Origin of the sequence: Salipaludibacillus agaradhaerens, assembly GCF_002019735.1 — a bacterium.
In the GTDB taxonomy this organism is placed as follows: Bacteria; Bacillota; Bacilli; order Bacillales; family Salisediminibacteriaceae; genus Salipaludibacillus; species Salipaludibacillus agaradhaerens.
In genome coordinates, this window is sequence record NZ_KV917378.1 from 904,226 (window position 1) to 961,896 (window position 57,671).

General features: G+C 37.2%; 67 protein-coding genes and 1 riboswitch (2 of these 68 running past the window's edge). Of the genes, 15 read left to right on the plus strand and 52 right to left on the minus strand.

Translation table 11 applies throughout. The features are described from left to right. The 18 genes from xseA to BK581_RS04355 all read right to left on the minus strand — a co-directional run. Positions 1-941, minus strand: partial view of an exodeoxyribonuclease VII large subunit gene (gene xseA, locus BK581_RS04270; RefSeq protein WP_078576999.1) — the 5' portion only. The gene continues 412 nt to the left of window position 1, outside the view; the window shows 941 of its 1,353 coding nt (coding positions 1-941); the start codon lies at positions 939-941; its stop codon lies off the left edge, out of view. 2 nt (positions 942-943) lie between these two features. Then, positions 944-1,804, minus strand: coding sequence for a bifunctional methylenetetrahydrofolate dehydrogenase/methenyltetrahydrofolate cyclohydrolase FolD (gene folD, locus BK581_RS04275; protein WP_078577000.1), 861 nt, complete (start codon positions 1,802-1,804; stop codon positions 944-946). Positions 1,805-1,835: 31 nt separating this feature from the next. Next, a complete protein-coding gene (gene nusB / locus BK581_RS04280; RefSeq protein ID WP_078577001.1) occupies positions 1,836-2,234 on the minus strand; it encodes a transcription antitermination factor NusB in 399 nt (132 codons plus the stop codon). 189 nt (positions 2,235-2,423) lie between these two features. Continuing rightward, entirely contained in the window at positions 2,424-2,831 is a 408-nt protein-coding gene (locus BK581_RS04285) for an Asp23/Gls24 family envelope stress response protein (protein WP_078577002.1), read from the minus strand. Positions 2,832-2,848: 17 nt separating this feature from the next. Further along, positions 2,849-4,210, minus strand: coding sequence for an acetyl-CoA carboxylase biotin carboxylase subunit (gene accC / locus BK581_RS04290; RefSeq protein WP_078577003.1), 1,362 nt, complete (start codon positions 4,208-4,210; stop codon positions 2,849-2,851). Positions 4,211-4,221: 11 nt separating this feature from the next. Next, complete coding sequence (accB, locus tag BK581_RS04295; protein WP_078577004.1) at positions 4,222-4,734, minus strand: acetyl-CoA carboxylase biotin carboxyl carrier protein; 513 nt, start codon at positions 4,732-4,734, stop codon at positions 4,222-4,224. 284 nt (positions 4,735-5,018) lie between these two features. After that, a complete protein-coding gene (locus BK581_RS04300; RefSeq protein ID WP_078577005.1) occupies positions 5,019-5,342 on the minus strand; it encodes a hypothetical protein in 324 nt (107 codons plus the stop codon). 323 nt (positions 5,343-5,665) lie between these two features. Beyond that, positions 5,666-6,271 (minus strand): SpoIIIAH-like family protein, encoded by a 606-nt coding sequence (locus BK581_RS04305; protein ID WP_078577006.1) that lies wholly within the window; start codon positions 6,269-6,271, stop codon positions 5,666-5,668. Continuing rightward, a complete protein-coding gene (gene spoIIIAG / locus BK581_RS04310; RefSeq protein ID WP_078577007.1) occupies positions 6,268-6,930 on the minus strand; it encodes a stage III sporulation protein AG in 663 nt (220 codons plus the stop codon). Before spoIIIAG ends, BK581_RS04305 begins: the two co-directional genes overlap by 4 nt. Then, positions 6,927-7,574 (minus strand): stage III sporulation protein AF, encoded by a 648-nt coding sequence (gene spoIIIAF / locus BK581_RS04315; protein ID WP_169837538.1) that lies wholly within the window; start codon positions 7,572-7,574, stop codon positions 6,927-6,929. The genes spoIIIAG and spoIIIAF overlap by 4 nt, the downstream gene beginning before the upstream one ends. Before the next feature lie 30 nt (positions 7,575-7,604). Further along, complete coding sequence (gene spoIIIAE / locus BK581_RS04320; protein ID WP_078577009.1) at positions 7,605-8,783, minus strand: stage III sporulation protein AE; 1,179 nt, start codon at positions 8,781-8,783, stop codon at positions 7,605-7,607. Further along, entirely contained in the window at positions 8,780-9,187 is a 408-nt protein-coding gene (gene spoIIIAD / locus BK581_RS04325; RefSeq protein ID WP_078577010.1) for a stage III sporulation protein AD, read from the minus strand. Before spoIIIAD ends, spoIIIAE begins: the two co-directional genes overlap by 4 nt. A 14-nt stretch (positions 9,188-9,201) precedes the next feature. Continuing rightward, positions 9,202-9,408 carry a stage III sporulation protein AC gene (spoIIIAC, locus tag BK581_RS04330; protein WP_078577011.1) on the minus strand — a complete coding sequence of 69 codons (207 nt, stop codon included), beginning with the start codon at positions 9,406-9,408 and terminating at the stop codon, positions 9,202-9,204. A gap of 24 nt (positions 9,409-9,432) precedes the next feature. Beyond that, on the minus strand, positions 9,433-9,945 hold the full coding sequence (spoIIIAB, locus tag BK581_RS04335) for a stage III sporulation protein SpoIIIAB (protein WP_078577012.1): 513 nt from the start codon (positions 9,943-9,945) through the stop codon (positions 9,433-9,435). Beyond that, on the minus strand, positions 9,942-10,868 hold the full coding sequence (spoIIIAA, locus tag BK581_RS04340; protein WP_078579853.1) for a stage III sporulation protein AA: 927 nt from the start codon (positions 10,866-10,868) through the stop codon (positions 9,942-9,944). The genes spoIIIAB and spoIIIAA overlap by 4 nt, the downstream gene beginning before the upstream one ends. 258 nt (positions 10,869-11,126) lie before the next feature. Beyond that, a complete protein-coding gene (gene efp, locus BK581_RS04345) occupies positions 11,127-11,684 on the minus strand; it encodes an elongation factor P (protein ID WP_078577013.1) in 558 nt (185 codons plus the stop codon). Positions 11,685-11,725: 41 nt separating this feature from the next. Then, on the minus strand, positions 11,726-12,793 hold the full coding sequence (locus tag BK581_RS04350) for a M24 family metallopeptidase (RefSeq protein WP_078577014.1): 1,068 nt from the start codon (positions 12,791-12,793) through the stop codon (positions 11,726-11,728). Positions 12,794-13,111: 318 nt separating this feature from the next. Beyond that, positions 13,112-13,606 carry a YqhR family membrane protein gene (locus BK581_RS04355; RefSeq protein ID WP_245828885.1) on the minus strand — a complete coding sequence of 165 codons (495 nt, stop codon included), beginning with the start codon at positions 13,604-13,606 and terminating at the stop codon, positions 13,112-13,114. 334 nt (positions 13,607-13,940) lie between these two features. Here BK581_RS04355 and BK581_RS04360 point away from each other — a divergent pair, with 334 nt between their 5' ends. From BK581_RS04360 to BK581_RS04370, 3 genes are all read left to right on the plus strand, one after another. After that, entirely contained in the window at positions 13,941-14,834 is an 894-nt protein-coding gene (locus BK581_RS04360) for a DUF1385 domain-containing protein (RefSeq protein ID WP_078579854.1), read from the plus strand. 92 nt (positions 14,835-14,926) lie between these two features. After that, complete coding sequence (locus BK581_RS04365; protein ID WP_078577016.1) at positions 14,927-15,307, plus strand: SA1362 family protein; 381 nt, start codon at positions 14,927-14,929, stop codon at positions 15,305-15,307. 495 nt (positions 15,308-15,802) lie between these two features. Continuing rightward, positions 15,803-16,612, plus strand: coding sequence for a hypothetical protein (locus BK581_RS04370; protein ID WP_078577017.1), 810 nt, complete (start codon positions 15,803-15,805; stop codon positions 16,610-16,612). 208 nt (positions 16,613-16,820) lie between these two features. On the opposite strand, the gene BK581_RS04375 is transcribed toward BK581_RS04370, so the two are convergent. The 4 genes from BK581_RS04375 to BK581_RS04390 form a co-directional block, all read right to left on the minus strand. After that, entirely contained in the window at positions 16,821-17,708 is an 888-nt protein-coding gene (locus BK581_RS04375) for a patatin-like phospholipase family protein (protein ID WP_078577018.1), read from the minus strand. 209 nt (positions 17,709-17,917) lie between these two features. Further along, positions 17,918-18,349 carry a transcriptional regulator MntR gene (gene mntR, locus BK581_RS04380; RefSeq protein ID WP_078577019.1) on the minus strand — a complete coding sequence of 144 codons (432 nt, stop codon included), beginning with the start codon at positions 18,347-18,349 and terminating at the stop codon, positions 17,918-17,920. Between the two features lie 271 nt (positions 18,350-18,620). Then, a complete protein-coding gene (locus BK581_RS04385; RefSeq protein ID WP_407690345.1) occupies positions 18,621-21,176 on the minus strand; it encodes a vitamin B12-dependent ribonucleotide reductase in 2,556 nt (851 codons plus the stop codon). A gap of 460 nt (positions 21,177-21,636) precedes the next feature. Further along, positions 21,637-22,416 carry a lipoate--protein ligase family protein gene (locus BK581_RS04390; RefSeq protein ID WP_078579855.1) on the minus strand — a complete coding sequence of 260 codons (780 nt, stop codon included), beginning with the start codon at positions 22,414-22,416 and terminating at the stop codon, positions 21,637-21,639. A gap of 236 nt (positions 22,417-22,652) precedes the next feature. Between BK581_RS04390 and BK581_RS04395 the strand changes: the two genes are divergently transcribed. Then, complete coding sequence (locus BK581_RS04395; RefSeq protein WP_078577021.1) at positions 22,653-23,027, plus strand: rhodanese-like domain-containing protein; 375 nt, start codon at positions 22,653-22,655, stop codon at positions 23,025-23,027. Positions 23,028-23,508: 481 nt separating this feature from the next. On the opposite strand, the gene gcvPB is transcribed toward BK581_RS04395, so the two are convergent. The 3 genes from gcvPB to gcvT all read right to left on the minus strand — a co-directional run bounded on the left by gcvPB (position 23,509) and on the right by gcvT (position 27,581). Next, positions 23,509-24,969: an aminomethyl-transferring glycine dehydrogenase subunit GcvPB gene (gcvPB, locus tag BK581_RS04400; protein ID WP_078577022.1), complete on the minus strand. Its 1,461-nt coding sequence runs from the start codon at positions 24,967-24,969 to the stop codon at positions 23,509-23,511. Then, entirely contained in the window at positions 24,962-26,311 is a 1,350-nt protein-coding gene (gene gcvPA / locus BK581_RS04405; RefSeq protein ID WP_078577023.1) for an aminomethyl-transferring glycine dehydrogenase subunit GcvPA, read from the minus strand. The genes gcvPB and gcvPA overlap by 8 nt, the downstream gene beginning before the upstream one ends. A gap of 181 nt (positions 26,312-26,492) precedes the next feature. Beyond that, positions 26,493-27,581 (minus strand): glycine cleavage system aminomethyltransferase GcvT, encoded by a 1,089-nt coding sequence (gene gcvT / locus BK581_RS04410; protein WP_078577024.1) that lies wholly within the window; start codon positions 27,579-27,581, stop codon positions 26,493-26,495. A gap of 276 nt (positions 27,582-27,857) precedes the next feature. Continuing rightward, positions 27,858-27,955, minus strand: a riboswitch (glycine riboswitch). Positions 27,956-28,149: 194 nt separating this feature from the next. Between gcvT and BK581_RS04415 the strand changes: the two genes are divergently transcribed. Further along, complete coding sequence (locus BK581_RS04415; RefSeq protein ID WP_078577025.1) at positions 28,150-29,823, plus strand: DEAD/DEAH box helicase; 1,674 nt, start codon at positions 28,150-28,152, stop codon at positions 29,821-29,823. Next, positions 29,810-30,607: a YqhG family protein gene (locus BK581_RS04420; protein ID WP_078577026.1), complete on the plus strand. Its 798-nt coding sequence runs from the start codon at positions 29,810-29,812 to the stop codon at positions 30,605-30,607. Before BK581_RS04415 ends, BK581_RS04420 begins: the two co-directional genes overlap by 14 nt. 28 nt (positions 30,608-30,635) lie before the next feature. Here the strand turns inward: BK581_RS04420 and BK581_RS04425 are convergent, their stop codons facing one another. The 6 genes from BK581_RS04425 to comGC all read right to left on the minus strand — a co-directional run bounded on the left by BK581_RS04425 (position 30,636) and on the right by comGC (position 32,826). Next, positions 30,636-30,815 (minus strand): YqzE family protein, encoded by a 180-nt coding sequence (locus tag BK581_RS04425; protein ID WP_078577027.1) that lies wholly within the window; start codon positions 30,813-30,815, stop codon positions 30,636-30,638. 89 nt (positions 30,816-30,904) lie between these two features. Next, positions 30,905-31,279 (minus strand): competence type IV pilus minor pilin ComGG, encoded by a 375-nt coding sequence (gene comGG, locus BK581_RS04430; protein ID WP_078577028.1) that lies wholly within the window; start codon positions 31,277-31,279, stop codon positions 30,905-30,907. Next, on the minus strand, positions 31,272-31,769 hold the full coding sequence (locus tag BK581_RS04435; protein WP_078577029.1) for a competence type IV pilus minor pilin ComGF: 498 nt from the start codon (positions 31,767-31,769) through the stop codon (positions 31,272-31,274). Before BK581_RS04435 ends, comGG begins: the two co-directional genes overlap by 8 nt. Next, a complete protein-coding gene (locus BK581_RS04440; protein WP_078577030.1) occupies positions 31,732-32,070 on the minus strand; it encodes a hypothetical protein in 339 nt (112 codons plus the stop codon). Before BK581_RS04440 ends, BK581_RS04435 begins: the two co-directional genes overlap by 38 nt. Continuing rightward, a complete protein-coding gene (gene comGD / locus BK581_RS04445; protein ID WP_078577031.1) occupies positions 32,057-32,506 on the minus strand; it encodes a competence type IV pilus minor pilin ComGD in 450 nt (149 codons plus the stop codon). Before comGD ends, BK581_RS04440 begins: the two co-directional genes overlap by 14 nt. Further along, positions 32,506-32,826 (minus strand): competence type IV pilus major pilin ComGC, encoded by a 321-nt coding sequence (gene comGC / locus BK581_RS04450; RefSeq protein ID WP_245828887.1) that lies wholly within the window; start codon positions 32,824-32,826, stop codon positions 32,506-32,508. Before comGC ends, comGD begins: the two co-directional genes overlap by 1 nt. Before the next feature lie 231 nt (positions 32,827-33,057). Here comGC and BK581_RS20035 point away from each other — a divergent pair, with 231 nt between their 5' ends. Then, on the plus strand, positions 33,058-33,213 hold the full coding sequence (locus BK581_RS20035; protein WP_169837540.1) for a hypothetical protein: 156 nt from the start codon (positions 33,058-33,060) through the stop codon (positions 33,211-33,213). A 131-nt stretch (positions 33,214-33,344) separates the two neighbouring features. On the opposite strand, the gene comGB is transcribed toward BK581_RS20035, so the two are convergent. The 3 genes from comGB to BK581_RS04465 all read right to left on the minus strand — a co-directional run bounded on the left by comGB (position 33,345) and on the right by BK581_RS04465 (position 36,204). Beyond that, a complete protein-coding gene (gene comGB, locus BK581_RS04455; protein WP_078577032.1) occupies positions 33,345-34,367 on the minus strand; it encodes a competence type IV pilus assembly protein ComGB in 1,023 nt (340 codons plus the stop codon). Positions 34,368-34,379: 12 nt separating this feature from the next. Continuing rightward, the gene (comGA, locus tag BK581_RS04460; RefSeq protein WP_078577033.1) at positions 34,380-35,432 is read right to left on the minus strand and encodes a competence type IV pilus ATPase ComGA; all 1,053 of its coding nucleotides are present in this window, start codon (positions 35,430-35,432) and stop codon (positions 34,380-34,382) included. Positions 35,433-35,760: 328 nt separating this feature from the next. Further along, a complete protein-coding gene (locus BK581_RS04465; RefSeq protein WP_078577034.1) occupies positions 35,761-36,204 on the minus strand; it encodes a YtxH domain-containing protein in 444 nt (147 codons plus the stop codon). A gap of 212 nt (positions 36,205-36,416) precedes the next feature. Here BK581_RS04465 and BK581_RS04470 point away from each other — a divergent pair, with 212 nt between their 5' ends. After that, positions 36,417-37,124: a helix-turn-helix transcriptional regulator gene (locus BK581_RS04470; RefSeq protein ID WP_078577035.1), complete on the plus strand. Its 708-nt coding sequence runs from the start codon at positions 36,417-36,419 to the stop codon at positions 37,122-37,124. Between the two features lie 131 nt (positions 37,125-37,255). Then, complete coding sequence (locus tag BK581_RS04475; protein ID WP_078577036.1) at positions 37,256-37,501, plus strand: DUF2626 domain-containing protein; 246 nt, start codon at positions 37,256-37,258, stop codon at positions 37,499-37,501. A gap of 93 nt (positions 37,502-37,594) precedes the next feature. On the opposite strand, the gene BK581_RS04480 is transcribed toward BK581_RS04475, so the two are convergent. Together BK581_RS04480 and BK581_RS04485 are read right to left on the minus strand one after the other, a co-directional pair. Further along, complete coding sequence (locus tag BK581_RS04480; RefSeq protein WP_078577037.1) at positions 37,595-38,695, minus strand: class I SAM-dependent methyltransferase; 1,101 nt, start codon at positions 38,693-38,695, stop codon at positions 37,595-37,597. Between the two features lie 510 nt (positions 38,696-39,205). Further along, positions 39,206-39,844 (minus strand): MBL fold metallo-hydrolase, encoded by a 639-nt coding sequence (locus tag BK581_RS04485; RefSeq protein WP_078577038.1) that lies wholly within the window; start codon positions 39,842-39,844, stop codon positions 39,206-39,208. 213 nt (positions 39,845-40,057) lie between these two features. Between BK581_RS04485 and BK581_RS04490 the strand changes: the two genes are divergently transcribed. Further along, complete coding sequence (locus BK581_RS04490; protein WP_078577039.1) at positions 40,058-40,243, plus strand: DUF2759 domain-containing protein; 186 nt, start codon at positions 40,058-40,060, stop codon at positions 40,241-40,243. 51 nt (positions 40,244-40,294) lie between these two features. Here the strand turns inward: BK581_RS04490 and BK581_RS04495 are convergent, their stop codons facing one another. From BK581_RS04495 to BK581_RS04525, 7 genes are all read right to left on the minus strand, one after another. Further along, positions 40,295-40,612 carry an MTH1187 family thiamine-binding protein gene (locus BK581_RS04495; protein ID WP_169837542.1) on the minus strand — a complete coding sequence of 106 codons (318 nt, stop codon included), beginning with the start codon at positions 40,610-40,612 and terminating at the stop codon, positions 40,295-40,297. Between the two features lie 210 nt (positions 40,613-40,822). Next, on the minus strand, positions 40,823-41,392 hold the full coding sequence (locus BK581_RS04500; RefSeq protein ID WP_078577040.1) for a hypothetical protein: 570 nt from the start codon (positions 41,390-41,392) through the stop codon (positions 40,823-40,825). A 52-nt stretch (positions 41,393-41,444) separates the two neighbouring features. Further along, positions 41,445-41,573, minus strand: a complete 129-nt coding sequence (locus tag BK581_RS20550; protein WP_407690346.1) for an ABC transporter permease — start codon at positions 41,571-41,573, stop codon at positions 41,445-41,447. Between the two features lie 397 nt (positions 41,574-41,970). Continuing rightward, positions 41,971-43,047, minus strand: a complete 1,077-nt coding sequence (locus BK581_RS04510; protein WP_407690347.1) for a YqgU-like beta propeller domain-containing protein — start codon at positions 43,045-43,047, stop codon at positions 41,971-41,973. Positions 43,048-43,358: 311 nt separating this feature from the next. Continuing rightward, complete coding sequence (locus BK581_RS04515) at positions 43,359-44,336, minus strand: ROK family glucokinase (RefSeq protein ID WP_078577042.1); 978 nt, start codon at positions 44,334-44,336, stop codon at positions 43,359-43,361. 243 nt (positions 44,337-44,579) lie between these two features. Then, entirely contained in the window at positions 44,580-44,783 is a 204-nt protein-coding gene (locus tag BK581_RS04520) for a YqgQ family protein (RefSeq protein ID WP_078577043.1), read from the minus strand. Between the two features lie 47 nt (positions 44,784-44,830). Then, positions 44,831-45,346: a hypothetical protein gene (locus tag BK581_RS04525; RefSeq protein ID WP_078577044.1), complete on the minus strand. Its 516-nt coding sequence runs from the start codon at positions 45,344-45,346 to the stop codon at positions 44,831-44,833. 135 nt (positions 45,347-45,481) lie between these two features. Between BK581_RS04525 and BK581_RS04530 the strand changes: the two genes are divergently transcribed. Next, complete coding sequence (locus tag BK581_RS04530; protein WP_078577045.1) at positions 45,482-45,874, plus strand: YueI family protein; 393 nt, start codon at positions 45,482-45,484, stop codon at positions 45,872-45,874. Between the two features lie 326 nt (positions 45,875-46,200). Next, a complete protein-coding gene (locus BK581_RS04535) occupies positions 46,201-47,106 on the plus strand; it encodes a hypothetical protein (protein ID WP_078577046.1) in 906 nt (301 codons plus the stop codon). 5 nt (positions 47,107-47,111) lie between these two features. On the opposite strand, the gene BK581_RS04540 is transcribed toward BK581_RS04535, so the two are convergent. The 7 genes from BK581_RS04540 to BK581_RS04565 form a co-directional block, all read right to left on the minus strand. Next, positions 47,112-48,701, minus strand: coding sequence for a rhomboid family intramembrane serine protease (locus BK581_RS04540; RefSeq protein ID WP_078577047.1), 1,590 nt, complete (start codon positions 48,699-48,701; stop codon positions 47,112-47,114). After that, complete coding sequence (locus BK581_RS04545; protein WP_078577048.1) at positions 48,698-49,447, minus strand: HAD family hydrolase; 750 nt, start codon at positions 49,445-49,447, stop codon at positions 48,698-48,700. The genes BK581_RS04540 and BK581_RS04545 overlap by 4 nt, the downstream gene beginning before the upstream one ends. A 160-nt stretch (positions 49,448-49,607) precedes the next feature. Beyond that, positions 49,608-49,781: a sodium:proton antiporter gene (locus BK581_RS19820; RefSeq protein ID WP_095995528.1), complete on the minus strand. Its 174-nt coding sequence runs from the start codon at positions 49,779-49,781 to the stop codon at positions 49,608-49,610. 145 nt (positions 49,782-49,926) lie between these two features. Next, a complete protein-coding gene (locus BK581_RS04550; protein WP_078577049.1) occupies positions 49,927-50,880 on the minus strand; it encodes an L-lactate dehydrogenase in 954 nt (317 codons plus the stop codon). A gap of 126 nt (positions 50,881-51,006) precedes the next feature. Continuing rightward, entirely contained in the window at positions 51,007-52,029 is a 1,023-nt protein-coding gene (locus tag BK581_RS04555) for a ThiF family adenylyltransferase (protein WP_078577050.1), read from the minus strand. 14 nt (positions 52,030-52,043) lie between these two features. Next, positions 52,044-52,844, minus strand: a complete 801-nt coding sequence (locus tag BK581_RS04560; protein WP_169837543.1) for a DUF92 domain-containing protein — start codon at positions 52,842-52,844, stop codon at positions 52,044-52,046. 38 nt (positions 52,845-52,882) lie between these two features. Then, positions 52,883-53,461 carry a 5-formyltetrahydrofolate cyclo-ligase gene (locus BK581_RS04565; RefSeq protein ID WP_078577052.1) on the minus strand — a complete coding sequence of 193 codons (579 nt, stop codon included), beginning with the start codon at positions 53,459-53,461 and terminating at the stop codon, positions 52,883-52,885. 690 nt (positions 53,462-54,151) lie between these two features. Here BK581_RS04565 and BK581_RS04570 point away from each other — a divergent pair. The 3 genes from BK581_RS04570 to BK581_RS04580 all read left to right on the plus strand — a co-directional run bounded on the left by BK581_RS04570 (position 54,152) and on the right by BK581_RS04580 (position 56,571). After that, on the plus strand, positions 54,152-54,820 hold the full coding sequence (locus tag BK581_RS04570) for a DUF4352 domain-containing protein (protein ID WP_078577053.1): 669 nt from the start codon (positions 54,152-54,154) through the stop codon (positions 54,818-54,820). 422 nt (positions 54,821-55,242) lie between these two features. Continuing rightward, positions 55,243-55,935, plus strand: coding sequence for a hypothetical protein (locus BK581_RS04575; RefSeq protein WP_078577054.1), 693 nt, complete (start codon positions 55,243-55,245; stop codon positions 55,933-55,935). 69 nt (positions 55,936-56,004) lie between these two features. After that, positions 56,005-56,571 (plus strand): DUF4352 domain-containing protein, encoded by a 567-nt coding sequence (locus BK581_RS04580; protein ID WP_078577055.1) that lies wholly within the window; start codon positions 56,005-56,007, stop codon positions 56,569-56,571. A gap of 332 nt (positions 56,572-56,903) precedes the next feature. Here BK581_RS04580 and rpmG read toward each other — a convergent pair whose 3' ends face one another. After that, the gene (gene rpmG / locus BK581_RS04585) at positions 56,904-57,053 is read right to left on the minus strand and encodes a 50S ribosomal protein L33 (RefSeq protein WP_078577056.1); all 150 of its coding nucleotides are present in this window, start codon (positions 57,051-57,053) and stop codon (positions 56,904-56,906) included. A 303-nt stretch (positions 57,054-57,356) separates the two neighbouring features. After that, positions 57,357-57,671, minus strand: the 3' portion of a protein-coding gene (locus BK581_RS04590) for a hypothetical protein (protein ID WP_078577057.1). Its footprint extends 270 nt past the window's final position; only the last 315 of its 585 coding nucleotides appear in the window; its start codon lies off the right edge, out of view — the gene reads right to left on this strand; its stop codon occupies positions 57,357-57,359.

Sequence of the window (57,671 nt, forward strand, 5' to 3'; positions counted from 1 at the left end):
TCCTTTTGAAGAAGCAGCTGCTTAGGGTAACGAAATGCGTAAGACCGTGTTAAATAGGCGAGCCTCTCTTTTTCTTGACTAATTAAATGTTTCATAGCTCTCGTTAACCGCCGTTTTCGTTCTATAACGTTAGTTGTTAGGTCTTCTGCGTCTGGCACCGCTAATTCAGCAGCAGCTGTAGGGGTAGGTGCTCGTAAATCGGCAACAAAGTCACTGATCGTCACATCTGTTTCATGTCCAACGGCCGAAATAAGGGGAATATCAGATTGATAGATTGCTTCGGCCACAACTTCTTCGTTAAAAGCCCACAATTCTTCCAGTGACCCACCGCCCCTTCCCACAATGATGACATCAAAGCTAACGACTTCATTCGCCTGCTTGATAGCTCTCGCAATAGAATTAGGAGCATCTGGCCCCTGTACAAGGACAGGTAATAAGGTCACTTTGGCTAATGGGTATCGCCTCGCTAATGTCGTCATAATATCTCTTACAGCAGCACCTGTTGGTGAAGTAATAACAGCTATGGACCGAGGCATCCTAGGGATTGATTTTTTTCTCGTTTCATTAAAGTAGCCTGCCATCTCCAATTTCTTTTTTAACTTTTCGAAGGCAAGATATAAATTACCGATCCCATCAGGCTGCATTTCCTTGACGTATAGCTGATATTGGCCATAAGGTTCATATACTGAGATATCCCCCCTAATAAGGACGCGCATACCATCTTCGGGTAAGAACTTAAGATAACGATTATTTCCTGCAAACATCACTGATTGAACTCGTGAGTTATTATCTTTTAGCGTAAAATACATATGGCCTCTACTATGGCGTTTAAAATTGGATATTTCTGCTCTTAGCCACACGTTTTGGAGAGCCTGTTCTGTATCGAGCCGTTGTTTAATTATTCTTGTCAGATCGCTAACTGAGAGAAAATCTCCATTCATCGTTAGTTCTCCTCTTTTAGGTGTCTTTCTGCAGAGAGGATTGTATTATGCAACAACATTGTGATTGTCATTGGCCCTACCCCCCCTGGGACAGGTGTTATGTATGAGGCTTTTTCTTTTGCTGAATTAAAATCTACATCTCCCACTAATTTTCCCTCTTCGTTTCGATTAACGCCTACATCAATGACAACGGCCCCTTCTTTCATATGGTCTGCATTTATCATTAACGGACGCCCTACTGCCACAACTAAAATATCTGCCTTTTTGGTGTAATCTGACATGTTCTTAGTACGAGAGTGACAATAAGTAACTGTCGCATGTTCATTTAACAGCAGCTGGCCTACTGGTTTTCCAACAATATTACTGCGACCAATGACCACAACATGTTTCCCTTGGAGTTCGATATTTTTTGATTTAATCATTTCTACGATACCAAATGGCGTACAAGGCAAAAAGGCTTCTTGGCCGATCATCATCCTCCCTATATTGATGGGGTGAAAACCATCCACATCTTTTACAGGATCAATGGCTTCAATGACTTTCTCTTCAGAGATGTGATCAGGTAGCGGTAACTGAACAAGTATTCCATGAATATGATCAGCTTTATTTAATTCATCAATTTTTTGAAGGAGCTCTTCTTCAGAAATTGAGACAGGTAATTCATCAAGTTCGGAATGAACGCCTATCTCTTTACACGCCCGCTCCTTTGCTCTAACGTATGATTGCGATGCAGGATCTTCTCCTACAAGTATGACCGCTAAGCCAGGAACCATCCCTTTTTGTTTTAATTCCTCTGTTTGTAATTTCATATTTTGTCTTTTTTCCTGAGCTAACTCTTTTCCAGAAATAATGATAGCACTCATGACGTCTCCCCCTTAGATAAACAGAATAATGTTATTTTTCAAGTGTCTCAGCAATTTTAGACAAGACACCGTTGGCAAATTTCCCTGATTCTTCTTCTCCTGCGAAGCCTTTAGCTAAATCAATGGCTTCATTTATGGAAACATTAACAGGAATGTCCGTTTCATATTTCATTTCGTACACAGCAAGTCGTAAAATTGCTCGGTCTACACGAGAAATACGATTAATGGACCAATGCTCAAGCGCATCAGTTAGAAGACGATCTATTTCCTGCAAGTGTGATACTGTTCCGTTAACAAGTCCGTGAAAAAAATCGTCAGGAACTTCATTATCTTGCAAGACGGATGCCATCGCTTCAGATGGGGCCGTTTCAGTCATTTCGATTTGATATAATGCTTGTACCGTTCTAATTCTAGCTAATCTGCGATTCATGCCATTTCTCCTTTAATTCGGCCTTTTACTTTTTTCATTCACAGTTAAACACATATAATGTTTTTATATGTCATATTAGATGATAGCATAACTTTACGTGGGAATACAGACGTCGTCCATCACGACTCTATGCAACGGAAAAAGGGTGTCTCACTAAGTAAGTCACTCGTTGAGACACCCTCCCTTTATTTAGTTCTTTTTTGTAGCTTCTTGTTCATTCCTCGTCTCAAAATGAACACCTACCACATGGATATCAACAGTTAAAACTTGAATAGCCGTCATGTTTTTTAACGTCTGAACGATGTTTTCCTGAACTTTATGGCACACTTCTGGGATAGATACGCCATAATTTGTTATGACATAGACATCCAGCTTAACCCCGTCATTAACTAAGTCTACTTTAACACCTTTACCATGAGCACTTTTTCGTCCTAGTCTTTCGGCTACTCCAGACGCAAAGTTACCTCTGAGCATAGCAATCCCTTCTACCTCTGAAGCTGCAAGACCTGTAATAATTTCAATGACTTCCGGAGAGATCTCCACTTTCCCTAAATCACTCTTATCTTCAGACATGTGAATCAGATGATTTTCTGACATGTTGCTCCTCCTTTAAATCATTCGTCGTCTTCTGACTTTAATGAGTACGTTTCTAAAAACTTTGTATTAAAATGACCACCAGTAAACACATCGTGCTCAAACAGGCGTCGATGGAATGGAATGGTTGTATCCACGCCGTCTATCACAAATTCATCAAGAGCTCTTTTCATCTTAGTTATAGCTTCATTACGGTCTTTGCCATAAGTAATTAACTTCGCAACCATTGAGTCATAATAAGGAGTGATGGTATAACCAGGAAAAACAGCACTATCCACTCTAACACCTAGTCCTCCAGGCGGAAGATACATGTCAATTTTACCAGGTGAAGGCATGAAATTTTTGTCAGGATTCTCAGCGTTAATGCGGCATTCAATCGCCCACCCTTCAAAAGTGATCTCCTCTTGAGTATAGGAAAGCTTTTCATCTGACGCAACTAAAAGTTGTTCTTTTATAAGGTCTACACCTGTTACCATTTCGGTCACAGGATGTTCCACTTGAATACGCGTATTCATTTCCATAAAAAAGAATTCTTCCGTGTTATGGTCATAAATAAATTCAATGGTTCCTGCTCCAGCATAGTTAACTGCTTCTGCTGCTTTAACTGCTGCTTCTCCCATTTTGGCTCTCACACGCTCACTCAAAGCTGGTGATGGCGACTCTTCTACAAGTTTTTGCAACCGACGTTGAATCGTACAATCGCGCTCACCAAGATGAATCGTATTCCCATGGTTATCTGCAAGCACTTGAATTTCAACATGCCGGAAGTCTTCTATGTATTTTTCCAAGTAGATGCCTGGATTACCAAAATTCGCTTGCGCTTCTTGTTGAGTGATTGAAATACCTTTTCTAAGCTCTTTTTCATTATGTGCAACGCGAATCCCTTTTCCACCACCGCCTGCTGTTGCTTTAATGATGACTGGATAGCCGATTGTTTCAGCAACGGATACGCCATCTTCAATTGTTTCAACAAGCCCTTCAGAACCAGGCACGACTGGAACACCAGCTTTTTTCATCGTTGTTCTTGCAACATCTTTTGTACCCATTTGACTGATTGCCCAAGGACTAGGTCCGATAAAGGTAATGTTACATGCAGCACAAATTTCTGCGAAGTCAGCGTTCTCTGCTAAGAAGCCGTATCCAGGATGAATACCATCTACCTCTGTTAACGTGGCTACGCTCATTATATTAGTGAAATTGAGATAACTGTCAGCGGAAGAAACAGGACCAATACAGTAAGCTTCGTCTGCAAGGCGAACGTGAAGTGCATCATCATCAGCTTCTGAATAGACAGCTACGGTTTGTATATTTAATTCTTTACACGCTCTAATAATTCTAACAGCTATTTCTCCACGGTTTGCAATCAGAACCTTTTTTAACATAAGCTCATCTCCTACTCCGGCTTCACTAGGAAAAGTTCTTGGCCGTATTCGACTAACTGTCCATTTTCAACGAGGACCTCAACAATTTCCCCCTTGACTTCAGCTTCAATTTCATTCATTAACTTCATTGCTTCAACGATACATACAACTGAATCACTTCCAATGCGATCTCCCTTTTTTACATAAGGATCGGACTCTGGTGATGGTGAGTTATAAAATGTCCCTACCATCGGCGAGGTTATGGTATGTAACCCTGCGCTTGGTGGTGTTTCAGCTCCCTGCGAGTCATTACTAGCAGGTGTCACGCTTTCAGTCTGTTTTTCGTCAGGCGTCTCGTTATGTTGAGATAGTGCTACTCCTTTTTGAGAGTCACTTGAAGGCGTTGGTACTGTGGAATAACTAGTACTCGCTGCACTATTTTTTTTCATGGCTACTTTGGCGCCATTATGTTCATATTTAAATTCATCAATACTCGACTCATCAACTAACTTGATTAGTTCACGTATTTCTTCAATATTTAGCATTTTTCACACCCCATTCATAATTTAGCTGTATAAGTGACATAAACTTATACATGATGGATCATCTAGTGGATTTAGGCATGTCTTATGACTTAGTCCTAAAAATATGCTACCTTAAATTTTGTTAAATGGGAACCTTTTTTTATTCTAAAATATAATATAAACATTTTAGATGTTTGAATTTACTTCAGTGAATGATCATTTCTTTGGATCGAGCCATCTCCCGTTTTAAAAAAGTCTCCCCTACGAGAAACTCGTTTACATCAGGAAGACTGTACTACCATACCTTACTCAACAGTGTTTTTATACTCTCTAAACACCGGAAAGTCTGACAGATTATCAGGAATTTTATCTTTCTCTAATAAAATAATTTTGACTATGTTTTTGTTACGAGCCATATGATATTTTTCCCCGTATTCGTTCTCGGCTGTGAATCTCTTTAAGCTTGCGTAATCTTCCTCTTGAATACTGACAGGTTCACTATCACCTGCTACTTCTGCCGGCTGCTCGTAACCTACTTCAAATTCCACAATCTGAATTTTATCATTTTTAATATTCCTTGTTTGCTCAAGGACTGCTTTCGCACCTTCTGTCAGTTCTGACCACTCCATGTTAAATCTCTCCTTAACAAAATCTGATTAAAATAATTTTTCCAATAGGGTATTATACCACCCTCAGCCATAAAAATCATTTTCCGTTACATAACTGCTTCATTTATTGCCTGAAGAATAGGGAAATAAACATCTGAATCGATCATTTAGGTATACATCTACCGACAAATTCGATTGATTGCGTCATCAAAACTTGTCAATTCACAATATGTACCCAGATCTTTCTATTATGTTAGCATGAAGTCGTTCTGTTTACATGTTATCATGAAGAAAAGGCCCTCACCTAATGGCGGGCCTACTCAGTCATTTTTTAATTAATGCTGTCAATCACCAGCATGAAACCCAACCCTAATTGACTCAATACCTAAATGTTCATATGCTAGTTGGTTGATCTCAGTTACTTGCTCAGTTGTTAATTCATTTGATTTTACGTAAATATTAACTTGATTGTCTTCTGTCATGACAAGAGCATCCTCATATCCTTTTGACCGAATGATTGTCTCCACCATTTCTTCTTGCTGAGACATCGCTTGAAGATTTTCGATTTTTTCAAGTGCTTCAACTTGGATTTCAGGATCAGTTTCCGCTGAAACAATAACATTTGTATACTCTTCATTTAAACGCCCTCTTGCATCTTGACGCTGCAAGCGAATAGTATCAAACATCTCATCGGTATTCATCTGTTCTGATAATCCAGCCTCCCCTAAGACATCCTCTACATCGTCTAGTTCCACAAACGTAATATCATCTCCATCTACCCATTCGAACTCTAATTCTTCTTCCATCGACTCATCGTTAGTTGCTTCTTCAATATCTGTAACTGCTGTTTGCGGATCTTGCACGCGATCCATTGAAATATAATACACCGAAAGGACAATAATCAAGCTTAACATTGTTAGTAACCATACTGTTTGTCTTTTTAAAATCATGAAGCATCCTCCTTTTGTTTTCTTGGCATTACCGACACTCTATGTGAAGGAATATCAAGCACCCTACTAACTGCTTCAACTACCCACGTTTTCACTTGGATGTTATCAACACCATTTGCCACGATCAAAACACCACTAATATCCGGCTTTTGTGACTCCACGAGTAATGGTTCTTCATTTTCTCCTCTTCTAACGATCACCACTTGTTCATCTATAGAACTATCGGTGACTTTTCGGCTACCGCCTTCACTATCTGTTTCTTCTGTGAGCTGTTCTTTTTTTGAATCATTCGTTTGATAAATTTGTCTGCTTGTACCTGTGGTATTTACCATCACTGTTACATTGGAGACACCGACAATTTCTTCTAAAGCATGAGTTAATTCTTTTTCATAAAATGCCTCATATTCTTCTTTGTCAAGAGATTCCTCACTTTGTTCATCCGACTTAAAAGTGGTCACATCCTCCCTTCTTTCATCATCAGTTTCGTTCATCATGAGTGTTGGCTCATAAGCTTCTTCTTTGTTAAAAAGACTTCCTATTATCATTAGGACGACTCCGATAACTAATAACCCCAGTAAATATATCAAACGGATTTTTTTTCCTTTATTTTTTAATGAAAAGGACTGGAATATAGATGTCTCCCAACGTTTTCGAGTCATTTATTATCCCCGCCTTCTTCATAAATTGTTATGAGATCTTCAGGAACTTCCCATAAGTATGACAAGCGATCTCTCATATCTCGTGTCCCCTCCCCCTCTTCTGTGTTAACTTCTTCTGGTGCCTTATTTTCAATCTCAATTTTGGCAATATGAATATTTTCATCATCTCCTTCGCCCTCAACACTTTCCTCACTAGCACCAGCTGGCGCAATTGTCACCTCAATACCTGCAAAGTTCTCTTTATCTGTCGGTTCATGAAGAGAATGAAACGCGACAGTCACATCGATTATCGTCATTCCATACTCTTCAACCAGCTTGGCATTGGCTTGTTTTTTTAATTGGACAGCCACTTGTTCAGAAATATATGCAAGAGAAACGGATTCTATATCTGATTTTTCTAGGTCGTCTATATTTTCCATATCAGCGTTAATTGATTGACCCCATTTTTCCATTTGACTAATAACATTTTCAGTATCCATTTTAAAAAGCGATAAAACAGGCTGAAGCAAAATAAGCAATAAAATAAGCCCGATAACTAGCTTAATATACCGATGAGTTGAAGCATTAGGCAATAAAAGTTCAAGGATCGTGGCGAATAATATAAGCAATATAATATTTGTGATCCAGTTAATCACTAGCCCCACTATAGCCACACCCTTCTATCATCCATCTAATCATCTAAGCATAATCGATAAATTACCGGAAATAATCATTATTGTGATCGAGAGAAAAAACATGAGAGAAACGGCGGCTAAAGTCGCAAAGACGAACAATATATTTTTTCCGATAATAGCCAAACATTCGATAACAGGACCACCTCCTAAAGGCTGTAAGATCGCTGATGCAAACGAATAGATGACGGAGATAGCCAATACTTTTAAGGCAGGAAACGTACATACAATAAGCAAAATCAACAAGCCTAAAATACCGATTGTATTTTTCAAAAGCAATGAAGCACCCATGACGGTATCAGCCGCATCTGTAAACATCCTCCCAACTACGGGAATAAAATTTCCTGTGACAAATTTGGCTGTCCGAACTGCAATGCCATCAGTTACTGCTGCTGCTGCCCCTTGCACAGACATAACACCTAAAAAAACTGTTAAGAAAATGCCTAAGCTGCCCACGGCGATTGTTCGTAATAAACTTGCAAGTTTCGATACTTTATAATGATCTGTCATCGTACTTACGATAGATAAGATTGTAGAAAGTAATAAAAGAGGTAGGATAAAATATTGGACGAACAACCCGCTTGTATGAACAATAAACATAATGATAGGATGAAAAAGGGAGACAGAGGTGATACTGCCTACTGTTGCCATCAGCACGAGTATTAATGGAATAAGAGCTGTCATGAAATGACTCATTGTTGAGATAGTTGATTCCGTGAGTTCAACTGCCACATAAAAACTATTAAGGGCAATGATCATTAAAACCATATATGTCACGGCGTAAGCCACTTTGCTAATCGTATGCTTTTCAAATGCTTGTTGAAGATGAACGAGTATTAAGCTAAAGACAGTTAATAAAATTAATGTTCCTATTAATCGGCCGTGTGTAATAATTTCATGAAAGAAATAATTTAAAAACCCTTTTAGCCATTCTGTAATAGAAAAATGCCCATTATCTCTAAATAGTTCAGTAAATTCTTTTTTCTGTGTCTCAGGAAGAAAGCCATCATACTCGTGACGGACAATATCCCAAAAATCACTGATTTCTTCTAAATCTAAATAGTTTAGTTGTTCTTCTATTAGGTCTTCATCACTGAGTGAATCATCCTCTTCAGCAAGGCTCGTCCCTGTAAAAGTGAAAAAAAAAGAAAAGAAAAGGCATACAATCGTTGTCCGTTTCATCCTCCATCCCCCATCGCAGCCGGAATGAGTGTTAATACGGTCTCTATAATGACAGATATAATAGGGATTGCCATAATCATAATGAGAACTTTTCCAGCCAATTCAATTTTAGATGCTACTGAGCCTTGACCAGCATCTCTTGCAATTTGCGCACCAAATTCTGCAATATAGGCAATTCCAATAATTTTAAAGATCGTCTGTACGTAAACGAGATTAATGTCCGCTTCAGTAGCTAATGTTTCAATCATTTCAATTAATAGGGCAATTTTATCTATTAAAAAGGCAAATATAATAACACCAGTAAAAATAGTAAGAAGAAAGGCAAAGATCGGTTTTTGCTCTTTAATAACAAGAGCTAGGAACGTTGTAATCATCCCTAAACCGACAATCTGGATAATTTCCATTCCCCCTGCCTCCTTCAGCTTTGGAACAAAAAGACACTTCTTATTTTTTGAAATAGATCATCGATAACTGTCGCTACCATGTAAAGAACAACAACAAAGGCAATGAGTGTTACCCAATTGGCAATTTCTTCTTTCCCCATTTGTTTCAAAACAGTATGAATCATTGCCACAACGATCCCAACACCCGCTATTTGAAAAATTAACCCTACATCATAGTTCAATTGATCGCCTCCTCGAACCTTCCTTTAAAGAAGCATAATCACTAATAATAAACCCCCTAAAAGGCCTAAACTGCGGTACATAGATTCATATTTTTTTTGAGTTTCCAAAGCTGTCTGCTCCATTGTTTCTAAATATGCTTGAGTTAATTGAATTTGTTTACGCTGCCCTTCAATATCTTGCCTTCCTAACGTTTGTCCGAATTGTTTCAAAATATCAATGTCTTTTGCATCAAGGTCAACATCTGTTTTCCAATAATTTAACTCTTCTTCCCATGCCTGTTGTGTGGATTCTTCATTGTCTTTTAGGCGTGTTGAAACTCCGTTTAGAAAATCTTTAGCAGGAGCAGGGAGTTGCTTGGCTATTTGCTCAAATGCTTCCCATAACGGTATCATGGCAAAAGTCACTTCTGTATCAAGAGTTTCAAGGGCTACTTTCATATGACGTAGCAATGTCGTTCGTCTTTCTAATCTTTTTGACAATTCCCACCCTACTCCAGTAGACGTCAGAATGATGATAGCCGCCCCTAGCCACATCATGTTCTTAACACCACGTTATTATTTAATGCAGAGGGGGCCAAGGAGATGTTAGTCCCTCTCTTGCCAACATGAGTCAATTCAATAGCTGAATGAAAGGCTTCATGTGTGATCAGTTGTTTTATAGTAGGTCTTCTTACAACATCTCTAACTGAATCTCCGTGCACCGTTGAAATGACTGTAACGCCCGCATATACTGCCTCCATTACAGCAGTAACATCTTCTTCCCTGCCTATCTCATCCACAATGAGGACGTCTGGACTCATTGACCGTATCATCATCATCATGCCTTCAGCTTTTGGACAGGCATCCAGCACATCTATTTTAGAACCAAAGTGATGCTGTGGGACACCACGGATACATCCGGCAATTTCAGACCGCTCATCAATAATAGCTACATTTCTGGCTCTGATTCCCTTACTTTCTATGCCTTGACTTATTTGCCTTGCCAGATCTCTTAATAATGTGGTCTTCCCTGTTTTTGGTGGTCCGATAATTAACGTGTTTAGCCATTTATCTCGTTTATAGATGGCATTAATATAAGGTTCACTAACGCCGACTTTTTGTTTAGCGATACGAATATTAAATGAGCCAATTTCCCTAAGACCTTTCACTTTACCTGTTTCAACCACGACTCTTCCAGCAATTCCTACTCTGTGCCCTCCTGAAATAGTAATATAACCTCGTCTTAATTCTTCTTCCAGCCGATAAAGAGAATGTTGGCTTAAAAGAGAAAGCATCATTGTTGCGTCTTGCTCTGTAAATAGAGGAGAAGTTTCGGATAACGGTGAGCCATTGGTTCTTACTACTTCAATATTTTTACCAATTCTCAACCGTATTTCCTCTATCGTCTGCCAATCTTTATCCGTATATGCTTTCAAGAAATTTTTCACAACTTTCGGGACAATGCGCATCACTTCTTCCATCATTACCACCCTCATTTCTGATGACTAGTGGCTCATCGCGGCTGTCTAAGAAATTATATGTGCGCCTGTCCTATTTATGACCATAGACGTGCGAAAAACCTCTAATCTTATAAAGAATTTATTAAAGTGCTAACCTTTAACTAATCTTGAAAGACAATTAATGTAAAGATACTAGTCGCTCCAAAAACGGCTTATACAAAACCAAAATAAAAAAACGCCCACAGAATATTTTCTGTGAACGTGATGAAAAAATCACCATTAGGCTCGTGACACATATTTACCATCTCTCGTATCAATAACTAGTACGTCACCTTCATTAACAAAAAAAGGTACTTGGACAGTTAACCCCGTCTCGAGGGTCGCTGGCTTCGTTCCCCCTGAAGCCGTATCCCCTTTAATACCAGGTTCTGTCTCTGTTACAGTTAATTCAACTGTATTAGGAACTTCTACACCAAGGATTTCATCTTGATACTGCAAAATATGCACTTCCATATTTTCTTTCAAATATTTAAGTTGGTTTTCAATTTGAGCGCTAGATAATTCAAGTTGTTCATATGTCGATGTATTCATAAACGAATGCGTGTCCCCACTTGAATATAAATATTGCATTTTACTATTTTCTAAGTGTGCTTTTGCTACCTTTTCTCCTGCACGGAATGTTTTTTCTTGAATACTACCGTTCCTCATACTACGTAATTTTGTTCGGACAAAGGCAGCTCCTTTACCTGGCTTGACGTGTTGGAACTCCATAACTTGCCAAATATCCCCGTCTACTTCGATTGTTAAACCTGTTTTTAACTCATTAACAGAAATCATAAAAAACCTCCTAATAAAATATAAATATGAATACTAAATATTTACTCTCCAAGAATAAGTAACTCTTTAGATGACTTGGATAAAATATTATTACCGTTATCAGTGATTAAAATATCGTCTTCAATCCTCGTTCCACCTATTCCTGTCATATATATTCCAGGTTCAACAGTTACGATCATACCTGCTTTTAGGCGCTTATCTGAACGATGAGAGAGTCCTGGTGCTTCATGTACTTCCATTCCTAATCCATGGCCAGTGCTATGGCCAAAATACTGACCATAACCTTTCTCATTAATATAATTACGCGTAAGGGCATCAGCTTCTTTTCCTGTAAGGCCTGCTTTTATATGGTTTACCCCTATTAATTGAGCTTGTAAAACCGTCTCGTAAATGTCTCTTAATTGCGATGAAGGTTCACCAATTGCCACGGTTCTTGTAATATCGGAGCAGTATCCTTTATAATACGCTCCAAAGTCTAACGTGACAAGCTCCCCTTTCTCAATCACTTTATCACTGGCCACACCGTGGGGTAATGCTGATCTGTAGCCTGATGCGACGATGATATCAAATGATGAAGAAACGGCCCCATTTTTTCTCATGAAAAATTCAAGTTCATTAGATATATCAATTTCTTTAACACCAGGACGCAAATAAGATTGAATGTGAGAAAAAGCGGCATCAGCAATATCAACGGCCTCCTGAATGATAGCAACCTCTTCATCCGACTTAATTAAGCGCAAATTCTCTACTAGCTCACTAACAGGGATTAGTTCACAATTTATCGTCGCTTTATATGTATCATAATGACTGTATGTCAAAACATTCTTCTCAAAGCCCAGCCGCGTGATCCCCATCTCCTTAACCTGGCTAGCGACTTCCTCATGGAGTGCTCTATTATGTTGAATAACTTCAAACTCAACGACCTCTTCTTGCGCCTGGTCTATATAACGGAAGTCTGTAATGAGTTTCGCTTTTCCATCTGACACAACAACTACTCCAGCTGTCCCAGTAAATCCCGTTAAATAACGTCGATTATAAGGGTTAGTTATGAGAATACCATCGATACCGTTCTCTTTAAATTGCTGACGTAAGCCGTTTAAACGGTCCACGCTAGACCCCTCCTTTTACAAAATCAATTAGGCAAGCAAGTCGATTTGAATAATAGCCGTCCCTTTCCTGTTATACAGCTAACGGTATGTTTCTAATCCCTTAATGAACCTGAAGCATTTTCTTTAGCCTTTTATCTCTTTCATACAGAGACAACCAATTTAATTATGGTTGTAGGATCATTTCCTTTTAATTCACTAAGTTAATTAAACTAAATTTCGTAACTAATATATACAGGAGATGTATGTAACTAAGGTGTCGGTGGCAAACAACAGCTACTTACAAACAAATTGTGCCATACCATATTTTATCATAGGTCGTTATTCTTGAATAGTTTGCTCATTTTCCAACATCTGTTCATGATATTCATAAGAAATAGAATAGCCAATAAATAAGCCGTATAATACAAATAAAGAGAGTGACGTTACGTTAGAATTAACATCGTATTTAACCACGTTTTCTGCATGTTCGTATAATGGGTAAAGTAATACAAAGGTCAGCACCCATAAGATACCGCCAAACACTAGTCCAGGCCAAAATTTATTGACTTTAGCAAATAATGCCCGGTATATAAATGCAATGCCTATAGACAAAATACCGATAAACAAAATACCAACCCACTGTCCAGTTTGGGTGTATTTCCATGTTCCTAACGCCCACGGCATTAATAAGAAAGAGGGGCCGAATGAGACGAAATTCAGTAAATACGCAACATAACCTATAAAGCTCCAAAATAGTCCTCCTACAAAGCCGATCATCGCAGTGGTTGAGCTGAATGAATCGCTTTGCTTTGAATGTTTATTTTTTTTATCCATTTTCATCACCTCTTTTGCTATCTTTGCCTAAATTGCTAAAATTATTTTTGAAAACTTGCTTTAGTAGGTGTAAGGCTTATTATCAAAGGGAATAGTAACTTAAGGCTGGTTAGTGGAGAGATTGTCACTTTTCATGTAGAGTAATATAATAGTACTTAGAAGAAAAGAATAGTAGGATAGCTATTGAATGAAAACTCATGGAAGTTCAATAAAAAAGCATTGCTTTTGAGATTTTATTCCTTTCCTTCAATAATTAATTATTAGGTTGGTGACACGAGTGGCAGATCAAAATACTAAACCCGCTTACGGTGGGCAAGCACTGATTGAAGGCGTCATGTTTGGTGGGCGTCATACATCAGTCACCGCTATCCGGAGAATTGATGACTCAATAGACTTTTACGAGGTGCCGAAGAAAAATCGCCCCGCTCTTCAAAAGTTAAAAAAAATCCCTTTTATTCGTGGGGTAGTAGCTATTGTAGAAGCTAGTGGGAATGGAACAAAACATTTAAACTTTTCCTCTGATCGATATGAAGTCCATCCTGATGATGATCATACGATTGAAACAGCTGAGCAATCAAGCAAGATAACAATGATTTTAGGCGTAGCAGCGATTGGAATAATTTCTTTCCTGTTTAGTACACTTATCTTTACAGCAGTTCCAGCAGCCATTGCTGAATTTTTCCGACCTATTTTCCCCGGACATGTGGCACAAAACTTAATAGAAGGGGTTATAAAACTGATCTTCTTACTAACTTATATTTACCTTATCTCCATGACACCTTTGATTAAACGTGTTTTTCAGTATCATGGGGCTGAGCACAAAGTGATTAATACGTTTGAAAATGGGAAAGAATTGACTGTAGAGAATGTACAGGCTCATTCCCGCCTTCACTTCCGCTGTGGTAGTAGTTATATTCTATTAACGGTCATAGTTGGGGTGTTCTTATACCTAGCTGTTCCATCTGATCCTCTGTGGGAACGTTTATTATATCGGATACTGTTAATTCCAGTTGTGTTAGGTGCTTCATATGAAGTTTTACAGTTAACGAACAAAGTGCGTGAAATACCTTTCCTTAAATGGCTTGGTTATCCTGGTTTATGGCTACAGCTACTTACCACAAAAGAACCTAAGAATGATCAAGTTGAGGTGGCAATTGCTTCTTTTAACGAGTTGAAGAAAAGGGAGGATGAATTTGAGAATCCACCTGCAGAAGATCGAATAGTATAATAAAGCTACCTAGATGCTTATTGTCAAACTTTCAAGTGATTATGACCATATTTTGAACAATTGATCACCATCAAACATGGAGGTGCATGCAAATGTTTCGTCGTTCTTACCATCCAATTGTATTGACGATAATCGGATTGGCTCTTTTAGGTATTGGTGTTCAAATGTTTACTAACACAAGCGCCTTTTTTACACAGGTTTTTGTGACAATCGGTATTGTAGCCTTACTAATCTTTGTCATTAAAACATTTATTATGCCTAAGCTAATGCGTCGCCACGGTGGTTTTGGTCAAGCACAAGGAGGCTCTCCTCAATGGCAGCAAACGAAAAAGAAGAAATCTGCCTCCTTTTCGACCAAAAAGAAAGAGAACCGAAAAGCGATCTCACGACCACTTATTAAACGACAATCTGACGTTAAACTGACCGTGATCGAAGGAAAAAAGAACAAGAAAAAAAGCCGAGCATTATTTTAAACGCTTGGTTTTTTCTATTCTTGAAGATATAAACTTGAATGTAAATGAGAAAAATAGGGTATGAATGTTATGAAAGTTAAAGATTCATTTACTTGTATTAATTTCATAATGCAATATCACGCTCAATATAACGATAATATTGGAAATTAATAATAAAATGTTAGTCATTAGAAATAAAGAATTGGAACGAAAGATGGCGACTCCAGTGGGAAGAAGCGAAGTTTGCAAATCCATTCTGGTTGAGCTTTACAAAGGCAGAATGGATTGAAGACGAGCCCGGCGGAAAGCATTCATCTATAGTGCAAAATGAGTCATAACGTTCGGAAATAACGATACAACCATGATTTATGAAATCGAGTCACTTTCGGGACAATTCAGGAACAAGTGTTCAAGTTTTACTATATTTTTTGGTGCTATTAAAATTCCAACTGAAGTACTTTTATTGGCAGCGTGAACTAAACCATCTTTTAAAATAAGAAAGGAGTGACTAGTAGTATGTTAACTGATTTTCAAAGCCCCTATTTAACACAAAATTACTGGTCTGAATGGCTATTAGTAAGTTTCTTGTTATTAACAGGAGTTATCTATTGGACGATGAGTAAGCGCCTTGGCTTTCAAGTCATTTATCTTACGCTCTTATCACTTTCTTTCGGGTTTATCATCACAATGTATTTCCCATATTTGTATACAGAAGACGAACTTCTTCCACTTACTCATCCACACATTCAAGCTGCTGTTACACTGTTTACTTTTTTTATCCCATTGGTCAAAAGGCGCATTGAAATTGGGCTTTGCTTAGCCCCTCCAGTATTGATCAGTGTTTGCTATTTATTTCTCCAAAATACACCTGTCTTTTCTATCGTTGGAGGGATTATGATCGGTGGATTTATTAGTTATATGTATTATAGGAGTCTCGATTGGATGGGAGCGATGCCAGAGCCGTATTTATTTAGTTTCGCCATCATACTCCCCCTTTTTATTGCTGCATTAATATTTTCCGTCAGTAGCTTTTTAATACTCCCTGGCATTCTTTTAGGACTTGGAACCGGCGCAACAATTGAACAATTTAAAGTACGAGTACTCATTCGTAAAGCTAACATGACAGCTAAATTACTATCCTTATTATTAGGAAGCACAGGGCTTATCATCGGGTACTTACTTTTTACATTCAGCGGATTTGACTCGGCTTTCTCTTATGCTCTAGTAGGAATAGTCACAGGGCTTTGGATTTCCTTGCTCGTCCCTGGCCTTATGCGAGTTACAAAATTATACGATAATCAAGGTAAACACCGTGAGATAATATAATGACTTATAATTATAATAGGAAAGACTTACAGGGCCTCACGCTATAATAAACCCTCAATCAGTGGCCGTTTTCGTTTCTTCCCCCACTGATTGATAGGTGAGTTAATCAGGACATTACTGGCCGTTAACTCCCACCTAATACATGTCGCTCTCCTCTCTAGTTTGAGCATGGATCTTTACGGACGGTTATCTGTAATGAATGCTCTAGTTAATAACTCCAACTTTTTAAAAATGCAGCTGTCGTCTTTCTCCCGAGGTTAACTAGCTGTTTTTTTTCTTTTTCGTTCATTCCAAAGTTGGTAACACCAGTTCCCTCTACCGGTATAAAGACAATGTCTTTAGCATCCTTTTTAGCTACATATCTTTGGTCATGAGCTGATCTCATCGTATCAAACATGGATAATAACAATGATAAGCTGTTCTTAATTGTTCTAGGAGGTATGTCTTCATACTCAGGAGCAAGGCGCAAACCAAGGATAGGACGCTCTCGTTTTTTCCCTTTTCGCATAAAAAGCCACAATGGAAAGTTACTTAAGACTCCCCCGTCAACTATTATGGAGTCTTCTCCCTTGTCATTTTTTAATTTTACCGGCTCAAAGAAAAACGGTAAGCTACAACTCATTCGAATAGCTTTAGCAACTGAAAATTGACCGGCTTCATACCCATATTGTGGTAAGTCATCCGGTAAAACAATAAACCGACCGTATGTCATATCAGAAGCTACCATTTTTAAACAACCATTCGGTAAATCATTGAACGTTTTTATCCCTTTAATAGCTAATGCGTCCTCAACCCATTTTTCAAAAGTATGTCCTTTATACAACCCCATTCGACTATATAAGGATAGCCATTTTATCAGTGGGAATATAGTACCTAGAGGTCTAGAATCTAGAAAATGCTTAGTATCAAGATCACTAAACAGTTGATAAATATCATCAGCGTGATAGCCTGCTTTAATGAAGGCAGCAGTCAATGCGCCTGCGCTTGTGCCTGCAGTACGTTTAAAATTGATATCCTTTTCAGCTAGCACTTCCAATGCCCCAACAAATGCTAAAGCTTTCATACCACCGCCTGCAAAAACACCGTCAACTTGCATTCAACCGACTCCTTTCATAATAAGAGTCTATTGATCAAGCTTCTAAAATATACATTTAACACTTGTTATTACATAAGATAAAATAATTTTTCTAAAAAGCTCATTTATTGGAAATTTTTATACATTCTTCATAAATGATTATTCCCCTGCTTCGTTAAGGACTCCTTATAATTAAAGGAGACATTGAACCTTTCGATTCAATGTCTCCGTCATGAGCCGCCTATTTCATCATTTTGTTTTTGTACAAGTCTTAACTCTCTCACACGTTGAGGGTTTTCTTCAAAATATTGGACAAGATCTCCAATCCGATCAATGGCATCCCAGCTAAGGTGATGTTCAATCCCTTCAACATCTTCATATATACCAGCTTCATTAACACCTATTATTCTCATGAATTCTTCAAGAAGATCGTGACGATATACAAGGCGTTTACCGATTTTTTTTCCTTTAGATGTTAAAATTAATCCCCGATATTTTTCATATATAAGATACTCTTGAGCGTCCAATTTCTGAACCATTTTTGTCACAGATGAAGGATGAACCTCTAATGCATCAGCAATATCAGATACTCTTGCATAGCCTTTTTCCTCAATTAATATATATATTCTTTCTAAATAGTCTTCCATACTTGGTGTTGGCATAGTGTCCCCCCAAAAAAATTGTCTCCGTATCTCAAAATTTATCGTATGTATTGAATTAAGACGTTGCAGTTAGAATTATACTATAAAAAGAGCCGTCACACTACAGGCCAACTTTATTCACTGTCATTTACCTTCATTTTTCTCACGTTTAAGATGTTTGATGTAATGTATTACTAACTTTTTTCCGTAAAAATAACCGTGAGTGTATTAAATGTTCACTCACGGTTCACATCATATAAAATTTATGGTTAACAACTCGTATATCATCTTTTTATAAACCACATTTTAATTGGGCACTACAATTCGTGCACGTATTACAGCCTCCAATGTCTTCTACGGTACCTTGACGGCATACAGGACATGTATCGCCAACTTCGCTTCCATAAGTAACAGACGTCGACCTTACATCAGCAATTGTATCAATAAGTACAACCTGTGTCTTTTGCTCATCTTTCATTTCTCCACCAGTTAAATCCACTGCGTAATCATCGTTTTCTTCTGCCTTTAAGGTTAAGACCTGTGAATCACGGCTGCCATCAACATATACTGTCCCACCTTTAGCCCCACCGTTATAAAGACGCTCATATACACTTTTCACTTGATCAACCGTATACCCTTTAGGAGCATTAACCGTTTTGCTTAATGAACTGTCCACCCACCGTTGAATCACACACTGAACATCGGCATGGGCTTCAGGACTTAGTTCCATACTGGAAATAAACCACTCAGGTAATTTGGTAGCATCGGCTTCAGGATGGTTATTCAAATAGTCTTGAAGGATTTCTGCTTTTACTTCAATAAATTTACCGAGACGTCCGCTTCTGAAATAAGAGAAAGAGAAATACGGCTCAAGACCTGTTGATACCCCTACCATTGTTCCAGTTGACCCGGTTGGTGCAACAGTTAATAAATGTGAGTTACGAATACCAAAGGTTTTAACGCCTTCACGTATATCTTGAGGCATTTTTTTCATATAGCCTGTTTGTGTAAATCTCTCTCGCAAATGAGCTGTTTCACCTTCATTATTACCTTCTAAATACGGGAAGCTTCCTTTTTCCTTAGCGAGTGCAATACTCGTTCTGTAGGCAGTTGTTGCAATCGTTTCAAACACTTTATCTACAAGCTTGTTCCCTTCTTCAGATCCATAAACTGTTTCTGTGTAAATAAGTAAATCATGAAGACCCATCACCCCTAAGCCTACTCGGCGTTCTCCTTTAGCTTGCTTTGTATTTTGTTCAAGGAAATATGGGGTTGCATCAATAACATTATCCTGCATTCTAACGCCAGTAGCAACAGTTTGCGCCAGCTTGTCAAAATCCACTTCTTTCTTTTCTTTATCTGCCATCTCGGCCAAGTTAACCGCTGCTAAGTTACATACTGAATACGGCGCTAATGGTTGTTCACCACATGGATTAGTTGCTACAACTTTTTGTCCATATGCAGTGGCATTTGTCATATCGTTCGCATTATCAATAAAGAAAATACCCGGCTCCGCAGAATATGTGGCACATATATTAATTAAATTCCATAGCTCTTGGGCTTTAATTTTGCGATATGTGCGTACACCGAACCCTAATGATTCCCACTCACGAACATCGCCGTACTCTTGCCATTCACGGTTATAAGCTTTCATTTCTTCTGCTGTATAATTTTCCACATCAGGAAAACGTAACGCATAATAGCTATCAGTTTCTACAGCCTCCATAAATTCTTTTGTAATGCAGACAGAAATATTTGCTCCTGTAAGAAACTCAGAATTGTTTACGGAATATGTGCCGCCACTTCGGAGCTTTTCTTCTGCTTCCGCTATTACTTTAGGATCAAATCCACCTTGTCCTTCTATGTTCTTATAATTAGCAATACTCTGATACATTGCCTCTTCAAGTTCAGATAGGGGAGTAAACTTAAGCTTTTCTTGAATAAGACGCTTAATTTGTGGATCTTCTGTATTTTCTAATAGAAAGCGTAGAATTCTCGGGTTTTGCATTTTTGAAATGATGAACTCTAAAATATCAGGGTGCCAATCTGCTAGCATGATCATTTGGGCCCCTCTTCTAGAACCACCTTGTTCAACTAGATGAGTCAATTTTGCAATGTCATCGAGCCATGACACAGAACCTGATGATTTTCCATTAACACCTCTCGCTAATGTATTTCGAGGTCTTAAAGTAGAGCCATTTGTTCCAACTCCACCACCACGGCTCATAATTTCCATCACTTGCTTGCGATGTTCGGATATCCCTTCTCTCGAATCTTCTAAATAAGGCATCACATAGCAATTAAAATATGTAACATCTGTTTCCGCCCCTGCTCCATATAGGACACGTCCCGCTGGCACAAAATTCATGTTCACTAGCTCATGATAAAATGTCTCAAACGATTCCTCTCGCTTTTCAGGATTTGTTTCAACATCTGCTAATCCCCTAGCATTTCTTTTGGCAATTTGCTCATAATACACTTCAAGGGGCTTGTCTATCGTGTCAAGGGTTCGTTCGACTACTCCTGTAGCTTTTTCTTCAGGATCATCTAGTACTCCAAGAAACTCATCCTCAACAGCAATTTTTGCTTTGCTTTCTTTCCAATTTAATTCCACAACAAAACCATAGCCACGTGCTGGAAATTTTGGATCTGCTTTCACTGTTAGAACAACAAAGTCTCCAACTTTTAACGTTTTTTTCTCAGTGTCTTTAAACGTATAACGGTCAAGCATAACGAGACGGGAAACACCACTTTGTTCCTTAGTCATCTCCGGTGTAATAGGAAATACTTGTGGAAAATGCTCAATATCTCGATTAAGTTGGTCAACGTTTATTTTCTTTTCTGACATAAATGTTGTCACTTGCTTTCTCTCCTTTTTATAAAATTCAATAAAGTGAATTATTTGTAGTTTCATAGCACTTTTTATAGACCGTCATCCAAAGGACGAAGCATTGCCAAAACTGGCTTGCTTCGTCCTTTGCTTGTTTCAATATATCATAGTCATTTATTATAATCAATATATAGTGCCATGGTTTTTAACGCATACACCATATATTGATTATAGGTCATCTATTTCATTGTTTGTCAACTTTAAAAATAGAAGAAAAGAAGAGAAAGCGAAAGAAAGAACATCATTTTACTAGAAAATAATTAAATAATGACGAATTTCGTTGCTTGCCTTCCAGAGTACATCAAAAAGTTGATTTTAAGGGATTATAGGCTCCTGAAAAAATATCGACATATTTCGACATGTTTATTCACACTCTACTTCCTTGCTGCTAAAAATCACAGGCTTTTCCATCTAGCTCTTACAACTTATAGTTCCATTCATCTTGGCTATACTTTACCTTAGCTAGATGAAGAATTTCTTCTTCCTGCGAAGCTGTTAGTACTAACTCTTCAAATTGAACGTTCAGCGCTGTTTCAAATCCAGCACGAAAGTTTTTTTTCATCACTGCCAAAGATGGTGGCTCAGGTATTAATTCGTCAATAGCTGCGGCTTTCGATTTAAACCCTTTCTGCATACGCTCTCGAACTCTTTCACTCGGATATAAAAATAAATCAAACAGCTTATCTTCATCTAATGATCTAATAATTGACCCATGCTGAAGAATAATGCCTTTTTGTCTCGTTTGAGCACTCCCTGCGATTTTCCTGCCCTCCACAACCATCTCATACCATGAAGGAGCGTCAAAGCACACTGATGAGCGGGGGTTCTTTAACATTTCCCGTTCTGCCTTCGTCTGGGGGATTGCAAATTCAGCTTTAAGGCCAAGACGATTAAATCCTTCCAACAATCCAGCCGAAATAACTCGGTAAGCTTCCGTGACGGACTCAGGCATGTCAGGGTGATCCTCAGAGACAATGACGCTGTATGTCAATTCATCATCATGTAATACGCCCCTTCCACCAGTTGGACGTCTCACAAACCCAAGCTTATGTTTTTTAACAGCCTCAAAATTAATTTCTTTATGTACTTTTTGAAAATAGCCAACTGAAAGTGTTGCTGGCATCCACCCATAAAAACGCACAACTGGATAAATGAGTCCAGCGCGATGCCAATCCATTAGTTTCTCATCCATTGCCATGTTATAAGCAGGGCCCTTGTTTTTTGAATCTATAAAAAACCATGTATCCACAACTTATCCTCCTTCACTACTACCTGTTTTTATCATAACCAATCTGCTAATTGATGACAAAACAAAACACTCTAACGTTGCCAACAGAAGCTTTTCCGTTTATCATTTATTAGGGACGGTGACACTTGGACTACGAGCGCTGTTTCATTTAAAATAGAATACATAGATGTTAAGGAGGGGCCTGCATGGAAACTTGGTTACTGATACTCATTACTGTTGCGCTTATCGTTTTACTCTTATTGCGCATAAAAAAGCCCAAGTATTTAAAAACGTTAAGCCAGGAAGAATTCAAAGAAAATTATCGAAAAGCTCAGTTAATCGATGTACGGGAAGAACGAGAGTTTAAGACCGGTCACATTCTTGGTGCGAGAAATATCCCATTATCCCAAATGAAACAGCGTATGACTGAAATTCGACCGGACAAGCCTGTTTATTTATATTGCCAAAATGGTTCTCGTACTGTTCAAGCCGCAAAAATCCTTCGGAAAAAACGAGGAGCTCAAGACTTGAATCATTTAAAAGGTGGCTTTCGTAAGTGGACAGGTAAAATTAAAAAATAGTTCACTCTCTATGCTGCATCATTAGGTTAGCCCTTAGTTGAGGGCTATCATGTGTGAGCCCGTGCACTTTCAAGCCACGGCCTCACACATTATCCTTCATTCTCTTTTTCATTGCCTCTTACTAATAGATGAATGACATGTAAAAAACTTCAGAAATAGGGAGTCTAGTTTTTACACTTCCCTCACACCTACAGTTCTAATTTGGATAACTATTATTCAATCTCCCCTCTCAACTTATTGGTATGTTGTTTCAATTTACGTTCCCTAATAACTACTTAGAAAAAGGACACGCATTTATGCGTGAAAATACCACTGGAGCAAAGGTCAACCTTCATTACTAACGTCTTCATCCTTAGCAAACAAACTTTCTTTAACATCATCCCTACTAAAAAATAGGTAGCCCTCAGATTGTGAGGGGCTACCTATTTTTTAGCTTTTAATCGAATTCGTTAAATTAGTTTTAGCTTGTATCCCATTATCATTACGACCACGAATACTTTAACACAGGTTTTCTCGCAGCAGTCGTTTCGTCTAATCGATCAATTACTGTATGATGGGGAGCTTCTTGAACTAACTCAGGTGATTCCTCTACTTCTTTAGCAATTTGAATCATAGCTTCGCAAAACTCGTCTAATGTTTCTTTCGCTTCTGTTTCAGTAGGTTCTATCATCATGCATTCCTCAACATTTAATGGAAAGTAAATAGTGGGTGGATGATACCCAAAATCTAATAATCGCTTAGCTATATCGAGTGTTCTAACACCTTGATTTTTCTGCCTTTTTCCTGATAGCACAAATTCATGTTTGCAATGCTGTGGATATGGGGTATCAAAATAAGGCTCCAATTTTCGTAGCATATAGTTGGCATTTAATACAGCATATTCAGATACTTTTCGTAAACCTATTGGCCCCATTGTACGAATATAGGCGTACGCACGAACATTGATACCGAAATTACCAAAGAAAGGCTTGACTCGACCAATTGATTCAGGTGATGCATACTCAAGCTTATATGTGTTTTCTTCTTTAATGACAAGAGGGGCTGGTAAATAAGGGACAAGCTCTTTTTTTACTCCTACTGGACCTGACCCAGGCCCACCACCGCCATGAGGTGTAGTAAACGTTTTATGAAGGTTTAAATGCACCACATCAAATCCCATATCTCCAGGTCTTGTTATACCTAGTATGGCATTTGAGTTGGCCCCATCATAATATAATTTACCACCAGCTTCATGAATAATATTTGCCATCTCAACAATTTGATTTTCAAATAAACCGAGAGTATTAGGATTTGTAAGCATTAATGCGGCTGTGTCTTCTCCAGCAATCTCCCGTAAATGATCTAAGTCAACCAACCCTTGCTCATTAGATGACACTGTAACCGATTCAAAGCCTGCTACAACTGCGGAAGCTGGATTCGTACCATGTGCCGAATCCGGAACGATGACTTTTGTCCTTCTAAAATCTCCGTTAGCTTCATGAAAAGCTCTAATTAGCATGAGACCTGTCCATTCTCCATGGGCGCCGGCAGCTGGCTGCAATGTGACTTGATCCATCCCTGTTATCTCTTCAAGGGAAGTTTGTAAGTGATACATGAGTTCAAGCGCTCCCTGAATCGTACTTTCACACTGATATGGATGAAGGTGAGCAAATCCTGGATAACGGGCTACATCTTCATTAATTTTAGGGTTATATTTCATTGTACAAGAGCCTAGAGGATAAAAACCGGAATCAACCCCATGATTTCGTCTTGATAACGCTGTGTAATGACGAACAATTTGTAACTCAGATACTTCCGGAAGCCTTGGGCCTATTTTTCGTTGAAATTTATCAGGAATACACTCATTGATATTAACAGCCTCAATATCTAATTCAGGTAAGCTATAGCCAGTGCGACCTTCATGACTTAATTCAAAAATAAGTGCTTGATTTTTATTACTCATTGTTCTCCCCCAATACAGCTACAAAATGATCAATCTCTTCTTTTGTACGTAATTCAGTCACTGCAATAAGCATTTGGTTAGCCTTATCCTGATAAAATCTGGCAAGCTCTAAGCCTCCAATAATACCCTCAGCCAACAGTTTTTTATTTATCCTGTCTACTGATGATGATAATTCAATGACAAACTCGTTAAAAAATGGCTGTACTCCTAACACCTTTATGCCGTTTTTTTGTAATTGTTTTTTTGCATAATACGCTTTTTGGACATTTTGTTCTGCTAGTTCTCTAACACCTTTTTTTCCTAAAGCACTCATAGTGATAGAGGCAGCTAACGCATTTAATGCTTGATTGGAACAAATATTGCTCGTCGCTTTTTCTCGACGGATATGCTGTTCCCTTGCCTGAAGAGTGAGCACAAATCCCCGTTGCCCATGATCATCAGTCGTTTGTCCCACTAGTCGTCCTGGGACTTTACGCATAAGCTTTTTCGTAACCGCAAAATAGCCACAATGGGGTCCACCTAGTTGAGTGGGGATACCAAATGGTTGAGCATCACCGACCACGACATCGGCATTATACTCACCTGGTGGCTGAAGAATCCCAAGACTAAGTGGATTACTGGACACAATGAACAACGCTTTCTCTTTGTGTGCAATCGCTTCAATACTTGATAAATCTTCTATTTGTCCAAAGAAGTTTGGATATTGAACAATGACACTAGCTGTATTTTCATTAAACTCCGCCTCTAACTGATCTAGATCAGTTATCCCCTCTTTTTCTTCAATCTCAACTACAGTAAGATTTTGACCTTTTGCACTTGTTTTAAGAACTTCACGTGCTTCAGGGTGAACGGTTTTAGACACGAGAATTTTTTTCTTTTTCGTATGTGCAGCACTCATCATGGCAGCTTCTGCAAGAGCTGTTTGTCCGTCATACATGGAGGAATTAGCTATCTCCATTCCTGTCAATTCACAAATCATTGTTTGAAATTCAAAAATAGCTTGCAATTCTCCCTGAGAAATCTCCGGCTGATAAGGCGTATAAGCAGTAAAAAATTCAGATCTGAGTAACATGTGATTGACGACCGAAGGGATATAGTGCTCGTAAACACCTGCTCCTAAGAATGATGGATAGTCTTTTATATGGGTATTTTTTTCAGCTAGGCGTGTCATTTCTTTAATGAGTGCTGTTTCATCTAACGCTGATTCAATTGGTAAATCTCCTTTAAAGCGCACCTCTTTCGGTATATCAGCAAATAAATCCTCAATAGATGCTACCCCAATTTCCTTCATCATGTCCTGCTGATCTTTCTCTGTCATCGGCAAATAACGAAATTTATCCATGGTGTTTCCCCCTTAGGTTTAGTCCCATTTATAAAACGCCCCTTCAATCAGTGTGAATTTTCATTCATTTCCCACTGATTGGTCGTATAGTGAATTAGGACATTAGCGTCCGTTACCTCCCGCCTAATATAGATAGATTTAATCTCTTCTCTCTATTTTGAGCAGGGAGTTTTACGAACGGTTATCTGTGATAAAAAGGTGTTTTAACAATCTTAGCTTTTGCCCGTCGTTTCCTAATTTGTACTTCTACCTCAGTATCTAAATCTTTATATGTGGCATCTATTAGAGCCAACCCTATATTTTTCTTTAATGTGGGTGATTGCGTACCAGTTGTAACGAACCCTATCTTCTCATCGTTTTTATAGACCTCGTATTGAGAACGTGGGATCCCTTTTTCAATCATCTCAAGTCCTACAAGCTTACGCGTTACTCCTTGTTCTTTCTGTCGCTTTAAAACATCCTTACCGATAAAGTTTGTTTCTTTTTCTGTTTTGACCGCAAAGCCTATACCTGCTTCTATTGGAGAAATAGTTTCGGATAATTCTTGGCCGTAAAGAGCTAATTTCGCCTCAAATCTCAGTGTATCTCGAGCTCCTAAACCACAAGGCAATATTCCAAACGCTGTTCCAGATTCTATTAGCCGCTCCCATAGTAATACAGCATCCTCTGGACGGCAATATATTTCAAAACCATCTTCACCAGTATAGCCAGTTCGAGAAATGAGTACCGATTTTCCAGCAAGCTCTACCTGATCTCTAAACTTAAAAAATGTTATCTGATTTAAAGGCTCATTCGTAAGTTGTTGAGTAATTTCTTCGGCTTTTGGGCCCTGTATTGCTAATTGGGCATACTGATCAGAGGCATTAAAGATTTGAACATCTCCAAAGACATGCTGCTTCAACCAGTTGACATCTTTTTCTATATTAGCAGCATTAACAACAAGTAACACATCTTCATCTGATTTCTTATAAAGAACAAGGTCATCTACAGTACCACCGTTCTCATAACACATGGCTGTATATTGACAACTTCCCACCTTTAATTTTTCAACATCATTTGTCAATATATGCTGAAGAAAGTTGAGTGTCCCTGGACCTTTAATTTCAATCTCACCCATGTGAGAAACATCAAACAAACCTGCCTTCTCTCTAACAGCTGCGTGTTCTTCTTGGATGCTAGAAAATTGAACTGGGAGTTCCCAGCCTCCAAAATTAATCACCTTTGCTTTTTTTTCATAGGTCGTGAACAAGGGAGTTCTTTTTCCTGACATAGTAACGTCACCTCCAAATTTTTGATTGTCATTATGTAAAGATGTTTTCTGTTTCTAGGAGAGGTCCGCTTAAGTTAAAACTACCATACGAGTTATGAGGCGTAGAATACTGGTACGACATCTTATAACACAAAAAAAGACAGAAACATGCCTTTAAAACGAGACATGTCTCTGTCGTGTGACCTGAGAGTTTTCCTTACTAGATAACTAATTTCTAATTTACCAGCAAAGTTTCCCCATGGGTGTCCTGCATTGTGCAGATACTTTCCAGAGTTGCGTCCAATAAGAGTCTTTTTGCCTGAGAGATTCACGCAACAAGTTGGTTTGCTCCTTCGGCGACGTTCGAACAGAACGTTCTCTCCCCTTATTTTCATTCGCATCGTATGTAATTTTATATTTCTTACGGAAACTGCTCATACTAACCCACAAAACATCTTTCAATATTCTTATGTTACCATTATTCAATTTTTTAAAGCAACCTTGAATTTTCATTTTTAGCACTTTACTGACTATTCAATTGATCCATATGACCAAGTACCTCTACATATCGAAAGGAAGGTTAGTACTTATGAAACCATCTATTATATTAAATGATTCTTGGGAGTATCAATTTATCGATACCCTTGAACACCCTGCATCTTTTTCTAGCTGGGAACAATTTAACATGGCTTTTCAAATCGGAAAACAACAGGTGATATCAACTTTCCAAGGTCTCGAAGCTCCAAAATACCTTCCTACATTGACTTTCCATGACTATCAGTATGAAGCAGCAGAAAAGGCTGTCCAAGAGATGAATGGTAAAGCTATTTTAGCGGATGAAGTTGGGCTCGGAAAAACCATTGAAGCTGGTTTAATTTTAAAAGAATATATGATTCGTGGATTGGTTAAAAAAGTGTTGATATTAGCACCAGCTTCTCTTGTAAGTCAATGGTGTGTTGAATTAAATAGTAAGTTTTATATTCCTGCCATTGAGCAACGTAAAAAACCACAGTGGGAACATGTGGATATTATGGTTTCCTCGTTAGATACTGCCAAACGAGAGCCTCATGCATCAGTGATTAAAGACATTACTTATGATATGGTCATCATCGATGAAGCTCATAAATTGAAAAATAAGAATACTAAAAACTATCAGTTCATAAAAGAGCTCCAAAGAAAATTTTGTTTATTACTTACAGCAACTCCCGTACAGAATAAATTATCTGAGCTTTATTACCTCATTTCTCTTTTGAAACCTGGTTTCCTTGGCGATGAAGAGAGCTTCTCGAAACGTTTTAAAAAAAGAGAGCATGATGAGGAGTTAAGGCAGTTAATTCAAAAAGTAATGATTCGAACACGCCGTGAAGAAACGTCAATGTCGTGGCCTAAGCGTATTGTAGAAACCGTTCCCGTCCATTTTGATCAAAACTACTATACAGTCTACGAAAAGCTATCGGCTTTCAAACACCAGTTGAAACAATTACAAGGAGGTACTCAAGCTGGATTTCTGACACTAACTCTTCAACGAGAATTATGCTCAAGTAAAGAAGCGGCATTACTGACACTTAGTCAGACACTTGAAAAGAATATATCTTATCCACCGATAATCATTAAGATGTTAAAAGAGATAATCACCGACTTAGCTGGCCTTAACACTCACCCAAAGGCAGAAAAGGTGTTAGAATTAATCAGCTCTTGGCAGGCCAATGAAAAGGTCATAATCTTTACAGAATATAGAGCTTCTCAACTATATTTGCAATGGTTTTTAGCTCAACATGGGATCACTTCAGTTCCCTTTCGTGGTGGCTTTAAGCGTAGTAAGAAAGATTGGATGAAGCAGCTGTTTAAAAATAATGCACAAGTATTAATTGCAACTGAAGCAGGTGGTGAAGGGATAAACCTTCAATTTTGCCATCGCATAATCAACTATGATCTTCCATGGAACCCTATGAGAATTGAACAACGAATAGGAAGAGTCCACAGATTAGGGCAAGAAAATGATGTACACATTTACCACTTAGCAGTAGACAAAACCATTGAAGATCATATTCTTCACTTATTGTATAAGAAAATTGGCCTTTTTGAGGGCGTCGTAGGAGAGCTAGATGACATATTAGAGAAACTAGGAGAGACAAGTGTTCAAACTCATCTATCTCATATTTTTTCTCAATCTGATTCAGCTGGGGAAATGAAAGTGAAATTAGACCACCTCACATCTATTATGAATGAAACGGAAGGAGCTTCTTCTTATGCATCAAACTGAGATACACAGCTTTTTAACACATTTCTTTAAAGAAAATCAATGTGATATTACCCTACTCTCTCCAAAAACCTTTCAAGTTCAGCTCACTAAAGAGATGGATAAAGCTTTAATGAACAGACCTTTTTACTGGCACTATGTTGAAAAGACAGGAGCTGAACCTCAACCTGCCACTTTAACATTAAAAACTGCGTATGAAGATGAAGAAAAACAACAAGCTGAGTTTATACATTTTGGTTCTCCACGACTACATGAGATCTTTCGTTTCGTTGAGAAGAAGGGAGCCCATGGAAAATTTTACGAAGGATTGAAAACTTCCTCACAAGCTATATCATTGAAACCTTGGCTAAGTTTAAACGGGAAAATATCCTATAAGTGTCATCAGAAAAGAGAAACATTCTTTTCTATTGGGTTAAGTTTAATAACAGGGGAAATGTTGAATGACTTTCATACGCTAATCGATGATCGCTCTTATCTTGTTACAATACCAGACTACTGCTTCACCCTTACGCCGTTAATAAAACCGGCTACAGGGATAAGCCGTATTCAAAATCATATAAAGAAAAAGATTGAAAATGACAACCATGAATGGGCAGATGTCGCAGAGGAGAAAATGAAAAAAGATTTATCATTATTGGATATCTTTTATGATGACGTTTTCCCAAAGCCAGCTTCTTATGAAAAAGAGAAAGAAGCTATTATCGAGCAATACAAACCGATTATCGAGTTATCAATTATTAACGGCGGATTGTTTTATTTATACTCACACCCATTAGCTCAAAAATAACCCTTACAAATAATCAGCTAGAGCTAATCTACTTATGGCGATTGAATAAAAAGCGAAAAGCAATAGGAATTAATCCAAATAGACGGTACGACATGGGGGGGCGGTGCTTCTTTTTCAACTGTCTTTTTTCCTTTCGTTCTTCTCTGGGAATATCGACGTAAGTGACTAATTGTTCCGTCATATATTTCACATAATCATTTGTTTTCATTGATTATCACCCTTCATCCTAACGAATTAATCACCAGTATAACCAAAAATATGGTGAAATAGTCAGAACAGACGTAAAACTAAGATTAGTTATTCTTGCCAACTTTCTATTCTCCCTGTTCGTATGTTAAAAATAAAACTCACTTTTTTTTCATATGAGGAACGAGTTTCACTTGTTAAAAACACGTTATAATGACTCTCTTCTTGCTCAATTTCAAAAGTTACCATTCCTTCTTTATACACTAAAGTGCTTTTTGACACTAACGTATATTTTTCTTGCTGTTCGATCATTTCCACAATTTCTGCTGTCGCAGTTACGAGTAGTTGATCTAAGGTAGCCCATTCTTGCTCTAAATTAGCAAATACCTTTTCATGTTCATAAAGGTTTAACAATGTCACCGTCGCTAGTGATAGGCACATTAATATAATGAGCATAAGCATGAGTATAAAGCCTTTTTCATTCATCTTCCCCCTCCTTAATAAGGTCACTAGAGGTGAGCTCGGTAGCAGGGTGGATTAAGTTTTTTTGCCAAGTTATATTATTGTGCGCTACTTCTACCTTGATTCCGTAAGCTGTTTCAACTACTCGAAAGTCTGTCACTCGCTGTAAAAAAACTTCGTGGCCCATACCTCTAACTTGACGTCTCACTGTATTTTTATATTTTTCATAGTGCACAATTTGATTGTCGAGAGGTCTAATAATAAACAATCTCTCTTCATTCTCATCTACCCAATACGTATCACTTTCTCTAAATTCCGCTTGTAGGTGATTTACAAAAAGGACATATTCCTCATATGAAAAAGTATTGACTTCATGTGTCGCAAACATCCAATAGTAAGCTATCGTCGAATAAAGTGTAACGACAACAACGAAAATAAATAAACCAATCATCGCCTCAATTAAAGAAAATCCTTTTTCATTTTTTATAGTAAGAATGACAGACTGATTGAGCACGGCTGTTTTTTCCTTCCCAATTGAGACATACAAACCATATTTTATTATCTTTTACTGTCTGAATTGTGTAAGTTTGATAATTTCCTTCTACAACATTCGGTAATGGCGTAGATTGATAGCTATCTGAATATACAAGCATTTCTTCGGTTAATAGCGCTCTTGCTTCTTGTTGCTCTTTGATTGTCACTCTTTCTAGTTGAATTTGTAGAATAATAGGAAAAAAGATAGATACCACAAGAGCTAAAATACATAAACCTACTACTGATTCAAACAAAAAATAGCCATTCTCACATTCTTTCAAAATAAAATCGCCCCCTTGCAAACTGAAAAACAAGGCTATACGATGTTTTCCCATATTTGATGGTAATCCGTCCAGCTCTTTGTATCCCCCCTTTTTCAAGAAATACTAATCCATCTAACTTAAGAGACCCTTCAATAAATTGAAGCTCTGCAGGCCCGGAACGTTCTTCAACCACCTTATCTCCAACTATTACTGTATAAACAGGTTCTTCTGCCTCAAATTGCACAGTGACTCTTTGTCTGGTTGTGACTGCATATAATTGATAATAATATAAATCGTGTTCCAACCTAGTTAAGTAATTCATTAGGAGAAGATTCTGCTTTGTACTTTGAATTGATGGAATAGCAATTGTTAATACCACCGATAATACACCAAGCACAATGAGAAGCTCTATCATTGAAAAACCGTTAGCTTTTATTAATGAATGATCTTCCATTACGGTGAGCTAACTTTCTTTACCTGATCGCCTACCAACGTTAATTCTGTACCATCAGGACACGTTGTTCTTTCTACATAACCATTTTTCAACTCGTCTATTGACTTAGGCATCTTTTGATTCTCGACTTGATAAGCCACCACTTGTGTTTTTATAAGCTCAATCGTCGCTTCACACCCTTTATCAGACGCGACGGTTTGATTTTTAGATAAATTCGGTACTACAATAAGGAGTAATACTGAAATAATGACTAAGACAATCATCATTTCTATGAGTGTAAAACCCCCTTTGGATTTTAAGACGCTTTTAACATTCTTCAAACTACACCTCCAATTTTTAGTCATCGTCATATGTCCCTCAATAATCTCTTAAAATATAGAAGATCTTCTCATCAAACTTATTTTTGACGTTATTTAACTAAATCCATAATTCGTCATTGTTCTAAATTCATCGACAATATCTTCTGTTCTTTCTTGCCGAAGTCATATATAATTGTTATAAACATATATTTTTTATATAAGGTTTGTCCTTACTAAGGAGGTTATTTTGTAGTGACTTCATCTACTGCCCATTACACAACGAAAGTTCGCCATAAAAAAATCGCTCTTGCGTTAGGAAGATTATTAAATAAAAAAGAGCTTGATCTAGTTAAATGGATAGACGAAAAGCAAAATCTTAAGCAAAAGACAAAACAAAAGAAATTTTAATGATACAAGCGACATCAAATTCTCTTTTTAACCACAAACATCTATTAAACAGTATTAAATAGGCAAAAATAAAGGTCATCACCTCCTCCTTCATCTCTATACAAAGGTCTTTTAAGCCTCTTCTTCCCCCTTTACCAAGCATCCATAATAGACAATACTGGTAGCATCATAGATAGAAATAAAATTGTAATACCAATCCCGATTATGCACAAAATCGCTGGTTGAAATACTTGAAGTACTTTGTAGGTATTCTCGTACATCTGATGAAATAAGAATTCAGAAAATCTTTCAAATTCTCTCCCAATGTCCCCCTTAGACTCCCCCATTGAAATAACCGTGTACAATTGAGGCAAATAAAAGGGAACTTCGCTTACGAGATCAGCTAAATCATGCCCTGCTTCTAACCCTAACCTAAGACGATGGGCTTCTTGTTGAAAAAAAGTTAAATAGGCACCTTTCTCTATAATGTTTAATGTTTCTTTAAGCGAAAAACCATTTTTGAGAAGAGGATAAAATTGAGACGTGAAGTAATAAGTAAGAAGCTGTCTGAGGTAATGTTTCACAAGAGGAAGAGAGAGAGCAAGGCCAACTTGATCTATAACTGGTTTCCTTCTAAACCACATGATGACGATTAAAAGTATCATTGCACACGCAACAAAAAATGGTAAACCCAACCACTGACTCATCACGAGGATTATACGAGTAAGGAAAGGCAGTTCTTGATTCATGGATTGAAACGATAGAGCAAATTGAGGTAGGACACCTTCCACCATAACAACACCCATTATCATAAGCCCAATTAATAAGAAACATGGATAATGAACTACTTTTCTAAGTTTTTCTTTAAACTCATATCTTTTTTTAAGAATGTCTGATGCACGGTGTAACCCAACGCGAATATCCCCATACCTTTCCATAAACGTTAAGTAACTTAAAATTTCTTTTGGAAATCCCACTTCTACAAATTGGTCTGTCAACGCATCACCATGAAGAAGGTGAAAATAAACGCTTTCTAGCCACTTCTTTCTTTTACTATTATTGAATTGTATCTGCATGTTTATTGCTTCAGACAACGTGTAGCCTTCATTAAGTAATGATGACAGTTGATAAAGAAAATCACTACGGGTGCGATCGTTTTTAAATAAGTGAGACATAATTCCTCCCTTCTATATTGAGCGGTGTTCTGTTTGATAAACATATCCCAAAGCTACTGCCATGTTAAAATTGCGAGCCATAGAGGGAACACGCACATCCTCGGTATTATTACTAGAACTAGTTTTAGTTAAAGAGCTTCGCAATGCTTCTCCATATAAAATCTCAAAAAGAGCGGCTCTTCTTCTGTCACGATATTGCCCACAATAGAGTGAACATCCACGGGGGCAAAATGGACATACCAGTTGTACGAGTCGTTGGGCCACAACAGCATGAAGGACCTCTTCTAAATCCCCTTGAGGTATATTCAAATCTATTAATCGTTTTATCACGCCTGTGGCAGAGCTGCTATGTACAGTCGTCACAACTAAATGGCCAGTTAAAGCGGCTCTAACTGCCATTTTGGCTGTCTCATGATCACGGACTTCTCCTAGCATAATAATATCAGGATCATGCCTAAGCAAATTCTTTAACCCCGCCGCATAAGTAACCCCTGCCTTCTCATTGACTTCCATTTGTAAAAAATGTGTCTCAGGTTGTTCAATGGGATCTTCTAATGTAATGACATTCTCATTTGTTTCATTTTGTCTTTCTTTTAGTAACGAATAAAGTGTCGTTGTTTTTCCTACCCCAGTAGGGCCAGAAATAATGATAAGACCTGACGTGGCTGAAATAAGATCTTTAAGGAGTTTTGCTTGAGAAGGGAATAAAGCTAATCGCTTTAGTGAGAATTCGTGTTTCTGAAGAAAAAGCCTCATAACGAGGGTTTCAGAGGGCTGGGAGGGGAAAGCGGATAATCTCATGCGAATAGTACGCTCGCCTACTCGCATATTAATCCCCCGGTTTTGTGGTCTTCGACGTTCTCCAATATCCATTCCGGAAACAAACTTTAAATGTGAAATAAGCTTTCTCATCATATTATTGGGCAGTGTTTGGCGAAGTTTAATCTTACCGTCGACACGCATACGAATGACGGCATGTTCCTCTTGAGGAATAAAGTGAATATCTGAAGCTCCTAGATGCAGGGCATCGCTTACGACTGAGTGAATTTTATTAATAACATCCATCGATATACATCACCTCCTTATGTCTTCTAGAACATATATTCGCCACTTGTTTTCAAATTCCTTCTTTTTTTAAAAAAATTCCCTGAAAAATAATCCTTTTTTAGGATTTGTTCTAAAAAAGCCTAAAAAAGGATTGATTATCGTGAATGTTTAACTGTTTTTATTTATGGAGGGAAAAATAATAATTAATCGACCTGCTTAGCGGTAAAAACGAAAATTCTTTTCTCATCTAACACAAACAGATTTTACCCTGTTTGAATGTGCCAACCTGTTGAAAGAAATGACTTTCTCAACAGACTAAAACCGACCACTGGCCGGTTTATAAGTTTTATTGATTTTTAAATTCTTCTACATCATCTTTTAATTTTTCTTTTGTTTCTTCAATTTCTTTAACAACCTGTTTAGCTAATTTTTTACCTTCTGCCTTCTCATTTTCCATGAGATCCTTCACGTCTGAGGCCAGGTCCTCCCCCATTTGGGTCGCTTTATTTGAAATACCGACAGTACGGTCAGCTACTTTATTCCACTGTTCTTTAGCGACTTGAGACCATTCATCAGATTTTTCTTTTGCAAGCTGACTGTATTCACTTCCTTTTTCTTTAGCTGCATGAGTCAATTCAACTGTTTTATCTTTAGCTTGATGAGCCTTTTGATTAATATCTGTGCGCAGTTCCCGACCTGACTTTGGAGCAAATAACATGGCAGCTGATGCGCCAACAATCGAACCAATCACTGCACCTATAAGAAAATCTTTAGTATCCATTTTACTCATATAATAACATCCTCCTTAGTTTGTCTATGTAATTTTTTCGACATTGTTATTCTTATTCCTCCTTTTAGTTAGAATAAAACATAAATTTCTTTCCTTTAAAGATCCCTTAATATATTTTACTAGTTTAGTCACATATTTAGCTTAATAATGCATTTATTTATCTATTTCCCTGTAATATAATTAACTTAGCTTATTGCAGGGAGTGAAAAGGTATGGAACAACAAACATTAAAGATTACCGGCGTGTTGTCGGATCCTACACGTTTTTCCATTTATCAATATATTAGTCGTCAACACCGCGATATTACTGTTCAAGAAATTGCGGATACATTTAAAATTCATACTAATGTAGCCAGATTACATTTATCTAAACTTGAAGATGTGGCAATGTTAGTATCAGAAACAAAAAAAACGGGTAAAGGTGGGCGTCCTAGTCGATTTTATAGCTTATCGAATGAAGTGATCAGCCTTCAATTTCCTTATCGAGATTTCCAACGTCTATCGGAAATTGCTATTGAATCCCTTGCCTCATTTGGAGAAGAAGGTAAAAAAGCCCTCATTGCGACTGGTGAAAAGTTTGGTTACGAATCTGCCAGAGAATTCGTTTCATCATTTGGGGGAGATCCTGAGCATATGGTTCCCGCAGAAAAAGTAAAATTTATCGAGAAGATTGCGCTAAATCAAGGATTAAATCCGGAAATGAATTATGATAACGAAAAACATGAAATTGTTTTCAGAATTTTCAATTGTACTTTTAAAGAACTAGCACCAACAAGTTTAGGTGTCTGTCAAATGCATCACGCGTTTATTAACGGCATATTCCGCTTTTTCTTTGGAGATATAAAGTTGAAAGAAGAAGGAAACATGTTCCAACGTAATGAGATGGCATGCACTTATACTACTGTAGTCGTAGATAGCTAGCACTTGTCTTTTGGCAAGTGCTTCACTTTATTTAGGATGGACAGTTTACAAAGCTTGCTATTCGATTTATAATAAAGTGTATTAACTACGTTCATGTGTTTTGGGTATGATACATATAAAGGAGGGGTAACGTGGATCGTATGTTTCGCGTTTGCGGTTTCTGGACGGGAATTATGGCCGTGCTGTTTATGGTTGGGGAAATGCATGCAGCTGCCATTCTTTTCTTCGCTCAAACCGGAATGTTTATTGCATTAAGCTACTTAAAGCTTTCCGAACGTGTATATATTTACATCTTTGGAGCATACTTAACGTTATTTTTTGTCGGTTTTACTTACTACACAACATTTATTATGGTTCCAGAAATAGGGGGCCATTAAACAGAAAAGGAGTTGTCCCATAAGTGACTCACTTATGAGACAACTCCTTTTTATATGAAGATTAAAACAATTCAAGCTCTTGCATCATGTTATCTAATCATTATTCAAATTTTTTAAAGATAGATTTTGAATGTTCACTTGAAAAAAAGCGCTCATACCCGACGGATGGAGAAGTGATTGGATTGCTTGATTTTTTTTAAATGCCTCTGAGAAAGGGTTCAAATGAGCTTCGGCGTCTAAAAATGTTAAAATACCACTCTTTATTAAAAATTGCTCCTGAGAACCATGATAACTAGTAATGAATCCCTGTTCTTCCGCTAACTGATTAAAAGCATCCCATGCCACGTGAGCTGTTAAATCCATTTCTCCTGGCTTTATCAATGGGTTCGTCACTAAATGATGGTTTTTATAGCCTCTGATTGATCCGTCTTTACGGTGAGGCTGTACTAGTTCATCGTTTTTATATCCATAATCAATAGTTACTAATAGCCCTTTGTTTAGCCAGCTTCTTATCTGATTCATCCACTCCTTCAAAGCTAAATTCACCTCAGTGGAATACCCTTCAGGCAGTTTAGGCCCATAGGTGTCAAGCCAGTTAATGATATCCGTATTTTCACATGGGACAGTTATCTCTACTAATTGGTTATCTTGTAAGGCTACTTTTATTTCCTGAAGTCCACTATCAGCCATTTTAACTCGATGAACAGGAAAGGCATCAATTAATTCATTTGAAAATACAATTCCTTCGAAAGATGTTATCGATTTAGTTATTTCGGCAAATGACGAATAAAGACTAATTGCCTTTTTGTGAGCCTGAAGTTTTTCTTCAATGACTTTTCGATGATACGGACTCGTTTCTAAAATAATATAAGTTAGCTTGTTATAAAAATCAGGGAATTGATTTTTCAAGTAAGATAAAGCATGATTTGCGAACTGGCCATCTCCTGCCCCCCACTCACAAATAAAAGGCGACAAGCGCTGTGTCTTAATAACAGTCATAAAATAAAGGGCCAATGTCTCTGCAAAAACAGGATGAACATGGTTACTAGTGTAGAAGTCACCTTTATAGCCTAGTTTTACTTCGGGCTGCATATAATAACCAACAGCAGGATCATATAAAGCGACCTCCATGTACTCTGCAAAATCCCACGGCGGATCATGACATTCTAATAACCTATTAATAAGATTTCTCATGCATACTCTCCTAAAATGTATTTTAACACTATTGACACAGTGTTAATGTCGAATTATAATGAAATTGTCAGTAGAACAATGATCTTCGGGAGTTCCCCCTCCCCCCTCAAAAAGTTCATTGATACTTGATTAACTCCCCAAACGACCTTTCATGTTCCCCATGAAAGGTCATTTTTTTAACATTGATAACTACTCATCTCCTAGCATAGGTTTAAGATCAAAGACCTATTTTAATTAATCCATAGTTAAAATTTAAATAACCCCAGTGTTTCTCTCACTACGTTGCTTATGAGCTTTAGAGGACTATTTCCCCTACCATCTCATGTAAGCGTTATCGAAAAGACATAAAAAAGGATTCTACAGTATTACTTCCATTCATAGAATCCTTTTATCATACACTTTAGGAGACAATCACCCCTGACACTAAACACTACTATCTGTAGTGGACATAATAACAACAATGATTAGTATCTCCTCTATTGTTCTCCCTAATAGCTAACTCGGCTCTATTTACCAACCAAATCCATTTATAAAGGGATTGTGTTCTTTTTCTTTTCCAATTAGTGTCTCTGGACCATGTCCATTTGCAACAATTGTCTCATCCGGCAACTGAAGCATCTTTTCGTGTAATGTAGTCATTAAGGTATCATGATCTCCCCCAGGTAAATCTGTCCTACCTACACCTCCATGAAATAAAACATCTCCCGAGAACACAATTTTCTCCTCAGCAAAATAATAAGACACACTACCTGGTGAATGACCTGGTGTTTCTAATAATTCAAATTGAAAGCCTGATATGGTATAAGAACCTTCTTTAGAAAAAACATGATCTGCTTTCTCGCTCGTTATGGCCTCTTCTCTTAAAAATAAGGCAGAACCGTTTAACGTTGGATCCGTAAGCCACTCCGCTTCATCTTTATGTACATACACAGGACATTGGTACTTCGTCCTCACAGCCTCGACACCACCGATATGATCAAAATGAGCATGGGTCAATAGAATAGCTTTAACCGTGACCTTCTTGTCATCCAGTAGTTGAAACAACTTCTCTTCACTTCCTCCTGGATCAATCATTAACCCTTCTCCATCTTTGTACAAAACAAAGCCATTGGTCTGCAGTGGACCTAGTGATATTTTTTCCCATTTCATACGTTATTCCCTCCTTCACTATAATTATTGTACTACGGTGAGAAGACTGTTTTCAAAGCAAACTAAAAGAAGACTATAAAATTTTAATGAGACACTCGACAAAAATAATAAAAGCCAGTAAAATAAGGGATGAACTGAATCTTACGTACGATAGGGTTTACATGTTTTTGCCATGTCTACATAAGCTAGTGTATATATAAAGGAGGAAGTAACATGATAATGGGAATCATTACGCTCCTGATCACTATTTTTGCTATTATTGGGGGCTACAAGGAATTAAAGCGTAAAAATTTCTTTGCTGTAGGTTTTGCCGCAATTTCAGTGGCTGTGTTTGGATGGTTTTCAATCCGTACATTAATAGCCTTCTTTTTATACGGCGGTGGGGGAACTGTCGGGTAACATTGCATGTAAAAGAGCTGTCTGTTTATAGACAGCTCTTTTATTTACGAATTAATCCGTTCCATCTATTAATTTTTTATTTACCACTGCTACCTTACTTTTCATTGATGACACTTTATCTCTTCGATCATCTATGCGAATATTCATTGCGACACGTTTGTGGCCTAAGTTAAAAGGCACCTCTTGAATCTGCTTAAGAATCTCATATAAATCATCAACTTCTCCTTCTAGAATTGTACTCATCGGTGTTAATTGATAGTTAATTGTCAACTTTGAGCTCTTTAAAAGGCGATGTACTTCAGCCACTACATCAGACACACTTGTTGTCCCAGCTCCTAAAGGCATAATGGTTACATCAGCTATTGCCAATTTACTCCCTCCTTTTTTTAAACGAAGACACGTTTCTTTTAAAACTTTCTAAACGCCTTTTTCTCAAACGATAGGGCCTTTTGTTATCTGCATATAATTCATGAGCACTACCCTCATGTATGTTTTAATTTTTAGATCATTTACTATAGGAATACATAGTCACTCAGGATTTCCCTAAATGAAGACCATTCGTTGCACCTTGCTTGTTAGTTAGTTACTTACCTGGGAAACCCAATAGTATTGGCTAATTTGTTTTTCGAGTACTTCATTAAGTGTTACTTCTTGAGAGAGGGGCAATCGATGCTCCACCCATGTATGATAATAGTTAATGGCAACTGTATCTTCTTCTTCTAATGGTTCTGCTAAGCGAAACGTTGCTTCACCGCTAGGTCCTAATATAGCTTCATCACTCATGTCATTAGGCAAACTCATGACAGCGCCATTGGATGTTTTTTTCACCTCATCACTATGGTACAAAGTATCGTCCCCTTGTGTTAATTGCAACATTCCACCAGAAACAGCTGAAGCTTTTTCATTACCTGAAGCATCTATGATAAGTAATTCTATGTAATCCATACCTGCTAGCCCATCCTTAGGAAAGTCTCCCCACTGCCATTTAATATTTACATGAGAGTCGTCTAATTGTTCAGTCTGTAAAATGATTGTTTCCTGTAACTCTTCGTTTGTCACCTCTTCTGTCCCGCTTAAACTAGCATAGCCAAATATAAATAGCCCAAGCATCACACCAATTGGAAGTAATAAAACGACTTTATTTCCCATTTTGCTAAAACCCCTTTAGTTTTTATCAAACAAAATTAATTATTGATTTTCATTAAAGAAAAAATGGTAAAAGAAAACAGCGGTAACATGGTACTACAGAAAAAATACTGAGCCAAATGACGATTTGACACCTTATAGCTTCAATAGAGGCCACTCCCCCAAGTATAAGACCGGTCATCATTTCTGGCAACTGAATTACCCCAATGTTTTCAGACCATCTACATTGGGGATCATTACAGCTTTAACAATTTTTTTATGACAGGGATAAGCCCTTGCTCTTCGATTGTTTTATACAGATCACCGTTCGTCAAACGCCCTGCTCTAAATAGAGAGCAGAGGCAGATCTATTTAGGCCAGATAACGGACGCTAATGTTCTGATTCACGCAACAAACAATCAATGGAAGACGATGGTCACCCACTGATTGAAGGTTCGTTTTATATCACGGTGACCAACATATCGGTTTAACAGCTTAAGAGCCTATCACGGTTAAAATATCTCCTTCAAATATTTTAACCGTGAGGAATCAACTTTTTCGGCTTAAATAATCGGCACTATTTGGCCATCCTTAAACATGATTTACGGTATTAAAAAGTCGGATTCATCTGTTTCTACATTAAGAAGTATGTCTAATTTCTCTCCTGTTAATATGAACTGTCCGTCAGGCGAGATTTCGATGGATGATGATTCAGAAAAGGTATCTAATTCCTGTTTCTCCATAGACTTGATCTCTAGCATCACTAGCGAAAAACGTGAGTTATCGCTAATTGGCTCATAATAATAGAGGACATTATTTTGATAACTCAGTTCTGGAACCCACCAGTCTCCAGATTCGGTCATAAACGAGGGAGACTCCCACTCTTCTAAAGGTTCTTTTGTATTCAAATCATGAAGCTGAAACCTTGATATTAAACGAGATTCTTCTTCTGTAGAAACTGTTAAATAGTAATCTGACGATAACCCATAAAACATGATCACCTCATCATGAAGTCTTTGATCACTGTCAAACGACGAAAAAGGCGATGCTACATGCCACACATTCAAAGGTGCTTTAAAACCATAAGGATTATCTTGCCAATTTAAATAGGCCAATTTTTCTTTCCCTACCCATTGAGAATAATAAGGAAAATCCATGACCGTCTTCCATTCCTCACCGCCTAAATGAATCATATATAACTGAGTATTAAATGTCTCATCAAGCATACCTAAAGCGGCGGTCGTATCTTCGTATGGGTTCCAAGAAAATGAAAAATCTACACCTTCAATGCTTTTAGACAAAATCTCTGTTCCATGTTCATCAACTATAAATAATGTTTTCTCCGCATAAGATTCACTAACTTTAACAGCGAATAGAGAATAATTTTCATTAGGATAGACTGCTTCTATTATGCCATTAAAAGAAGCAAAAAATGTTGACTCACCGCTATAAAGGTGATGGCGGAATAACGAACTCTTACCGTTCCCTTCTGAAACATTATATAGAATATGATCGCTATCAAACCAGCCCACCACTTCAGGGTTAACAGGACTTTCCACTTCTATTGCTTTAACAGCTAGGCTATCTTGTACAGGAACTGACTCAGTATCTTTTCTCTGTCCCTGATCCACATCCCCTACACAAGCCGTTAGGAGGAACAACATACATAAATACACCATGATTCTCACTTCTATTCCCCCTATATATTTAAATCTCTTTAAAAAATTTTAATAATTGCTAGTTAGCTTTTACAGTTTCATTGCTCAGCTTTATTACAAGATCGGTGATAATATAACGATAAACTTCAATCAGTGGGCGTTTTACTTCATCCCCCACTGATTGTTAGTTTAACTTATCGGACCTTTAGGGGCAGTTTATCCACCACCTAAACTTTTCGATCTTATTAAGTTTTGTGTGTGGGGGTTTACCTTAAGAGTGGGATAAGCCACTAACGAAAAAAGGATTGAAGACAGGCTTCAATCCTTCCCTCTCATTCACTGCCATAAGTCTCTTTTGCTAGCCATACCGCTCCAATAACACCAGCGTCATTTCCTAACGTTGCAATATTTATATCTGTCTCTCTTGCTACTAAGGGAATCGCATATTTTTTAAACGAATCACTAACAAAGTCGAGTAAAAATGTACCTGCTTTGGACACGCCGCCACCAATCACTATCGTTTGAGGATTTAAAGAGTTCGCAAGATTTGAAAGTGCAAACCCTAAGTGATCTGCTGCAATTTTAACGACGTGCAGAGCTGTTTCGTCTTCGTTTTTGGCACCATCAAACACATCTTTAGCGGTTAGAGTCCCTGCTGTTAACAATTGTTTTTGTAAATAACCTTCGTGCTCTCTGCTTTCTTGAATCGCTTTCATACCAAGGCGAGCAATACCAGTAGCCGATGCTACTGTTTCAAGACAACCTCTTTTACCACAGTTACAATGCTCTCCGCCTTCTTTTACCGACGTCACATGGCCAATTTCTCCAGCTAAGCCGCTTTTTCCATGTATAATTTTCCCACGGGCAATGATACCTCCACCTACACCTGTACCAAGTGTAATAGCCACAAGATCCTCAGCACCTGCGCCTGCGCCTTTCCACTTTTCTCCAGCCGCTGCCAGGTTAGCATCATTGTCTACAACGATAGGTATATTTAATAAAGTCTCTAGTTCAGATTGGATATGATAGTCTTTCCACCCCAAATTAACCGCTTCAATAATAATCCCATTTTCTACATCAATATAACCAGGAGCGCCAACACCGGCGGCTTTAAGACTCTTGTAATCTATTTTTAACTCGACAGCCTTCTCCTTAACTGTTTGCGCAATATCTGCTGTAATATACCTTCCCTTTTCCGTTCTATTTGTAGGAATTTCCCATTTGGAAATTATATCTCCTTCTTTTGTAATAAACGCTAACTTGACTGTCGTACCTCCAATATCAATTCCTGCATACACGCTATTTGTCATTTTTATCATCCTTCATTTTTTTCAGTATCTGTCACTCATTGTATCATGAATTACAGCCTGAACCATGAGAGAGATTGAACTTTTTCTAAAAAAAAAACGTTTTCACTTTCTTGCTTTACTAGTGTTTTATTTCGGTGACTGTCATGCGGGAGAGACACTTATTGACCAATAGAGTTAGTTCGTTGTCCTCACTTTATCAACAAATTCCAACGAAACTTAAACATGTTTTGTAACAGCTGTTCACTAATTAACGTCCCTTCTTTGTTTGGTTTTTTTTTCTTCTAAAAGAATAAGACGTGCTTCCTTGTAAAAATTTGTATCAATTATACCAAGTCGATAGAGCTCACTCACTTCTTCTTCGAGAAGAGCTAAATCTGCAAGTTTATCTCCAGTGTAAATATAACTCTGATAGTTACGAATAAATGTTACTAATTCAAAATAAGTCATACCGTTCGGCTCCTTATCTCTTTTACCACTTCAAGTTTCTATTTTGATTATAGCAGTTTTATAATAGCCGCGAATAGAAAAAGTGCTAATGGAACAAAATGTATAAAAGAAACAAACTTTAAAAAAACAAAAAGGCGCATCATCACTATAAACCCACCTATCATAACCCCGGCACACAGAGGTAAAATGACCATTATAACCCATGGTGAAAAGCCACCTGAAGCGGCGAATTCAACACCTAATATAAAGAATAATAAAGCTATAAAAGCAATATATCCTTTTGAATGATGAGGCATATAACCATAAGATGGATGGTAAATTCCGTAGAGGTAAATGGTGATCCATATTAGTAATAGAAATAAAATTACTTTCAAAATAAGGATTGGGATCCATGTAAATAAAGCTGCCCCTAAAATGGCCCCTGTCATTAAAGGAAGCAGTACGATACTAAGTGTTAATATTATCAAAGGATAAGGATACCTCACTTGCACTGCTGGCAAAGTCCCGACAGTAAACGATAGGAGAAAGATAAAAAATATCTCACTTAAAAACTGCATAGTCATCAGCCCCTTCTCCTGTATAGTCTATGTTAAATGTCTTTCATTAAGGACAAACAATTTTCGATTGCTGAAGGGAACATTGTATTGATATACTAGTAAGATAGTGCTTAATTACTTCTAAAAAGGAATGGGAATGAAATGTCTAACGAGAAATTAGAGGATATTCTAAAAAAAGGAATGTATGGAACACCTCAATTAAGACCTGAAGAACGCAAATTATTTTTATCCTCTTTTGCAGAAAGGGTTTATTTAGCATTAACAAAATCACAAGTCCGACACCGAGGAATTTATGCCGAAGCTGAGACAATGATGACGCAACAGAAAAATGCCAAGCTTCTAATTAATGGCGGATTAAGTTACCATGAATACAGTAATTATATTCAGACTGCTAATAAACATCATATCCCCTTCACAATTGTGAATGATGGACGCGAATCTCCATTAGGAATAGTTCTCGCAGCGGATAGCCCTGTAAACAGAGAAGATAGCATGTTTGTTAAAGACGATTTATATCATGATGACATGTCGTAATAATAATTGAGAGCCGGACTCCCGGCTCTTTTCAAATGGCATTTTCTCGATATTGTAGGCTGTGGTTCAATTATAGTCTCTAGACATTTCTTAGTTTTTTGTCTTCGTGTTACTTCCTAACTTAAATGTTCTTCTCCCTAGCTCCCTATGTGTATATCCCATCCCCCCGGCATATAACTTTCCCTCATATTGTAATAATACATAAAATTCAAAGTTACTTATATCACTCATGGCACTACAAACTTGGCAACTCTAAAAAGGCATATTCATTATCCTCCTAGCATATGAAAAAACAGATAGGTTTGTCTAAAGAGGAGGATATGTCTATGCTAAAAAAAATAAATAAACATTTTTATAAAATCGTGTTTCTAGCCTTTTTTACAGCTATCGTTCTGTCGTTCACTCCCCTTTCTCCGTGGAGAGCGATGAATGAAGTTTTCATATTTTTTCCTGAGGATGATAACGTTTATTTTAAAGAAGCGCGTACCTCTCTCGAATTATTAAGCAAAAAAGACGACGACGAGTATTCTTTGCGATGGGCCTTTGCATCAGAAACAAATAAGCCTGCTTTTTTAAGAAAGGATATGTCTATCGTGTTTGAAAATGGTGTTTTTAAAGGGGCTAAAATGCAATCCCTTCAAGAACAATTATTTATTGAAGAAATAACAACATTTGATGGGGAAGATAGTGGCCGCTATGATGCTCTAACTTTCCATCATGCTGAGCTTCATTACGAAAAAGATATCTATAAAAGTAAACATGCGTGGAGTAAAGATCACTTGTATGTTAGTGATTCACCTTTAGCCCCCTTGAGCTCTTTTAAAGAACCATTAAGTGCTCAAGAAAAGGAGAGCCAACAGCTACTTGATACTATCATTAATCAACAGCTGGATTATGTGTTAGAGGGATTACTGGAAGAGTTCCATATTAATCGTGAAGAATATGATGTTTATTCATTGTTAGATCTTCCTGATTACGCTCAAACACCCCTCCCTGGTCTTAATGAAAAAGAAACCTTCGCCACACTCGGAAGGTTATGGGAAGGCTTTTATCGCTATTATATTCTTGGCATTAATACGTTTACAGAGGAAACTTACTCACCCATCGGTAATAGTTTACCTCACGTGTTAATCCATCAAGATGGGACACACCTTTTGTTAGTTTATGAAATGAAAGATGGGACACGCCAGCAACTTTTGCAAATGATTGATGAAGTAGAAGCCCCCTCGTAAAAAATTTAATCATCAATATGCCGTTTTATTTCGGAATATTTTTTTTGGTAGTCCTCATTTTCTGGGGCCACTTCTAGAGCTTTCTCAACACTTTCAAAGGCCTTGTTATAATCACCTAGATCAGAATAAATAAGTGCTAAATTATAATGGGCTTCATGAAAGTCTGGTACGTCATTCACGACATAAATGAGGTTGGCTTCAGCTTTTTTCAGATCTCCTTGGCGGATTTGGACATAAGAAAGAAGAAACCTCCCATCAACGGCTAATCTATCATGTGTAATGTGTTCCTCTCCTTTTAAAAATTCAGTAAAGTAGTCATGGGCCTCGTCAAATGCCTCTTCTTCAATTGCTTCGACTCCCATTTGATAATACACAAGAGATGTTTGTTCAGAATAACCGCTTTGAGAAAAGCCAATCCAGATGAGTGTAGCGGTACCAACCACTGTTACAAGAAAAGCCGGGAGCTTTATTGTCCTCTCTTTTTGTCCAGGAAGTCCTACAATAGCAGAAGCAAAGAAACCACCAATTAAACCACCGATATGGGCTCCGTTATCCACCATTGGTACAATAAAACCAAATGAAAGATTAATAGCGAGTATCACGATGACGTTCATACCCATTGTGCGAAAAAACAGTCGTTTATGGATAAGTCCAAAATATAATAATGCCCCAAAACAACCGAAGATCGCGCCACTAGCTCCAGCTGACACGTTATCATTAAACACAAAACTAGCTATAGATCCTAAAAGTCCGGCTAAAAAATAAATAACGAAAAACCGTTTCGTTCCAAAAATTTTTTCCACAGCACTACCTAGGTAAAATAAAGCTAATGAGTTCATCATTAAATGAACGATGCCAATATGTAAAAACATAGCAGTAATGAACCGCCACCATTCTCCTTCAAGAATAAACGGATCAAATTTTGCCCCGAAACGAACTAAATCAAATGTATTCATTGAAGAACCATTCATTTCAACCCAAACGTAAACAGCGACAATAATTCCGAGCAATAAAAACGTCAATCGAGTCTTTCCATGTAATAATAAGTTTTTTTCTTTTTCTTCCCGTTTTTTTATCGATGTTCTCACAGCTGATTTTAGCGTACGTAAAATGTGTTCTTCCTGCTCTGACGTGACGATATATGTTTCTTCCATATAAGGAGGCATCTCCTGTAGTTGCCACTCTGTAGCCAATGGAAACAGATGATGCTTCAACTCTTCGAGTGGTATGAGGATGGTCCTGAATTGCTTTTTTCCACCACTTGTAAGTGGAAGCGGTTGTGATAAAAGCTGTTCATAATCATCAACAGGTACATCAGAAGAAAGGATAATATTACTTACATTAGCTTGACGTAAACCTAACTTTTTTCTTATCTTATTTGCCTGATCAAATGCCTTATTAATATCACGTTTTAGTTCATTACTCCAATCATAATTTTTGCGACTCAGTCTTATCAAATGATAGGGTTCACGACGATCATCTTCAATCCACGCTACCTCTTCTTGTTCATTTAAATGAACAAGGCGCATGTCTTCCCTAGTAGTTAAATGGTGCAATGTCTCCCAAAACCTGATGGATTGAGTAAAAACATTCATAATGTTCTTCCTTCCGTCACTAATCTTATCAATTCACTTTTTAGATCTTTAAATGTAGTAACCTCTTTAAGTACAGGATGACCTGTCGTTCGCTGTTCTCCCCGGTTATTAAAGAAGATGGCCTCCCATCCAGCATCAACCGCTCCCACAACATCAAGTTCCCAAGAATCACCAACAAAAATACATCTCGAACTAAAAACATTCAATTCCGTTTCAACCCACTTAAAAAACTGTTTATCAGGTTTAGTAAAGCCTATTTCTTCAGAGATAAAAATATTTTTACGTTCAAAAGCATGTAAAATTCCTAATTTTTTAATTTTATTGGACTGTGTTTTCACGTTGCCGTTTGTCATTATTGCAAGCTTTACTTGTTGATTGGAGATGGTTTGTAATAAATCCTGTAAACCTGGAAATGGCACACTGTAATCATCTATAATACTGTCATAATAATGATGAAAAGCATCCGCTAAGTCATTAGTTGAAGGGAGCTCTAACGCCGTCATCGTCTTACAAAATCTTTTTCTGCGATACTCACTCCTAGTAAGTTTATCTTGCTCATAGTCCTCCCAATAATTATCACAGTTAAACTTAAATAAAGAGAAAAACGTATCCTCATCTACTGTATGCAAGTTGGTGTCAATTTTATCCTGAAATATCTTAAAGCACTGCTTTATTGCGCATTCAAAAGCGTCTTCATGACTAAATAAGGTGTTATCTAGATCAAATGCGACTAACTCCCATCTCATAATCCTCTCACCTCAGACTACATTATAACAAAAGCTCATTAAAAACTATATTTATGAGACACATTTTACTTTGTTTTCACAAACGTATTTAGCCATAAAAAAATGAGCATCCCTATTTACTTAGATAGTGAATGCCACATTGTTTTGATATTTAGTTTTTCTACCTAAAGGTCTCATAAATCATTTTTTCTCTAACAGCAGGAATTCTCATTAACATTGCTACCGACAAGCGACGCAGCCATCTTTTTGACAATAGTTTATTTAAAACACGATAGCGATATCTTAGGATTAAAGTCGCCATAACAATAGCAATAAAAGATGTTAACCATCTCATTAACCACCACTCTCCTTTACCGTTAGAATGAAACAAAATAGTGTCTTTTATTCCTTAATTCACTGACCCAAAATTAGGTATTCATTCAGTATTGAAAAAGCTGTTTTCTTCATGAGTAGAAAGAAAACAGCCCTTTAGACATTCATTATTTATTAAAAACTGGTGCCATGGCACTTTTTAATACATTAGCAGAATGATGGAGCTTCTCCATTTCGTCATCGGCTAATTCCATTTCAACTATTTTTTCTATTCCGTTATGGGACACAATCGCAGGGACACCAATATAGAGATCATTAAGACCATATTCACCTTGAAGCAAAGTTGATACAGTTAAAATTGAGTGTTCATTCCTTAATACAGCTTTTGTTAATCGAGCAAGTCCCATCGCAATGGCATAATGTGTGGCACCTTTTCGCTCAATAATATGATAAGCAGCATCTCGAACATTGACAAAAATACTGTCAAGATCTTCTTGCTTCCCATCCGGTTTGTACTTCTCCATAAAACTATAAATCAGTTCAGACCCAATTCTCGTTTGACTCCAAACAGGTAATTCAGTATCACCATGTTCTCCAATAATATAACCATGAATATTACGGCTGTCTATATCAAAATAATCACTTAAAAGAAAACGAAGACGTGCAGTATCTAACAATGTACCTGAACCAATCACACGCTCCATAGGTAGGCCTGAGAATTTCCAAGTAGCGTATGATAGCACATCTACAGGATTTGTAGCTACGATGAAGATACCATTAAATCCGCTGTCCATAACAGCTCCAACAATCCCTTTGAATATATTGACATTTTTTTCAATTAAATCCAATCGTGTTTCTCCAGGCTTTTGATTAGCACCTGCTGTAATCACAACCACATCGGCGTCTTTACAATCTGAATACTCACCGGCCCAAATTTTAGTTGGGTAGCCAAATGGGATCCCATGATTCAGGTCCATAGCATCCCCTTCAGTTTTTTCTTTATTTAAATCAATTAACACCATTTCATCGGTTATGTTTTGATTGATTAATGAAAAAGCATAGCTGGATCCAACAAACCCCGTTCCAATAATAACAACTCTTGACGTTTTAGTACCATACATGTTTAAACATCTACCTTTCCCTTAAGAAGTAATATATTTTACTGTCTTGCCTATTGTACACTAAAGTAGCTAGAAAAGATTAGTCACAAACACAACATTTTCAATAAATCGTCACATTTTTCAGTGTTATAATCCTAAATATTTGGTATAAAGCGCTTTCGCCCTTCCAATATCTTCCGTCCCTTGTACAAGCGTCCTACCATCAGGAAACAATACAAATCTTTCTCCTTCATGTAAGTCTACTTTTAGTAAAAATGGCGTCTTTTTAATGGTCGTACTTATTCCTCTTAAAGTTTTTTCCCAATAAGTTAAATCATGAGATGAAGTGTAATGAATTTGTACTGTATCCCTCCCACATAGTGTTGTCATATGACCTTGGTCCTCGTTTCCTAATGCCGGGTATTCCTTAAGTTGACACGTGGGACATGTTGGATTTGGCTTAGGCATTCCCATTGATATTTGCTCATTTTTCCAGAGATCAAATGTCACCAATTTTTCTGGGATTGTATGAGCGTTTCCCGTTAATAATTTTAAGCAATTTAGCGCTTGTAAACTTGCGACCATATCAACAGTAGGAGAAAGAACGCCAATAGTATCACACGTTTGTCCATTTCCATCAAATGCAGGGAAGATACAGCGAAGACACACTGTTTTTCCAGGAATAAACACAGCCCCCATTCCTCTGGAGCTGACTGCTCCTCCATAAATATATGGAATAGTATGTTTAAAGGCAGCATCATTCATTAAATACCTTGTGTAAAAATTGTCCGTGCCATCAATTACGACGTCTACCTCGCTTAAATAGTCTTCCATATTAGTGGATGAAATATCAGTAACGTATCCTTCAATTTTTATATCACTGTTCATTCTTTTTAATTTTTTTTCAGCAGCCACTGCTTTAGGTAAACTCTGTTTCACATCTTCTTCATCAAATAACAATTGCCTCTGTAAGTTACTTAATTCCACATAATCTCTGTCGCAAAACACAAGCTGCCCTACACCTGCCCTAGTTAAATGATTTGCAATAACTGTACCTAATGCCCCCATTCCGATAATGAGTACTTTTGAGTTGGAAAGTTTTTTTTGACCAGTTTGTCCTATTGGAGAAAAAAGCATTTGTCTTGAATAACGTGCCCAATTTTCACTCATTTACATCGTCCTTTCTATATATTTAAAAGGTAACCAGCCACCATACCGATTACTAAACCCGTAAAGGTACCCACGACATTTACAATATCATTTGTTACCCGTGGAAATCCTTTAACTAAATCGGCCTCTATTAAACAGTGAGTCGTTTTTTCTGTAAGTGCGCCACAATGAGGACATTTATATAACGATTGTAAAAACCTACCTGCTAAAGCATCGCTATATTGCCCTGCATAGCCAGCCACAATAAGAATTAGCCACATTAAAAGTGGCATTTCCCCTAGAAAACTGAACAGGTTCACACTAAAGGCAACAAGAATGATAAAGGTGCTCCCTAATAAACCTGCAATGTGACCTAATAGAGTTGTTCCCCCAGATTGTCCTGGTAGAGCCCGACGTCTGCTTAATACTAATGTGGGGGGAGAAGGACTCATTTTTCCAATGGAAGAAGCCCACGTATCACTATTTGCTGCAGCCAAGGAACCGATTAAACCAGTGAGCCACAAGTTCTCTCCAGTAATTAAAAATGCTAATGAGGCCAAAGCTGCCATCCCTCCATTAGCTAATACCTGCTTTTCGTCTCTCGTTTCTCCTTTGTCTTCTATACCGTTATCTGCAATTACATTTTTTAGAACTCTTCCAATGATCGAAGAAGATATGAAAAAAGCTCCCAACAGTAGCAAACCAGCTAAAGATGTTCCTATACTAATGAAAGCACCTACAACCACACTTGCTATAACCCCTCTCTCAGTTAAAGCGTCCTTCTTCCATGCTGTTAGGGCTAGTATTACAACACACAATAACAATAAAATAGTCACAATTATCACACTTTCATACTAGTTACGTAACATGATTTTCATTGTTTTTCTGAATTTGTTTTAATCACTCTTTCAGGCGTCACAAGCCAATTCACTGGTCGATCGTATGTATCTATAGGTAGTGTCTTAGTCACTTGAAATTCATAACATAATGAAATCGTTGAAAAAGGGCATTCTCCTGTTAAAAAGCGGTCGTAGTAACCTCCTCCATAACCAATTCGATAGCCCTTTTCATCAAATACGAGTCCTGGCACAATAACCAAATCAATATCGCACCTCTTTCTTAATGAACATTTGTTTACATCAGGCTCCTGCAATCCATAAAAGCTTTCTTGTAACTCCTCCCAACATGTCAAATGATAAAAAAGTAATGAATTATCAGAGCGTCGACACCTCGGTACAACAATTTGTTTACCTTCTTGCCACGCTTGTTCAATGATAGGTAGTGTATTAATCTCATTCTTTATTGAAACTGTTACTCCAATGGTTGAAGCCTGTTTCCACACGGAATGACTAAATAACTTTTCATGAATCAGCTGAGTTTCTTTAACTTGGATCGTTTCAGGGTACTTATACAACTTTTCTTTAATCCATTGGCGCCATTCTGATTTAGTCATTTGCCAACTCCTTTCTATATTTTTTTGTAAGTATAGTTTATCATGTGTTCACACAAAAAAGAGCCTCTGATACATTTCTTTGGAAATATTATTAAATAAGAATATAGAGGTTAAAAATAAAGAAAAGTATTTTATTCTACGTTTACTATTTATTCTAATTAAATATAACATTAGTAAGACCATACTTATGACACAAGTGGCTAATTAGCTATGGTTATAGAAACCCTTTCCTTCTTTCACAATCGAGATATCTTTGCCCCCCTGTAATAAAACTAAATAGACGTCATTAACAATTCCCATAGCTTTTTTTGCAATCGAATTTATAATTAGCGTTTTGAGCAAATCTGTTTCCTTTTTAGGAAAAATAATGCTAAAGTAGGATTTGTGAGTTAAAAAAATGATTTTTTTTTGAAAAATATAAGCTATAAGACCTTTTAAAAGCTCCTTTTTCTTGTCGAAAGATCCACTTTAAAACTTTAAGCCTATGAATTAATACTTATTCTCATAGACCAAGCACGATCAACGTGGTTGTACATGCTTTGTTTAGTAGATTTTTACTCCAAATTCTAGATTTATTTGTTTTTATTGATTTTAATCTACTAAATTGACTAAGCTTTCTACTTTTTATTTAGATGATAGTTAGCTAAAGCTAATTTTTCATAAAAAAAACAACAAAAGGGGATTATTTTTATGCGTAAATTATTAACAGTTTTATCTTTATCATCTTTGCTTGTCTTGGCTGCATGTGGAGAATCTGAAAATCAAACAAATGCAGCAAACAATGCCAACAATGAAAACGAAACTAACTTAAACGAAGGAAATAACAATTCAGAAACTAATAATAATGAAAATAATACTAATAATGAAGAAAGTGGCGACTTCGAAACACAAGTTGGAGAGACTATTGAAAATGAGGCTGGTGTATTTACCCTTCACGCAAGACAACATAACATTGACACGATCGAAACAGGGCCAATCGTTTTAGATCTTCCACAAGTAAATGCCGCCTCTGGAGAAATCACCGATCAGATGGTCGCTGAATTAGTAGGTAGTGAAGAAATGGATTACGTACAAGTCGATGTTGAGGTTGAAAACACATCTGATGAAGATGTTACTTTTTTTGTGAGCCAAGCTACTATCTCCACTAATACTGGTGAACAATTGGAAAGAGATATGCTTCTTTCAGATCACATTGATGGAGAGATGATGGCTGGAACGAAGCATAGTGGTAGCTTTTTCTTTATACTTGAAAACTCTAGTGCTGAGGATATAGAAACTATTCGTATTAAAATGAGTGCTCCTATCAATGACGATTGGGATGAACTAGGAGAAGAGATTGATCTAGAGATTGAATTATAATTTTATAAGGTGTTGCGCAAGGATTCGTTGTTTAACAACGAATCCTTGCTTTTTTTATTATCTTTCAGAAACAGATAATATAAAATAGGCCTCCACTCAGTGAGCGTTTTCGCTCTTCTCCCACTGTGTGATAGTTGAGAATGAGGACATTAGTGTCCTTATCTCCCTTCTAATCTGTGATCAAAAGTCCATAGTTCATTTGAATTATTTTCTACAATAGTAAATTAGTTGTGTTTTGACTCATTCATCTTGCTAACATTAATAGAAGTGGTAGACTATACAAGGTATATTAACCAAGTTAATGTTTTTTATTGTATTTATACTTAAAATTTCGCAATTATAACCTACAATTCAGCAAATTTTGATTGATGTTAATTAGCATTCTTGCTAAATACATAAAATATTTTAAAGGAGATTCGTTAATGAAAAAAAGTATTACTATCTTATCATTATCTACATTATTACTTTTAGTAGCATGTGCAGAAACAGAAGGGAAAAATGAATCCGAAAATAACAATAACCAGAATAATAGCGAGGCAGTAGCCCGAGTAAACAAGCATGAAACCAATTCTCAGACTGCAATGAACGAAGATAACGAAGAAGAGCAGGAACAAGAAGTAGTGTTGGATGCTTCTACTGCTAATGTTGGTGACATGTATGAAACAAATAATGGTATCTTTACCATGGTCACCAAAGCAGATGATTTTAGTCCTTTAAAATCTGGACCAATCACTATAGAGATTGACCAGCTTATTATTGCTTCTGGTGAAATTGATAAAGATGCTGTTAGATACTCCGAATTAGAATCGAATGAAGTAGACATTATACAATTGGATTATCAGCTAGAAAATAGAGCTAATGAAGATGTGACTTTCGATATGTCACGTGTAACCATTTCCACTAATACAGGGAAGCAATTATCAACTGATTACAATTTAACTACTAATCTTCCCAATGAACTGATGGCCGGTACATTTCATAGTGGAAGTCTCATTTTCTTAATAGAGGATGAGAGTTTAGAGGAGGTTGAAAGCATTCGTATAAAAATTCAAGGTCCTCGTAATTCAAACTTTGATACTATCGGTGATGACATAGATGAAGAATTAGAATTTTAATCACTATTTAGATATTTATTTGATTATTTTTAAAATATAAAGCAAGTAATTATAAGGGAGATCACTATTATGGAAAAATTTCTAATTGCATTAACGTTATCCTCCATTTTCATCATTACCGCATGTAGCGACCAAAACAATAATGGTGCAGAAGCATTCAATAACGATGAATTAGCAGAATCACTGGAGCCTGGCACCTTTACCACAATTAAAAAAGAAGATATTGATTTTACGGAAACTAGTGGAGATATGGATATTACTATTAACTCAATTGAAGTGGCTGAATTTATCTATAATGAAGAATTCTATGGTTATTATGACGGTCCTACTGAAGCGACAGCCATTATTTTTGACCTGTCGATAGAAAATACTTCCGATGATGACTTAATCATAAATCCAGCACAATCTACAATTACTACGAATACAGGCAACCAAATTGATGCATCTTTCGATTTTACAGATACTAGCTTTATGAATGGTGAATTTTTTGGTAATGTCACTAAAAACGGTAAAGTTTACTTTTTAACTGACAAAATAGATGATGACATTAATTCAGTGAGGTGGATTATGAACGGAGTAACTAACGAAGACTATCGAGAGCTTGGTGAAAAAATTGATCTAGATATTGACTTGTAAATACAACATTCGACGCCTTCTAAAGGCGTTTTTTTAATTTCATTAAATTACACCAGTACTCCCTCCATAAACAAGTCAGCAATTCACCAAGGAGATCATTCACTGCTGGATTACTTTAGTTACACAGATTATCCTCGATCTTTGCAAAGCATTGGTGTGAAATGGTCATTATTCTATTAATAGTTTTAGATTTCGTTAATTTCCCCACCTAGACAACTTTTTTTAAAAAGTTTAGTCTCGGAAGCTCTCTAGAAGGTTATCTCAATCGATTTTTCATCAACAAAAAAACGACTGATCCCCATTTTTTCGGTTCTTCAGTCGTTTTTCCCTTATTACTTTGTCTCACGATGTAATGTGTGACGGGCTAATCTCGGGCTGTACTTTTTAAGTTCCATACGGTCCGGATTAGTACGTTTATTTTTTGTCGTAATGTAATTACGATCGCCTGTCTCAGTGCAAGCTAAAGTAACTTGTACACGCATTATTTATCCCTCCAAATTCTAACTGACTCATACCTTAAAATAATAGCAGAGATTGCTAAGAGATTCAAGAGGAAGTCACTGTTATAATGCATCTTTTTCCGCTCGCAGTTTTCTTTTGTTAATTTACTCGTTTTTTAAAAATTAAGACATCTCTTTTGGGATGTTAATTACTTTACAGCTCACATTATAATGTCATAACTCTCTAAGAGCGTCCTTTTAGATTTCACACTATTTTCGGCAGACCTTTTGTGATTTATAGTTACGGATAGTGACTATCCATAAACTTAAAATCAAGAAGTCATGTCAATTAAATAACTGCCTTAATGCTAAATGTTCCTTCTCTAAATTGACTAATTCTGTATCTGATAATTCCCAATCATACATGTAGGTCTGATCATAAGGTAATAATCGTAGATCAAAGGTGAGACTCCATCCATCACTATGTTTAGTTAAAGGCTGATAAACTGTTTTAGTCGCATTACCAGCAGCACTAGCATTCATATCGTGCATATTCGTCTGATATTGAATTGGTCCACCTTCTTGGCTCATACCCCCCGTTACATAATAACTATCGTTTGTACAAGCTACCATCGCTTCATAATGAGGCGAATAATATAC

Coding starts and splice junctions, on each gene's coding strand:
- BK581_RS04360 (WP_078579854.1), top strand. CDS start 13,941: ATGTTTGGTGGGCGTCATACATCAGTCACCGCTATCCGGAGAATTGAT.
- BK581_RS04365 (WP_078577016.1), top strand. CDS start 14,927: ATGTTTCGTCGTTCTTACCATCCAATTGTATTGACGATAATCGGATTG.
- BK581_RS04420 (WP_078577026.1), top strand. CDS start 29,810: ATGCATCAAACTGAGATACACAGCTTTTTAACACATTTCTTTAAAGAA.
- BK581_RS04570 (WP_078577053.1), top strand. CDS start 54,152: ATGCGTAAATTATTAACAGTTTTATCTTTATCATCTTTGCTTGTCTTG.
- nusB (WP_078577001.1), bottom strand. CDS start 2,234: ATGAATCGCAGATTAGCTAGAATTAGAACGGTACAAGCATTATATCAA.
- BK581_RS04500 (WP_078577040.1), bottom strand. CDS start 41,392: ATGGGAAATAAAGTCGTTTTATTACTTCCAATTGGTGTGATGCTTGGG.
- BK581_RS04480 (WP_078577037.1), bottom strand. CDS start 38,695: ATGAGAAATCTTATTAATAGGTTATTAGAATGTCATGATCCGCCGTGG.
- BK581_RS04285 (WP_078577002.1), bottom strand. CDS start 2,831: ATGTCAGAAAATCATCTGATTCACATGTCTGAAGATAAGAGTGATTTA.
- BK581_RS04470 (WP_078577035.1), top strand. CDS start 36,417: ATGGAACAACAAACATTAAAGATTACCGGCGTGTTGTCGGATCCTACA.
- BK581_RS04575 (WP_078577054.1), top strand. CDS start 55,243: ATGAAAAAAAGTATTACTATCTTATCATTATCTACATTATTACTTTTA.
- BK581_RS04300 (WP_078577005.1), bottom strand. CDS start 5,342: ATGGAGTGGTCAGAACTGACAGAAGGTGCGAAAGCAGTCCTTGAGCAA.
- spoIIIAE (WP_078577009.1), bottom strand. CDS start 8,783: ATGAAACGGACAACGATTGTATGCCTTTTCTTTTCTTTTTTTTTCACT.
- BK581_RS04540 (WP_078577047.1), bottom strand. CDS start 48,701: ATGAATGTTTTTACTCAATCCATCAGGTTTTGGGAGACATTGCACCAT.
- gcvPA (WP_078577023.1), bottom strand. CDS start 26,311: ATGGATAAATTTCGTTATTTGCCGATGACAGAGAAAGATCAGCAGGAC.
- efp (WP_078577013.1), bottom strand. CDS start 11,684: ATGATTTCTGTTAATGAGTTAAAAACAGGTTTAACAATCGAAGTAGAC.
- BK581_RS04395 (WP_078577021.1), top strand. CDS start 22,653: ATGGAAACTTGGTTACTGATACTCATTACTGTTGCGCTTATCGTTTTA.
- BK581_RS04490 (WP_078577039.1), top strand. CDS start 40,058: ATGATAATGGGAATCATTACGCTCCTGATCACTATTTTTGCTATTATT.
- BK581_RS04515 (WP_078577042.1), bottom strand. CDS start 44,336: ATGACAAATAGCGTGTATGCAGGAATTGATATTGGAGGTACGACAGTC.
- BK581_RS04355 (WP_245828885.1), bottom strand. CDS start 13,606: ATGGATAAAAAAAATAAACATTCAAAGCAAAGCGATTCATTCAGCTCA.
- spoIIIAB (WP_078577012.1), bottom strand. CDS start 9,945: ATGATGTGGCTAGGGGCGGCTATCATCATTCTGACGTCTACTGGAGTA.
- BK581_RS04415 (WP_078577025.1), top strand. CDS start 28,150: ATGAAACCATCTATTATATTAAATGATTCTTGGGAGTATCAATTTATC.
- BK581_RS04305 (WP_078577006.1), bottom strand. CDS start 6,271: ATGATTTTAAAAAGACAAACAGTATGGTTACTAACAATGTTAAGCTTG.
- BK581_RS04535 (WP_078577046.1), top strand. CDS start 46,201: ATGCTAAAAAAAATAAATAAACATTTTTATAAAATCGTGTTTCTAGCC.
- BK581_RS04390 (WP_078579855.1), bottom strand. CDS start 22,416: ATGGCAATGGATGAGAAACTAATGGATTGGCATCGCGCTGGACTCATT.
- BK581_RS04530 (WP_078577045.1), top strand. CDS start 45,482: ATGTCTAACGAGAAATTAGAGGATATTCTAAAAAAAGGAATGTATGGA.
- BK581_RS04545 (WP_078577048.1), bottom strand. CDS start 49,447: ATGAGATGGGAGTTAGTCGCATTTGATCTAGATAACACCTTATTTAGT.
- BK581_RS04555 (WP_078577050.1), bottom strand. CDS start 52,029: ATGAGTGAAAATTGGGCACGTTATTCAAGACAAATGCTTTTTTCTCCA.
- rpmG (WP_078577056.1), bottom strand. CDS start 57,053: ATGCGTGTACAAGTTACTTTAGCTTGCACTGAGACAGGCGATCGTAAT.
- BK581_RS04425 (WP_078577027.1), bottom strand. CDS start 30,815: ATGAAAACAAATGATTATGTGAAATATATGACGGAACAATTAGTCACT.
- BK581_RS04485 (WP_078577038.1), bottom strand. CDS start 39,844: ATGAAATGGGAAAAAATATCACTAGGTCCACTGCAGACCAATGGCTTT.
- BK581_RS04465 (WP_078577034.1), bottom strand. CDS start 36,204: ATGAGTAAAATGGATACTAAAGATTTTCTTATAGGTGCAGTGATTGGT.
- BK581_RS04565 (WP_078577052.1), bottom strand. CDS start 53,461: ATGACTAAATCAGAATGGCGCCAATGGATTAAAGAAAAGTTGTATAAG.
- BK581_RS04525 (WP_078577044.1), bottom strand. CDS start 45,346: ATGACTATGCAGTTTTTAAGTGAGATATTTTTTATCTTTCTCCTATCG.
- accB (WP_078577004.1), bottom strand. CDS start 4,734: ATGCTAAATATTGAAGAAATACGTGAACTAATCAAGTTAGTTGATGAG.
- gcvT (WP_078577024.1), bottom strand. CDS start 27,581: ATGTCAGGAAAAAGAACTCCCTTGTTCACGACCTATGAAAAAAAAGCA.
- BK581_RS20550 (WP_407690346.1), bottom strand. CDS start 41,573: ATGATGACCGGTCTTATACTTGGGGGAGTGGCCTCTATTGAAGCTATA.
- spoIIIAG (WP_078577007.1), bottom strand. CDS start 6,930: ATGACTCGAAAACGTTGGGAGACATCTATATTCCAGTCCTTTTCATTA.
- BK581_RS04520 (WP_078577043.1), bottom strand. CDS start 44,783: ATGACTTATTTTGAATTAGTAACATTTATTCGTAACTATCAGAGTTAT.
- BK581_RS04550 (WP_078577049.1), bottom strand. CDS start 50,880: ATGTATGGTACTAAAACGTCAAGAGTTGTTATTATTGGAACGGGGTTT.
- spoIIIAD (WP_078577010.1), bottom strand. CDS start 9,187: ATGGAAATTATCCAGATTGTCGGTTTAGGGATGATTACAACGTTCCTA.
- comGD (WP_078577031.1), bottom strand. CDS start 32,506: ATGGAAGATCATTCATTAATAAAAGCTAACGGTTTTTCAATGATAGAG.
- accC (WP_078577003.1), bottom strand. CDS start 4,210: ATGTTAAAAAAGGTTCTGATTGCAAACCGTGGAGAAATAGCTGTTAGA.
- comGB (WP_078577032.1), bottom strand. CDS start 34,367: ATGTCTCACTTATTTAAAAACGATCGCACCCGTAGTGATTTTCTTTAT.
- comGG (WP_078577028.1), bottom strand. CDS start 31,279: ATGAATGAAAAAGGCTTTATACTCATGCTTATGCTCATTATATTAATG.
- BK581_RS04370 (WP_078577017.1), top strand. CDS start 15,803: ATGTTAACTGATTTTCAAAGCCCCTATTTAACACAAAATTACTGGTCT.
- BK581_RS04375 (WP_078577018.1), bottom strand. CDS start 17,708: ATGCAAGTTGACGGTGTTTTTGCAGGCGGTGGTATGAAAGCTTTAGCA.
- folD (WP_078577000.1), bottom strand. CDS start 1,804: ATGAGTGCTATCATTATTTCTGGAAAAGAGTTAGCTCAGGAAAAAAGA.
- BK581_RS04580 (WP_078577055.1), top strand. CDS start 56,005: ATGGAAAAATTTCTAATTGCATTAACGTTATCCTCCATTTTCATCATT.
- BK581_RS04510 (WP_407690347.1), bottom strand. CDS start 43,047: ATGGTGTATTTATGTATGTTGTTCCTCCTAACGGCTTGTGTAGGGGAT.
- BK581_RS04385 (WP_407690345.1), bottom strand. CDS start 21,176: ATGTCAGAAAAGAAAATAAACGTTGACCAACTTAATCGAGATATTGAG.
- mntR (WP_078577019.1), bottom strand. CDS start 18,349: ATGCCAACACCAAGTATGGAAGACTATTTAGAAAGAATATATATATTA.
- spoIIIAA (WP_078579853.1), bottom strand. CDS start 10,868: ATGGAAGAAGTGATGCGCATTGTCCCGAAAGTTGTGAAAAATTTCTTG.
- BK581_RS19820 (WP_095995528.1), bottom strand. CDS start 49,781: ATGAGATGGTTAACATCTTTTATTGCTATTGTTATGGCGACTTTAATC.
- gcvPB (WP_078577022.1), bottom strand. CDS start 24,969: ATGAGTAATAAAAATCAAGCACTTATTTTTGAATTAAGTCATGAAGGT.
- comGA (WP_078577033.1), bottom strand. CDS start 35,432: ATGGATGTTATTAATAAAATTCACTCAGTCGTAAGCGATGCCCTGCAT.